The following is a 57,083-nucleotide window of genomic DNA, read 5'->3' on the forward strand; positions in this document are numbered from 1 at the left end:
CACCGGTCGTGCCGGTGACGCGGGCGGTGTCGCGAGGGCCTCAGCCCCGGCGCTGCCGGTCCGTGGTGTCCACCAGGGAGAAGCTGATCGACGCGGTCGCCGCCCGGGCCGCCGACAGCGCGCCGCGCAGCTCGTCCACCAGCTTCGCGTCCGGCTCGTCCGCGCCGTCCCTGGCGTTGCGCGCGGAGAACGCCCGGCCCACCGTCGTCGCGGCTTCCAGGCAGTTGACCCAGGCGTCGAACAGCGGGTCGTCCCACTGGCCCGCGGCGTCGATCCACGGCAGCTCCGCCTGCTGGCGCACGGTGTCGAGCAGCCGCTGCACGCCCAGGTGGACCGGTGGCGGGAGGTCGGGATCCAGGTCGGACGCGGTCATCGTCAGCCGTCCTCCCGCGGCAGCAGCTCGAACAGCCTGCTGTGCCAGAGGTCGTAGAACACCTTCCGCACCTCGTCGGGCACCTCGCCCCCGACGAGCTCCGCCAGCGTCTTGCGACCGTCCACCGCCCCCAGCAGGGCGAAGACCTCCGCCGACACCGTCGAACGCGGACCGTTGGTGTAGTCGAGGTAGATCTCGTGCTCGGCGTCCGGGCCGACCACGTGGTTCCACGACTTGCGCAGCCGGGTGACCGGCCGGAACCGCACGACCAGGTCGTCCACCACGGCCTCGGGGCGGCGGCGCACCAGGAAGTCCTCCACCACCAGGTAGTCCAGGTCGGTGGTCAGGTAGCTGGTCACCACGTCGTCCACCGACTGCACGATCGGCTCGGCGTTGTTGTTGAACGAGGTGTTGAGCAGCACCGGCGTTCCGGTGATCTCGCCGAACCGCTGGATCAGCCGGTGGAACCGCGGGCTGTGCTCCGGGTCGACCACCTGCACCCGCGCGCTCCCGTCGACGTGGGTCACCGCGCCCAGCTCCTCGCGGCGGTCCTCGTGGACGTAGACCACGAACGACATGAAGTCGTGGTCCGCCTTGGTGTCGGTGAGGTCGAAGTAGGTGTCGGCGGCCTCCGCGGTGACGGCGGGCGCGAAGGGGCGGAAGCCCTCCCGCTTCTTCACCATCGCGTTGATCCGGGTGCGGTTGTCCGCCGGGCGGGCGTCGGCGAGGATGCTGCGGTTGCCCAGCGCGCGGGGCCCGAACTCGGACCGGCCGTGCGCCCAGCCCAGCACGTTGCCCTCGGCCATCAGGTTCGCCGCGACCTCCACGATGTCCTCGTGGTGCTCGACCTCCACCTGGTCTCGCCAGGCGTGCAGGCGCTTGCCGATCACGTCGCGGTCACCGAGGTCCGGGCCGAGGCTCGCGGTGCGCATGCGGGACAGCTTGGGGCGGTTCCAGCCGGCCTGCAGGGCCACGGCGAGCGCCGCGCCCTCCGACGCGCCGCCGTCGTGCGACGCCGGGTGCACGAAGACCTCGTCGAACAGGCCGGAGCGCAGGAGCAGGCCGTTGAGGCTGCTGTTGTGCGCGACACCGCCGCCGAAGCAGAACGTGCGCAGCCCGGTCACCTCCGCCCAGTGCCGCAGCACGTGGAGGACGACGTCCTCCAGCATCTGCTGCACGCCGGCCGCGAAGTCCTTGTGCTGCTGGGTGACCGGCTCGCCGGCCCGCCGCGGCGCGAAGCCCTCCGCGAGGAACCGCGACGCCACCGTGTTGAGCCACGGGGTGCCCGGCGTCAGCTCGTAGTGCCCGCCGTCGTGCAGCGTGTAGAGGCTGTCGAAGACCTCGCGGTACTTTTTGGCGTCCCCGTAGGGCGCGAGGCCCATCACCTTGTACTCGTCGCCGAAGCCGTACCGCACCATGCTGATCGCCTCTTGGTAGAACAGGCCCAGCGAGGCGTGCACGGGGTGCGTGGTCAACGGGTGCATGCCGTCGGCGTCGGCGCGGAAGATCGTGCCCGACTCCTCCTCGCCGCGGCCGTCGAGCACCGCCACGAGCGCTTCGTCCATCCCGGACCGCAGGAAGGACGACCACGCGTGCGCGTAGTGGTGCCCGGTGAACAGGACGCGCTCGTCGGGCACCTCCACCCCGAGGCCCTCGGCGAGCTTGTCCTGGATCAGCCGGCGCGCGGACCGCACCGGGATCTGCGGGATGGCCGCGTACCAGGTGTTGAGCGCGTTGTCGCTGAACGTCTCGTCGAAGTAGTAGCCCACGACGTCGACCTCGTCGAGCCCGACGCCCGCGATCTCCAGGCAGGCCCGCACCGCGTTCACGGGGAACTTGGTGGTCTTCTTGATGCGGTTGAAGCGTTCTTCCTCCACCGCGGCCACGAGCTTGCCGTCCGCGACGAGGCACGCCGCGGCGTCGTGCGAGTACGACTCGGGCAGTCCGGGTACGAGGTCGGAGTCCTCTCCGCCGAAATGACCGCTCAATCCCAATGCCAGCATCGCGTCACCGATCCAATCCGGAACTCGCACCGTCGCAGTAGAGACCGTCGCGGGCGGTGAAAAGAACCGCCCGTCCGATCGACCTCAGAGGCCACCCGTCAGGCGCAGGTCGCTGCCGTCGAACAGGTCCGGCCGGGTCCAGCCGTCCAGGTCGTACTCGGCCATGCAGCGATCCGCGAACGCCCTCAGCGGGTCGGCGCGGCCGGTCGCCTGGTACATCATCAGCGTCTGGACCCGGATCGACTCGTTGTCGCCGGAGTAGTTGCGCTCGTAGAGCTCGTGCCGCCCGCCGAACTCGGTGCCGACGGCGTCCCACAGCAGCTTCATCAGCTTCACCCGGTCGACCGCCTCGACGCCGTCCGAGCCGCGCAGGTACCGGTCCAGGTACGGCCGCACGTCGGGGTTGCGCCAGTCGCTCGCGTGGGAGTTGAGGTAGATGAGGCCGCTGCCGAGGGTCTGCTGCAGGATCTCCTTGACCCTGGGGTAGCCCATGCCCATGAAGATCCGGTACGCGAAGCCGTAGTTGACGTTGGGCTGCACCATGCCGTTGAGCCAGGTGTCCGGCGACTTCGCCATCGCGTCGGACATGCCCCAGAACAGGTCGCGCCAGCTCAGGATCTCGCCGATCTGCGCCTGCACGCCGCGGAAGCCGGAGGTGCCGGTCAGCTCGACGGCCTTCATCGCGCAGCCGGCGATGAAGTCGAGCTTGACGGCGAGACGCGTGCAGCCGTGGAAGGTGAACCGCTCGGCGAAGCCGGAGACGTTCATGAAGCCGTTGGCGGCTTCCGCGTCGTAGACGAAGACGTTCTCCCACGGCACCAGGACCTTGTCCATCACCATGATCGCGTCGTTCTCGTCCAACCGGCTCGACAGCGGGTAGTCGAACGGGCTGCCCAGCGCCCCGGCGGCCATCTCGTAGGACGTGCGGCTGATCAGCTTGAGCCCCGGCGCGTCCATCGGGACGGTGAACACGAGGCCGAACCTCTTGTCCTTGACCGGAAGCCCGTAGTGGGCGACGAAGTTGGCGTTGGTCAGCGCCGAGCCGGTCGCCACGACCTTCGCGCCGGACACGACCAGCCCGGAGTCGGTCTCCTTCTCCACGTGCACGCACACGTCGGCGACCTCGTCGGCCGGCTTGCTCCGGTCGATCGGCGGGTGCACGAGGGCGTGGTTGAAGTACAGCACCCGTTCCTGGGCGTCGCGGTACCACCGCAGGGCGTTGTCCTTGAACGGGCCGTAGTAGTCGGCGTTGGCCACCAACGTGCCGAAGTAGGCCGCCTGGTAGTCGGGGGTCCGACCCATCCAGCCGTAGACCAGCCGCTGCCAGCCGGCGATGGCGTCGCGCGACCGGACCAGGTCGTCCACGGAGTACGGGGTCTTGAAGAACGGGTGGGTGAAGCCGCCGTTGCCCGTGTCCGTCGGGACGCTCAGGACGCCTTCGGCTCCCGGCGCGTGCATGGCGTCGTAGAGCTGGGCGATCGAGCGGGCGCTGTTGCGGAACGCGGGGTGGGTGGTGACGTCGGTGACCCGTTCCCCGTACGCGTAGACCTCCCGGCCGTCGCGCAACGAGTCCAGGTATTCCTGACCGGTCATCGGCCTGATGTCGTTGGGCGCCGCGACGGTCTCGGCTGCCCCTTCGGTCATCGTCATCGCTGGCCTCCAGCAGAGGTGGGGCTCCGAGCCGGCGGGCACGACGCGGGTGCCCTCTCGGTTGGAATCATCCTGTCGCTGGTCGGAGGCGTGGGGCTACTTCCAAACTGCCTTTCCCGCCGGGCACCGAAGTGCCCGGCGGGAAGGGCGTCAGCCGAGCTCGCGCAACCGCGGCACGACGTCCTCGGCGAACTGCGTGAGGAAGCGCTCCTGGTCGTGGCCCGGGCCGTGGAACACCAGGTGGTTGAGGCCCGCGTCCACATAGGGCTTGATGCCGGCCAGCGCCTCGTCCGGGTTCGAGGCGACGATCCACCGCTGCGCCACCTGTTCGATGGGCAGCTCGTCGGCGAGCCGTTCCATCTCCTCGGCGCTGTGCACGGTGTGCTTCTGCTCGGCGGTGAGGGACAACGGCGCCCAGAAGCGGACGTTCTCCAGCGCCGCCGCCGGGTCGCGGTCGTAGGACAGCTTGATCTCGATCATCCGGTCGATCTGCGCCGGATCACGGCCGGCCGCCTCCGCCCCGTCGGCCAGCGAGGGCAGGAGCTTCTCCGAGTACAGCTCCATCCCCTTGCCCGACGTGCAGATGAAGCCGTCCGCCACCCGGCCGGTGAACTTCGCCATCTGCGGACCGCCCGCCGCCACGTAGATCGGGACGGGTCGCTCGGGCCGGTCGTAGATGCTCGCGTCGACGAGGGTGTAGTACTCGCCCTTGTAGTTCACCTGGTCCTCGGTCCACAGCTCGCGGATCAGCGCGATGGACTCGCGCAACCGGCCCAGCCGCTCCTTGAACTCCGGCCACTCCCGCCCGGACACGGCGATCTCGTTGAGGGCCTCGCCCGTGCCGACGCCGAGGATCACCCGGTCCGGGTAGAGCAGGCCCAGGGTGGCGAACGCCTGCGCGATCACCGCCGGGTTGTACCGGAAGGTCGGGGTGAGCACGCTCGTGCCCATCCGCACCCGGGACGTGCGCTCACCCACCGCCGCCAGCCACGCGAGGGCGAACGGCGCGTGCCCGCCCTTGTGCCGCCACGGCAGGAAGTGGTCGGACACCATCACGCTGTCCAGGCCCACCTCCTCCGCGCGCACCGCGAGCTCGATGAGCTCCCGCGGTGCGAACTGCTCGGCGGACGCCTTGTAGCCGATCTGCAATGCCATGACGCTCCTTGCCGCTCGCCCCTACGCCCCCGGCAGCCGGACCGACTGGCCGTGGCGGAAGACGTCGAGCGGGTCGTAGTTCTCCTTGATCTGCTGAAGCCTCGGGTAGTTCTCCTTGTGGTACAGGTCGTGCCACGGCACGCCGGACCGGTTGAACTCCGGGGCGTTCAGGTCGATGTCGGCGTAGTTGACGTAGCAGCCGTCGGTGACGTCGTTCGGCACCGGCGCACCACCCGTGGCGGCGTACACCTCGCCGTAGATGTCCCGCGCCCAGCCGACGTACCGGTCGTCCTCGGCCGGGTCGGTCCAGTACGCGGAGTAGAGCATCTTGAACGCCGCGCCGCGGTGGACCGCGGCGGTGTCGGCGGGGCCGACCGCGGAGATCTCACCGCCGTACGGGGTGAGCTGCACCGTGACGTTCGGGTTGTTGATGTCGTCCCGGGTCAGGTGCGCGTGCAGGGCGTCGAGCTGGCTGTCCGGGAAGTTGCCGACCATGAACGTCGACTTGTACTCGGCCCGGAACGTCGGGTCGGTCACCTGGACGTTGGTCATGCCGAAGAACCGGGTGGCCTGCAGCCAGGGCAGCCTGCGCTGGAAGAAGAACTGCGGCAGCGCGCCGAGGTCGCCCACGGAGGCGGTGAGGGCCTCCGGCTCGACGTTGATGCCCTCGTTCATGTACCGGAAGAACTCGGTCAGCCGCGCCTCGGCGTCCGGCCGGTCGGCGTCGATCTGCGCGATCAGGCCGATCTGCCCGGCGGAGCGGTGGTTGAGGCCCATGAACGCGGCGATGTCGCGGTTCGGGTTGTCCGGGGCGAAGTTCTCCAGGTGCCACTGGGCGTAGTTGCGCGCCAGCCGGCCGAACTCGGCCCGGTCGATGCTCGCCCACGACCAGCCCACGGCGGCGAGGATGACCTCGCGCGGCGGCTGAGGCAGCAGTGCGCGCGGGTCGTCGCCCTCCGCGCCCGGCGTGCGGAACAGGTAGCGCGTGACGACGCCGAAGCTGCCGCCGCCACCGCCGGTGTGCGCCCACCACAGGTCGCGGTTCGGGTCGTGCTCCTCGCGGGTGGCGACCACGATGCGCACCTTGCCGGAGGCGTCCACCACGACGACCTCGACGCCGTAGAGGTGGTCCACGACGAGGCCGAACTGGCGGCCCAGCGTGCCCCAGCCGCCGCCGCTGACGTACCCGCCGATGCCGACGGTCGGGCAGAACCCGGCCGGGACCGTGACGCCCCACTTCTTGTACATCGTCTCGTACATGCGCAGGATCGTGGCCCCGGCCTCGACGGCGACGGCCCGGTGCCTGCGGTCGTAGTAGACCTCGTCCAGCTCGGTCAGGTCGATCACGACCTGCGTCTCGGAGTTGTAGACGAAGTCCTCGAAGCAGTGCCCCCCGGACCGCACGGTGATCCGCTTGCCGTCCCGGACCGCGTCGCGCACGGTCCGCCGGACGTCCTCCGCGGAGGTCACGACCACCACCCGCTCGGGCGCGGCCACCCACCGCTGGTTCACCCCGCGGACGAGGTCCTCGTACTGACGGTCCACGACACCGATCGCGATGTCGTCGGCGGGCGGCGCCACGGCGACCGCCCCTTGTGCCACGTCCTCGATCATGGCAATCCCCATCCCTGGTCGCCCCGGCGATGGCGGCCACCGCCAGGTCCCCCGACCCCATTTGTTCCGACTGCCGTATGTGACCACAGCGGGACGGCAAAAGAATCGGCTTCGGTCAACTCCCCCCATGCCTTCGGTCGACTTGGCACGTTCGGGCAACGCGGCCGCGCACCGCCGGGCTCATCGGCGCTGCTGAGCGCGCTGAACGGGCACGCGAGGACCCCGTCATCGGGTCATCACACCACAGGTGATCGGACCGGGCCCGCCGGTGGCGCGCGTGACTACGGCCGGTCCGGCCGCGGCGGGCGGGCGGTTCGGCGGGCGGGTTCAGCGGCGTTCGAAGACGACCTTCCGGCGCTCGGGGTCGGCCTCCACCAGGCGCACCGCGATCCGCTCGCCTTCCGGCAGGTCCTCGCCCGTGCAGCGGCCCATCACGGGCGGTTGGGCGACGAAGACGTCCGCGCCTCCCCCGTCCGCCCTCAGCACCACCGCCTCGAAGTCCTGGCCCACCCGGTCGGCCAGCACCCACGCCTCGACCTGGTCCAGGCACGCCCGGTCGACCTTGCTCGCCAGCGCGTCCGAGCCGCCCATCAGGCCGGGCAGCAGGGGCAGCGCCTTGGTGAGCCACTCGGGCACGGCCTCACCCGCCGTGACGGCCAGGCACACCTCGGTGGCGAAGCGGTCCACCAGCCGGCGCAGCGGCGCGGTCACGTGCGCGTACGGCGCGGCCAGGCCGGCGTGCGTGGAGACGGCGGGCACCTCGCCGTTGAACGCCGTGTAGCCCGCGCCGCGCAGCAGCCGGGTCGCGTCCACGAACAGCGCCAACGCCTCGGGCCGGCTCGGGTCCAGGCCCGCGAGCAGCCGCGACGGGGTCACACCGTCCGGCCACGGCACGCCCAGCGCGTGCGCGGACCGCCGCAGCGCGTCCACCGCGCCGTCGTCCGCGTCGGGCAGCGTGCGGAGCACACCCACCTTCGCCTCGATCATGATCCGCGCCGCCGACATGCCGGTGAGCAGCGAGATCTCCGCGTTCCAGGAGTCGACGTCGGCGCGCGGCCGGACCGCGAGCTTCCAGTCGCCGTCACCGTTGGGCACGATCTCCTGCTCGGGCAGTTGCAGCTCCACCGCCCCGCGCTCGGCCGCGCGTTCCCGCCGCAACCGGCCGAAGTCGGGCAGCGCCTCGATCGACGGGTGCGGCGTGCCCGCGTCGAACTGCGCCTGCACGCCCTCGTAGTCGAACTGCGCGGTCGAGCGCACCACCGCCCGGCGCACCCGCACCTCGACCGGCTCGCCGTCCGGGCCGCACTCGAAGGTCCACAGCACCGACGGCCGCGTCTGGCCGGGCAGCAGGCTCGCCGCGCCCTCCGACAGCACGGGCGGGTGCAGCGGCACGTTGCCGTCGGGCAGGTACAGCGTCTGGCCGCGCTTGCGCACCTCGGCGTCCAGCGCGCCGCCGGGCACCACGAACGCGCCCAGGTCGGCGATCGCGTAGTGCACCCGGAAGCCGGACCCGACCCGCTGCACCAGCAGCGCCTGGTCCAGGTCCTTCGCGCCGGGCGGGTCGATGGTCACGAACGGCAGGTCGGTCGCGTCCTCGCGGCCGGCCGGGCCGACGTCGCGCGACACCGCGGCCTGCGCCTCGGCCAGCGCGTCGGCCGGGAACTCCTCGGGCAGGCCGAACTCGGTCCGGATGCCGCCGAAGTCCAGGTCCGCTCGGCCGGTGCGGATCACCACCATGGGGTGCACCCTAAGCCGGCCTCAGCGCTTGCCCCAGTCCTTATCGGCCTTGTCCTCGGCTTTCGTCCGCTCCCGCGCCAGCTCCAGCGCGCGCTGCGCCGTGGCCTCGTCGGGGTAGGGGCCCATGCGGTCACCGCCCCGGCAGCCAACACCGTGCTCGACCGTCTGGTGGGTCAGGCAGTAGTACCAAGCGTTCGGGTCAGAAGCCATGCCACCAGGCTTCCACGCGCCGGAGCGCATGTCATGTTCACCACTGGGGCGGTCGGGGCGCCTGCACGGGCACCGGGCCCGATTGCGGGAACGTCGGCTGCGGCACGACCGGCGGCGGCTGGGGGAAGCCGCGCGGCGGCGTGTTCTGGTTGGCGTTGGCGAACTCGCCCGGGATGGGGTCGAGCACCGACACGAGCACCGTCTTGTGCTCCGGGTCGGCGATCAGCGCGCCGCTGCGGTCCCGGTAGACCAGCTCGCCGTCCGAGTCGATCTCCACGATCGCGCCGACCTCGGCCAGCTGGTCCTCGTCCAGGTCGACCAGCCGTTCCACCCGGGACGGCACCACCCGGTAGACCGGCCAGTTCAGGTGCCCGTACGTGCGGTGGAAGTCGGCGAGCAGGTGCGCCATCTGCTGCTGCCACGGCAGCGGCATGGCCTCGACCAGCGACCGGGGCAGCACCGCGTAGGACTGGTCGGTGCCCGGCGGCCGGGTGTTGAGGTAGTCCCGCGTCGGCGTGCTCGACGCGGGCGGCCCGGCGTGGCGCTGGATGGGTTCGTGGTTGAACACCGTCGTGCCTCCCTACACGCCCGGCCGGACGGCCAGTGGCATCAACTCGTGGTAGTCCCAGTTCACCTTGCTGATCTTGACCACGTCACCGGTCTGCGGCGCGTGGATGTACTCGTCGTTGCCCAGGTACATCGCCACGTGGTGGACGGTGACCGGGTTCGCGGGGTTGGTCGCCCAGAAGATCAGGTCGCCCGCCTTGGCCTCCCGCACGGGCAGGTAGGCACCGCCTGCCATGTACTGGTCGTTCGCCACCCGCGGGATCTTCACGCCCGCCGCCGCGAACGCCTTGACCAGGATGCCGGAGCAGTCCCAGGCGTCCGGGCCGTTGCCGCCCCACAGGTACGGCTCGCCGAGCTGCTGCTTCGTGAACTCGATGGCGGTGCCGGCCGCGTTCGACGCGAGCAGGAAGTCGCCGACGTTCTCACCGCACCCGGCCGGGTCGCTGACGTCGCCTTCCTTGCTGATCAGGAAGGCGGCCATGGCCTCCCAGTTGTGGTACCGGTCGGGGAACGCCGACCGCTCCACGTCCTGGGCCGAGTCGCCGGGCCGCTGCTCCTCCCAGTCCGGCAGCTTGAGCAGCACGTCGTAGAACTTGTTGATCGCGTAGTGGGGGTCGGTGACCTGCTGGGGCGTGCCCCAGCCCATCGACGGGCGCATCTGGAAGATGCCGAGCGAGTCGCGGTCGCCGTAGTCCAGGCTGCGCAGCCCCGACTCGGTCATGCCCGCCTGGATCGCGATCTGCCAGGCCAGCGGCGGCAGCTTGCGGTCGCGGCCGATGGAGATGATGTTGGCGACGGTGGTGCGCTGCTCGTCGGTGAGCCGTTCCGCCTCCCGGCGGCCCTTCTCCTCGCCGCCGCCGCCCCACGGGCCGATCGAGGCGTTGCAGCTCGCCATGCGGATGCCGGCGGCTTCCTCCGAGGGGGTGTTCTCGCTGAGCACGGTGGACACGCCGTTGGTCACGGTCACGGCGACCACGGCCACCACCGCGACGACCACGAGCCCGATCTTGAGCATGGTCACCCCACCTTGGTCCACTCGGTCACGACCCAGCCCTCGGGGAGCTTCGCCACCGTGACGATCAGCTTGCCGTCCTCCAACTTGGCCTCGAACTCCGCCGATTCGGTGAACGACTTGATGGCCTTGACCGGTTCGTCGATCACCGCGGGCACGTTCACCGGGTCGACCGACTCCAGCGCGGGGAACTTCTCGTTCGAGGTGTGCGGCTTGAGCCCGGCCAGCCACTGCTCCTTGGTCGTCTTGCCCGGCTGGTACGCGCTGAACGCGTCGACCCACATGTCGGCGACCAGTTGCGCGTTGGGGTTCACCGGGGCCGAGGTGGGCGCGGCGGTGGGGCTCGGCGCCTTGGTCGGCAGCGCGGTGGAGGTGGCGGTCGGCAGCACGCCGACCTGGTTGCCGCCGCTGCCACCGGTCACGACGGTGGACGTGGTGCCCGCCGTGCCGCCGCCCTGGCGCGGCTTGATCGCGTTCGGGATGACCACGCTGATCGTCGTGACCAGGACCGTCACGCCGACGATCGAGGCCACGAGGTGGCGCGGCGAGCGCAGGGGCCAGCCCCACAGGCGTCGGTACACGGCCGCCCGGCCGCGATTGGTTCGGATCGGCATCAGCTGTCCCTGACCTCGAGCCCGCGTGACGGCCGGTAGATCACGTGGACCTGCCGTCCCGCCACCACTTCCGTCTCGGCGCGGCGCGGCCCAGGCACGGCGGTCGGCGCGTCGAGGACCCGGCCGTTGACGCGCGAGGGCACCAGCACGGCGTCGTCCACGCGGTCGTAGTTCCGGTCGGCGATGGGCGCCGCGTCGACCACCCTGGAGCGCCCGGACGGCAGCGCCGCCGGACCGGCGTACCCGCCACCGGGCAACGCCGGCGCGCCGTTCCCGCCGCTGCCGAGCTCGCCGACGCTGTTCCCGGCCCGGTCCAACCGCTGCGCCGTGGCGGCCACGGGGTTGGCCGCCTCGGGCCGCACCCGCCGCCGGTCGCGCTGCGGCACCTCGGGCCCGTCCGGGTCCGCGTCGCGCACGGTGTCCCAGAACTCCTCCTGCGGGGAGGGGCCTTCCTTCTTCTTGCGCAGCCGCGACAGCACGCCGCCGCGCATCGGCAGCGCGTTGCTGGCCGAGCCGACCGACATCTCCACCATCTGCCACATCCGGCGCAGCGGTTTGCCGACCATGAAGCAGACCAGGGTCAGCATCAGGCCCAGCAGCGCCTTGGTCAGCAGCGTCAGCCCGGTGGCGTTGAAGATCGCCTGGAGCAGCAGCGCGTGCGTGCCCGCCAGCACCGCCAGCACCAGCACGTTGAACACGGTCACGGCGGCCGCGCGGGCGACCTTGCGCAGCAGGTCGTGGTGGATCAGCGCGACGAGGCCGATGAGCGGGCCCGCCAGCGTGAGCACCCGCAGCAGCAGCTGGGCCAGCAGCACGGCGGCCTTCGCGAAGAGCTGGAACAGCGAGAACGCGACGGCCTGCAGCAACGACAGGAACCCGGCGCCCGTGCGGCCGCCGTCCTCGCCGCTGAAGTAGCCCTTGGTCGGGCCGAGCTGCGCGTAGATGTTCTTGTACTCGGCCTTCTTGGCGTCGAGCGCGGCCTGGTCGCCGTCCTTGTGGTCGGCGAGCTCCTGCACGGTCCAGGACTGCGCGGCCAGCAGCCGGGAGCCGAAGTCCCTGGCCTGCGGCGCGTCGGGCGTGCCGAACTCGCCGCGCAGCCAGCTCTGGTAGACCACGGTCTGGTGCAGGTCCGACGGGAGCTTGTCCAGGGTGTCCTGGTTCGCGTCCACGTCGATGAAGCCGGCTTGGATCTCCGAGGTCTTGGTGACCAGGGTGCTGTCGAGCAGGTTGTAGAACTGCGGCAGCGCCAGGGTCGAGGTCGCCAGCCACATCGCGGCCAGCGCCCACAGCCCGCGCTTGCTGATCGAGGCCAGGTCGCCCTGCCAGATCTGGCGGAACATCAACACCGCCAGGATCAGCGCGACCAGGCCGAACCAGCGCAGGTAGACGTTGTCGTAGACCTTCTGGACGCCCGTCTTCACCGCCTCGTCCAGCGGTTGCAGCAGGCCCTGGCCGACGACCGTGTAGTGCAGGGCGTTCGTCGCGCCGACGATGTTCTTGCCGATGTTGAACAGCTCGTTGCCCATCCAGGTGTCCAGCACCGGGCTGGCGTTGGGCACCAGGCACTTCTCCTGGTAGGTGTGCCAGACCATGCCGGCGTACCCGTGGTTCAGGTACGGCGTCTCCGGCAGGCCGTTGCCGATCGGCGGGTCGATCGCGCCGACCATGCCCGAGCCGGGCCGCTCGGGGTTGGGCGCCTCGCCGCAGGGCGCGGCGCTGGCGGGCGTGGCGCCGATGACCACCTGGAGGCCGACGATCGCGACCACCACGGCCATCGCACGCCACCGGGCGCGCGCCGGTCGGCCGTGCGCCTCGGCGTGCTCTTGAGCGTGTCTGAAACGCCGTCGCGCGTAGAGCGCGACGGCGACCAGCGCCACCAGCAGAAGAGTGCTCATGCGACGCCTTCCCGGCCCGGTCGGCGGTTTCCTCCCTCGCCGTGCGCCGAGTCGACCAGCTCGTCGGTCAGGCCGACTTCCAGGTCGGCGGCCAGCTCGTCGTCGTACTCGTCGGTGTACTGCTCCGCATACGCGAACGGGTCCTGCGGCGGGGAGGAGACCTCCACCTCGGTCGACTCCGAGCCCTCGCGCATGGCGTCCGGGGTGGTGTCGAGGGAGTTGCGCAGGTGCTCCAGGTGCGGCCCGGAGAAGTCGATGCGGATCCGCTCCACGCCGCCCGCGCCGTCGCCGAAGATGAACTGCCGCGGCGCGCGGTCGCGTTCGAGGTTGGTGCGCACGCCGCCGGGACGACGGCCCAGTGACGCCACCACCTGCTCGTAGCCCGCCCCGATCGGCACCTTGAGCAGCCGCAACGCGTCGGACTGGGCCTGGTCGTCGTCCAACCGGCCGACGAACACCGAGTCGAGCAGCGTCACGAAGCCCTGGATCTTCAGGAAGTCCGCCGGGATCTGCGACGACAGCAGCACGCGGACGTTCCACTTGCGGGAGTCGCGCGCGAACCGGTTCATCAGCACGCGACCCGTCGGCACCTCCGACAGGAAGAACGCCTCGTCGATCCAGACGCCCTTGCGCAGGTCCTTCGGCCGCTCGTAGATCGAGCGCTGGGTCAGCCACGCGGCGAGGTTCAGCATCTCCACGCCGAGCGCTTCCGCGTCCGTCCAGTGCTCGCGGCCGACGCCGTCCTTCGGCAGGTTCAACCCCGCCATGGTCAGCACGGTCAGCCGGTCGTCACGCGCCTCGTTGTACGGGTCCAGGTCCTGCTCGGGGATGAGCAGCGACATGCGCTCCCGCATCTCGTCGAGGAAGTCGGCGACCACGACCGCGTGCTCGTGGTGCTCGCTCGCGTCACGCCGCAGCGCCTCGAACACCATGCCGGGGTGCGCGTCGGGCCGGCCGCCGACCGTGCGGACCGCGCGCAGCAGCACGATCCGGGTCTGCGGCAGCCGCGACACCTCGTACGGCAGCAGGCCGGACAGCACGTCCAGCACCAGCCGACGGCGGGTGGCCGCGGCCAGCGCGCGTTCACGCCGCCACGCCCGTTCCGGGTCCTCCTCGTCCAGGAAGTGGTCGAGCTGCGGCTCGGCCACCACCCGGTACGGGTTGAGGATGCCCGCCTGCGCGTTGAGCAGGTTGATCGGCCGGGCGTACGGCTTGAGCTCGGGCAGCTCGCACAGCGCCGCCAGCGGCCCGGACGGGTCCAGCAGCGTCCAGTGCGCCCCGGCGCGCAACGTCTTGTAGACGATGCCGCCGCCGAGGAACGACTTGCCCGCGCCCAGCCCGGCGACCATCGCGGTCAGGCCGGACGAGTCCCGCAGCTCCTGCGCCATCCACGGGTCCCACGCCACCGGGCGGCGGGTCGCGGTCACCGTCTCGCCCAGGAGGATGCCGCGGCGGTCGCCCACCTCGGCCGTGGCGGTGGGGACGGCGGAGGCCGCCCACAGCACCGAGCCGCGGCGCAGGTAGGCCGACGAGGACAGCGGCTCGCCCGGGATGAACTCCCGCGCGATCGCGTACTGAGCCTCGGGGTGCTCGATGGCCACCTTCGGCTTGTAGAGGTCGAGCAGGCCCTGCGCCAGCCGCAGCGCCTCGCGCTCGGTCGGCCCGGACACCGCGAGCCGCCACCAGCTGCGCACCCGCGTGCCCAGCGCGGTGAAGCCCGACGTCATCTCGTCGTCGATCTCCAGCACCCGGGACGCCTGGCGGGCCAGCGACTGCGGCGGGTCCAGCTCGTGCTCGTCGGTGTAGTGGCGCACCTGCGAGCGCACCTTGCTCATCTGCCGCTGCAACTCGCCGGAGACCTCTTCGGGCCGCCGCACGTAGATCCGCGCCGACCACTCGACGGCCGCGGGCAGCCGGTCCGAGCGCTGCACCCACGGGTCGTCCTGCTCGGGGATCTGCAGACCGTGCATCAGGCCGACGGTGAGCACGGCGACGTGCCGCTTGATGCCCGCGTTCGACCCCGTGCGACCGCGCACGGTGACCGTCGGCGAGTACGGCTCCTGGTGGAAGTCCGCCGCGTCGGTGAACGACGCCAGGTCCTCCGGCTCCCACGGCGCGCCGGGCACGGCGGGCAGGTTGCGCGGCGCGGGCAGGCCCAGCGAGCACGACCGGTGCATCAGCCAGGCCATCTCCTCGGCCGTGGCCGGCCTGCCCTCCAGGCCGGCGGAGCCGATCACCTGGTCGAGGTGGTCGATCTCGGACTCGATCGCGACCAGCTCGGCGTCCACCGCGTCCGGGAAGACCTTGCGCAGCACGGGCGCGGCGCGCTCGACCGCGCGGTCCATCATATTGCGGGTCTGCACCTGGACGCCGAGGTAGACCTCCTTCTCGGCCATCGACCGGCCCATCAGCTGCTGCTGCTCGCCGACCATGTAGTCGTCGAAGCTCAGCGTGCCGGGCGTGTCCGGCAGCCGCCGCACGGCGTTGTGCACGTGCGCCTCGGCCCACATCCGGATCGGGTACGGCCGGTTCGTCACGCGCAGGTGCATCCAGCGGCCCTGCAGCTCGGCGTACTGGCCCGCGATCGCCGCGATCAGGTCCTGGCGCTGCGAGTCCGACCGGAACGACCAGCGCTGCGGCGCGAGCCGGTACCAGGCGTAGACCTCCTGGCCGGTGCGCAGCAGGTGGCCGTCGATGCTGCGGGCCGCGATGGACGGGGTGTAGCTCGGCACGGCCTGCTCGCCCGGCAGGCGGCGACCGCGCTTGCTGTAGACCTTGCGGTCGTCGCGCGCCGCAGCCGCGTGCTGGGCCACGTGCGCAGCGGATCGTCGGTCACGGTCACGCCGGCGTCCGAACACCGCGCACCTCCTTCTGACGGCGGTCTTGCTGCGTGCGGTGCTGGGATCGGGTGACGGCGCTCGCGCGTTTCGCACCCTTCTTGGGACGTTTGCGCGGGCGGTGCGCGTTGACCCGGATCCGCGCGGCGCTGGCCGCGCCGCCCCGGCCCGCCGTGGTCTCCCGCGGCGCGGTCAGCTCGCGCACCCACATCGCCACCACTGACGACAGCGGGCGCTCGTGGCTGATCCGCGCGCAGATGAACCTGGTCAGGGCGACCGTGATCACGAAGCCCCAGCCGGTGTTGATGACGTCGAAACCGAAGCCGACCTGCCGCTGGACAGCCGTCACCAGCAGGAAGACCACGATGCCGACACCCCACGCGACGTACCGCGCACGCCACGGGAAGGTTGCTTTGGGCGGGCCGAGCCAGACGGCGTCGACCCGGTAGACCTCGTCGTCAGTGCGTACCCGCAAGGGTCACCCGCCGGTGAACAGGCCGGCGATCCACTGGCCGATGTTGGCGCCCGCGTTCGTGGTGACGGCCAGGCCGATGATCGCCAACGCGATGATGACGCCGCCAAGGCGGCGCATGACCCCGGCGTTGTCACCCTTGCCGCCGCCGAGCCAGAGCAGCAGGACCGCGACGGTCAGCAAGAGGAGGGGGACCAGGTTGTCGAGGATCCACTGGCGCACCCCGCCTGTGCCCAAAGCGGGCGGCTGCTGGGCGAGTGTTACCAGGGTCATGGCGGTCATCTCGTACTCCTGAGTACGCAGGACTTCGCCGGGCGGGCCGAGGGGTGCCCGTCCGGTTGGTGCGCTATCGAGTAGAACACGTCTTCGTCACCAGGTGTATCTGGCGATCAGCGGTGCGTAGATCAATAACCGTTCCCCTGGTAGTCGATTACGTCTAATCTGACCACGGACATCATGGATCGGGGGGAGCCGGTGGAGAACCGACGTCCCGGGATTCTCCCGATTGCTGAGATAGTTCACCCGCCTGCGAAGCCCCTGGTCACGCACAGTGTGCAAGACCATCAGCCCACTTCCCGCCGGCCACGACGAATCCCCCGTCCGGCGCAGCGGCGGGCACCCGAACGGTCCGCAGGCCGGAGTGACGACGCCGAGGAGGCTCGCCGATGACCCAGCCGCCCGAGGCCGCGCCCGAACCAGCCGGCGGAGTGAACGAAATCACCGTCTCCGTGGCCGTCTCGGACGATGATCAGGTTACCGGTGGGGACCGGCAAACCGGGCGGCGGGTGCAGCGGACGGTCAACTTCGACCAGGACGTGCTGGAGCGGGCGCGGGCGGCGGCGACCTACCTGGCGGCGTACGAGGCCGAGGCCGGCGTGCGCAGCCTGGCCGACATCGTGAACCCGGCCGTCGAGGCGTACGTGGCCGAGCTGGAGCGCCGCTACAACGGCGGCGCGGCGTTCCGCCCGGTGTTCCGCATGCCGCCCGGCCGCCCGGCCCGCCGCGCCTGACCCGGCCGACGGGAACGCCGACGCGGGACGGGGCCCCTTCCCACCCCCAGGTGAGGAAGGGACCCCGTCCGCCCATCCGTCAGCTCATGCCGGAGATGCGCCAGTAGCCGGACGTCGGCAGGGTGTCCGGGCCGACCGGCCCCCTGTTCCAGAAGTAGTCGTTGAAGTTGGCCACCGCGCCGCCGCCGATCGCGCCCATGGTCGCCCACCGCACCGACGCGGGCTGGGTGTCGATCGACGCCTGCGCCCACGCGTCGCGGACCTTCATCGGCCGGTTCCACCACAGGAACGGCGTCCGCACCAGGTAGTTCGCGAACTTCCCGCCGTGCACGGCGCTGTGGTAGGAGACGGTGTCGAAGCTGTTGATCTGGTGCAGCCCCCGGAACGCCTGGCCCCAGCGCGCCGCCCAGCTCTGCCCGCCGGCCGAGCTCTGCAGGATCGAGCAGGTGAACAGGCTCATCCACTCGACGTCCTTGTTGCCCCAGCGCGCCTCGTCCTTGGACAGGAACGTGTCGGTGTTGCTGCTGCACCCGGCGAAGGAGAAGCCGTTGGGCGAGCCGTGGCCCTGCCAGTAGGTCAGGTCGACGTCGTCGGCGTAGAGGTGGTCCTGGCCGCCGGGGAACACCGGGTCCTTGAAGTCCCGCTCCCACGCGTTGTGGTTGACCCAGCTGAACTGCACCGGCACGCCGGCGGCGGTGAACCGGTTGTTGAACGCGGTGAGGTTGTTCGCCGTCCACGGCAGGCCGGAGCACGGGCCGGTGCCCTCGCTGCCGACGTCGACCCGCCACGTCCACTGCGGGGTGAACGCGCCCTCCTCGCGCGGCGGGTCCACCGGGCCGGGCTCCGGCAGCCGCGCGTCCACGGCCGCGCCGACGATCACCGACTGCACGGCCGCGCCGTCGGAGTTCACGCCGTCGCACCGCAACCCGGGCTCCAGCTTCTCGACCTTCTCGGCCAGCGGCGGCGCCTCGTACACGTAGGACACGCCGGTCGGCCGCACGCTCTGGCCGAACACCTTGGCGCACCGCTCGCGCCCCTCGTCCAGGGTCAGCACCGGCACGCTGCCGACCTTCACCACCTCGCGGGTGGCGTGGGTGAGGCCCGCGACGGCCCCCTGGCCGTCGAACGCGATCCGCAGCTTCGCGCCCGGACCCTCCAGCGGCACGCCGTCGAGGGTGAAGGCGAACGACACCGCGGTGTCCAGCGGCGCGGTGACGACGGCCTTCTGGTTGGCGTCGACGACCTCGAACGTCGTCTGGCCGGCGGTCGGGGTGCCGTTGGCGGGCAGCAGCCCCGCCCCGCGCAGGGATTCGAGGGCGCGCTTGGTGGCGTCCTCGACGGGGATGGCGCGCAGGCGTCTCAGGGACTCGACGTCGAGCGCCGTCCGGGTGGTCTCGCCGCCTTCCTCGTCCGGCTTGCCCGCGCCCAGGTCGAGACCGGGCACGCGCAGGTAGGTCGACTCGTCGGCGAACGCCACCGAGCCGTCCCCGGCGAGCTGGACGTCCTTGAGGCCGAACGCGCGCTGCAGGGCGGCGGCCTGGTCCTGGGTGAGCCCGGTGGACCGGACGGCGTACACCGGCAGTTCGGCGGCGGCCGCGGTGGCGGTGCTCCCCGTGATCGCCGCCGCGCCCATCAGCCCGGTGAGCGCGAGCCAGGTGCCGGCTCGCCTCGCGTTGGTGGACATGTGCTTTCCCTCCTCGTGGTACCGCGGGGCAGGGCCCGTGGTCTGCGGGGAGGAAGCGCGCCGGCCGGCGTTGATACCGACAACCACTCGAACGGCGTCATTTGTGTAACGCCCGTGGCACGCAAGGGATGTATAGGCGGGCGCATAGGATTTGCGGTCCGGTGAGGACCAATCGGTGCGCCCGAACGGGCGGAAAGGGGCGGATGAGCCGGCATGTAAGCCGGATTCTGTTCCCGGGCGCCTCGCGGCGGTCCCGTTCGGCGGCCATCCATCTCGGCCTGCCGTTGCCGACAGGCTCGTGCGGCCTACCCGCAGGCATCGGGCGGGCAGCCCTCGAACGCCTGCGCAGGTGCCCTGGGGCACCCTCTTGGCCTTGCTCCGGGTGGGGTTTACCTAGCCGCTCCCGTCACCGGGAGCGCTGGTGGTCTCTTACACCACCGTTTCACCCTTACCCCGACTCGCGCCGGGGCGGTCTGTTCTCTGTGGCACTGTCCCGAGGGTCGCCCCTGGTTGCCGTTGACAACCACCCTGCCCTGTGGAGTCCGGACTTTCCTCGGCGACGGATCCGGGGACCCGTCGACGCGGCCGCCCTGCCGACTCATCCGCGCCACCAGGATACCGGCGGCTTCCCAGGCTGTGGAACCAGGGCGGGAAACCTTGTCGGGTTGTGGGCGTGCTGCTCTACTCGCAACCATGGCAGGAATCGGGGCACTCACCCGCCGCCGGCACGTCGACTTCGGCCGCACCGCCGCCGCGATCTGTTGTCGCTGACCTTTTACCTCGCACTCCGAGCCTTTTTCCGAAAGGTGTCAGCGATCCATGTCCTCCATTCTGATGATTTCCGGCGGTCCGTCGCCGACATCCCGGACCGGCGTCGTCGTCACGCACGTCGAAGGGCTCCTGCGCGCGGCCGGGTACGCGGTGCGCACCCTGCACGTGCGCCAACTGCCGACGTTGCCGCTGCTCACCGAGGACCTGAGGGACCCGGAGATCGGTGACGCGGTCGCCGCGGTGCTGCACGCGGACGGCATCGTGGTGGCCAGCCCGGTCTACCGAGCGGCTTACAGCGGACTCGTGAAAGCGCTGGTCGACCTGTTGCCGAAGAAAGCGTTGCGGGGGCGGGTGATCCTGCCCCTGGCGACCGGCGGCAGCCAGGGATTCCTGGTCGCGATGGACTACGCGCTGAACCCGCTGCTCGCCGGCAAAGGCGCCGATTCGGTGCTGCGCGGCGAATTCGTGCTCGACCCGGACATCGCCGACGGGACCATCGCGCCGAAAGCCGCCGAAGCGATTCGCGACGCGGTGGACCGGTTCACCTCGGCCGTCGAGGACGCCCGGTCCCGGCGCGACGGACGCGCCCGGCTGCGCCCCGCCGGCTAGCCGAGGTGCGACGTGTCGTTGACCAGCCGCACGGAGGCGTGGCCGTCGGGGTAGAACTCGACCACCGACAGCGACGCGAGGTCCAGGTGCAGCCGGAACAGCAGCGACGGGCCGACGTCCAGCGCCATCCGCAGCAGCGACTTGATCGGCGTGACGTGGCTGACCACGACGACGTTCGCGCCGCCGAAGCGGGACACGACGGCGTTGCGCGCCCGCCGGACCCGGTGGTGCACCTGGTCGAAGCTCTCGCCGCCGGGCGCGGGCACGGACGGGTCGCCGAGCCAGCGCCGGTGCACGTCGGGGTCGCGTTCGGCGGCCTCGGTGAAGGTCAGCCCCTCCCACGCGCCGAAGTCGGTCTCGATCAGGTCGTCGTCCCACGACAGCTCGGCGCCGGTGGCCGTCGCCACGGCCAGCGCCGTCTCCCGCGCCCGCCCCAACGGCGACGACACGATCGCGGTCAGGCCCTCGACCTTGGCCAGCCGGCGCGCGGCGGCCTCGGCCTGCCCACGCCCGACCTCGGTCAGCGGCGGGTTGCCGCGCCCGGAGTAGCGGCGGGCCACCGACAGCTCGGTCTGCCCGTGCCGCAGCAGGTACAGCCGGGTCGGCTCGCCGACCGCGCCGGTCCACGACACCGGTGACTGGGTCGCCGCCGCGTCCGGCCGCCGCGGCTCGGGCTGCTGGGGCTCGGGCTGCTGGGGCTCGGGCTGCTGGGGCTCGGGCTGCTGGGGCTCGGGCTGCTGGGGCTCGGGCTGCTGGGGCTCGGGTTCCTCCGGCCGCGCCTTCCGGGCCACTCCCGACTGCTCGTCCATCGCCCGGTTCGCCAGCCGGTCGGCGCGCTGGTTGCGCTCGCGCGGGATCCACTCGTAGCTCACCCGGTCGAACGCCCGCGCCACCTCGCGGGCCTGCGCGACCAGCGGCTGCATCGACGGGTGCTTGACCTTCCAGCGGCCGGACATCTGCTCGACCACGAGCTTGGAGTCCATCCGCACGGCCACCTCGGACGCGCCGAGCTCGGCCGCCGCCCGCAGGCCCGCGATGAGCCCCTGGTACTCGGCCACGTTGTTGGTGACGACGCCGAGGCCCGCCGACCGCTCGGCCAGCACCGCGCCCGACTCGTCGAGCACGACGGCCCCGTACCCGGCGGGCCCGGGGTTGCCGCGCGAGCCGCCGTCGGCCTCGACGACGACCCTCACAGACCCGATTCCCCGGTGCGCACCATGATCGCGCCGCACTCGTCGCACTGGATGACCTCGTCCGCCGCCGACTCCTTGACCTTGGCGAACGCGTTGCGGTCCAGTTCGATGCGGCACGCGCCGCAGCGCCGCGACTGCAGCAGCGCCGCGCCGATGCCCTTGTGCGCGCGCACCCGGTCGTAGAGCGCCAGCAGCGGCTCGGGGAACTGGCCGGTCATCAGCCCGCGGTCGGCGGTGCGCTTGGCCTCGGTCGACTCCAGGTCGGCCAGCGCGCTGTCGCGACGACGTGCCGCGTCGGACAGGGCCTCCTGCGCCTTGTCCAGCGAGACGCGGGCGTGCTGGATGTCGGCCTCGACGGCCTCGCGGCGTTCCATCAGCTCCAGCAGGTCGTCCTCCAGCGCGCCGCGACGGCGGCCGAGGGTGGCCAGCTCGTGCTCCAGGTCGGTGAGCTGCTTGGCGCCGACGGAGCCGCCTTGGAGCAGCTTGCGGTCGCGCTCCTCGCGGGCCCGGACCTGGTCGATCTCGGTCTCCTGCCGCTTGACCTCGCGGTTGAGGTCGCCCAGGGTCGTCTCGATCGTGGTCAGCGCGTCCTGCTTGGCGCGGAACTGCTTCTCCGCCTCGGCGATCTCCGCGATCTCGGGCAGCGTGCGGCGCCGATGGGTGACGCGCGACAGTTCGGCGTCGACCTGCGCGAGGTCGAGCAGCCTGCGCTGCACGGCGGGATCGGCTTTCACTGAGATCCTCCTGTTCGGCTCGTCACGCCCACGGTCCACGGGTCGGTCCGGCGGGTCGAGACGAGGACCTCGACCGTACCGCCGAACGCGGCGCGCACGATGTGCGCCGCCTGTCCGCACCACGGCTGCTCACTGGCCCAGTGCGCCACGTCGACCAGCGCGGGCCCGCCCGCGGCCAGGTGCTCGCCCGCCGGGTGGTGGCGCAGGTCCGCGGTGACGTAGGCGTCCACGCCCGCGCGCGCCGCCGCGGCCAGGTAGCTGTCGCCCGCGCCGCCGCACACCGCGACCCGCCGGATCGGCCGGTCCGGGTCGCCGGCCGCGCGCACGCCCCACGCCGTCGCGGGCAGGGCTTCGGCGACGCGCCGGGCGAAGTCGCGCAGCGGTTCGGGCCGGTCGAGCTCGCCGATCCGGCCGATGCCGGTGGCGGGGTCGGCGTCTGCCGGCTCCAGCGGGCCGGTGACGCGCAGCCCGAGGGCCTCGGCGAGGGCGTCGGAGACGCCGGGGTTGGCCACGTCGGCGTTCGTGTGCGCGGTGTAGAGGGCGACGCCGGCGCGGATGAGCCGGTGGACCAGCCCGCCCTTCGGGTCGTCGGCCGGCACGCCGGTGACGCCGCGCAGCATCAGCGGGTGGTGCGCCACGATCAGCTGCGCGCCCGCGGCCAGCGCCTCGTCCACAGTGGACTCGACCGGGTCGACGCAGAACAGCGCCCTCGACACGGGTTCGGCGCGGTCGCCGCAGACGAGGCCGACGGCGTCCCACGACTCGGCGGTCGCGGGCGGGTAGGCGGCCTCCAGGACGTCCAGCACGTCCCCGAGCGTGGTCACAGCTCCTCCAGCACGACTCGCAGCGCGTCCGCCAGCAGGGCGAACTCCTCGGGCGCGCGGACCGCCACCCGGAGGTGGTCGGCGGTCAGGCCGGGGAACGTGTCGCCGCGCCGCACCGCGATCCCCTTGTCCCGCAACCCCTCCCGCACCCGCGGCCCGTGCGGCACGCGCAGCAGCACGAACGGCGCGTCCGGCGGCACGACCACCAGGTCGCCGAGCAGCGCGACGGCGTGCGCGGTGTGCTCCCGGGCCTCCCGCGCCAGCGCCTCGGCCTCCGCCACGGCCGACGGCTCGCAGCACGCCGTGACGGCCTCCAGCACCAGGCTGCCCACCGGCCACTGCGGTCGGGGCAGCGCGAGCCGGGCCAGCAGGTCCGGCGCGCCGAGCAGGTAGCCCGCGCGCAGGCCCGCCAGGCCCCAGGTCTTCGTCAGGCTGCGCAGCACCAGCAGCCCGGGCACGTCGGCGCGACCGGCCAGCGACTCGGGCTCGCCGGGCACGGCGTCGGCGAACGCCTCGTCCACCACCAGCACCCGGCCGGGCCTGCTCAGCGACGCCACGACCTCCGCCGGGTGCAGCACGGACGTCGGGTTGGTCGGGTTGCCCAGCACCACCAGGTCGGCCTCGTCGGGCACGAGGTCGGCGCGCAGCCCGTAGCCGTCCTCGGGCCACAGCTGCACCCGCTGCACGGGCACGCCCGCGTCGCGCAACGCCACCTCGGGCTCGGTGAACGACGGGTGGACCACGGCGGCCAGGCCGGGGTGCAGGTTCGGCAGCAGCGCGAAGCCCTCGGCGGCGCCGTTGAGGATCAGCACCTCGTCCGGCGTGCGCCCGTGCCGCGCGGCGACGGCGGCGCGGGCGCGTTCGTCGGCGGCGGCGGCCGGGTAGGCGCCGAGGCCGTCGAGCGCGGCGACCAGCCGGTCGCGCAGCCACGCGGGCGGCGCGGGCGTCCGCACGTTCACCGCGAAGTCCGCGAGCCCGGGTGCGGCGTCGACGTCCCCGTGGTGGCGCAGCAGCGCCCGGCCGGAATCCTGGCTGGTCATCGCCGCGAGTCTAGGCGATCAGCGCCGTCACCCGATCTGGGAGGCGGCCCAGTCCAGGTAGGCGCCCGGCAGCTCGCGCAGGATGCCGAGGGCCTCGGACTCGGGCAGGTCCGGCAGCGCGCGCACCGCCTGCCCGGCCAGCGACGTGCAGTGCGCGAGGGTGTCGGCCACCAGGCTCGTCTGCCGCAGCTGCGCCAGCAGCCCGGTCAGCTCCGCGTCGGTCAGCTCACGGCCGCGGCGCGCGAGCAGGGCGCGCTGGTCCTCGGTCAACGCGCGCAGCAGCGGGAACGTGTAGACGCCCTGGCGGAGGTCGTTGCCGACCGGCTTGCCGAGCCGCTGCGAGGTGGACGCCAGGTCCAGCAGGTCGTCGAGGACCTGGAACATCAGCCCGAACAGCGCGCCGAAGCGGGCCATCGCGTCGGTGGTCGCCTCGTCGGCGTCGGCGCAGTGCGCGGCCAGCACGCAGCCGACCTCGAACAACGCGCCCGTCTTCAGCTCGATGGACCGCAGGGCGTTCTCCGGGCTGCGGTGCGCGTCGTAGAGGTCGACGACCTCCAGCACCTGGCCCTCGACCAGGTCCGTCACGGCCTGGGCGAGCCTGCTCGCGGCGAACGGCGAGATCCGGTCGAGCGCGGCCTGGCTGGCGCGGGCCAGCATGAAGTCGCCGACCAGCACGGCGGGGCCCGTGCCCCAGTCCGCGTTGACCGTGCGCACGCCGCGCCGTTCCTCGGCGTTGTCCATCAGGTCGTCGTGCACCAGCGAGCCGGCGTGCAGCAGCTCGACGCAGGCGGCGGCGGTGACCGCCTTGTCGGTGATGCGACCGGACACGGCCAGCGACCCGGCCAGGACCAGCACCGAGCGCAACCGCTTGCCGCCGGCCGCGGTGATGCGGCCGGAGAAGGTGTTGACGATCGGCAGGGACGACGACGTCGCCAAGGCCCGGATCTCGTCCTCGACCCTCGGCAGCGCCCGGGCGAGCGCCGGCATGGTCGGCATGGTCGACTGCGCTTCGTTCGACTGCACTGTGGACACACGGTGATCGTCGCTCGCGGCGCCTGAGAGCCCGCTGAGACCGCCGCCCGACCGCCGCCGAACGCCGCGCTCAGAGCACCGAGATGGCGACCGCGAAGCAGAGCACGGCGAGGCTGAGCACCAGGTGGACGAGCGAGGGCACCTCGGGCCGGCCGCCGGGGCACCGCACCGGCTCGCTCACCACCGGGAGCCTGCCTCTCGCGGCGTCGGCCGCGGCCACCGGCCGGACGACGCGGTCCTCGAGTGCGACGCCCGTTCCGAATAGGACGGACGAACCCGCCGCAGCACGCATGTGCGAGTCATCGACTTTCCTTCCCGACACATTCCCCACGCCTTTGGCGTCGGAATCGCGGGTCGACCCGTTACTCGTTATCACGCTTTCGCAGACTCTCTTCCACCGCTGACAGCAGCCGGGCCCGGTCCTGCCGGGCCAGCCGCCTCCGTTCCCGCTCACGCACCCATGCTCGCACGTCGTCGGCACCCAGGCCGACCGCTTCCCGGTAGAAATCCTCCTCGAACCACCACCACACCCGAATGCCGTACCGGGCAATGCGCACGGGCTGTTCCCGACGCAACACGTCGAGTGACGAAAAATCGGCGACCAGCACCGGAGGACATCCCGTGCCGACGAAGAAATGCCTTTTCCGGAACCCGAATCGGCGGTGGGTGAAGAATCCGGCGTTCGGGTCGGGCGCCGGTCCGCCGGGCGAGGTCACGGGCCGTGGTCGGGCGAACGCGGGCGTCTCCGGCCACGACCGGCGGCGCACCGCCACCACCGCCCCGGCGGTCGCCAGGACCACGAGCACCACGACGACACCGACCACGACCCCGGACATGCCCAAGACCCCCAAAGCGAGCGGTCGCGGAGCGCTCCACCTGGCAGACTCCCCTGCCGTGACGCTGACCGTCTCGTTCATCTGCACCGGCAACATCTGCCGTTCCCCCGTGGCCGCGATCATATTCCGCGAGCACCTGCGCCGGGCCGGCCTGGGTGATCTTGTGGAGGTGACCAGCGCGGGCACCGGCGGGTGGCACGTCGGCGACCCGGCCGACCCCCGGGCGGCGAAGTCGTTGGCCGACAACGGCTACCCGACCGAGCACAGCGCCGCCCAGGTCGACGACAACCACCTCGACGCGGACCTGCTGGTGGCGTTGGACAGCGGGCACGCGCGGGCGCTGCGGCGGCTGGTCGGCGACCCGGAGCGGGTCCGGCTGCTGCGCTCGTTCGACCCCGACGCGGACGGCGTGGACGTGCCCGACCCGTACTACGGCGACAAGGCGGGCTTCGACCGCGTGGTGGAGATGGTGGAGGCCGCGGTCCCGGGCCTGCTGACGTGGGTGCGCGAACGCCTGTGACACCGGCGGAGGCGGCGGCGGAGCTGACCGGGGTGCCGGCCACCGGGGTCCGGCGGCTCGGCGGGACCGTGTGGGAGGTCGACCTCGCCGACGGCGACCTGGTGGTCGTGAAGCGGCACGACGAGCCGGACGCCCTGCTGGCGGAGGCCGCTTCACTGGAGTGGCTGGCCGAGCCCGAGGGCCCGCCGGTGCCGCGGGTGCGCGGCCACGGCGGGCAGTGGCTGGTGATGGACCAGGTGGCACGCGGCCTGCCGTCGCCCGCGGCCGCCGAGGAGTTCGGCCGCCGTCTCGCCGCGCTGCACGCGACCGGAGCCCCGGCGTTCGGGGCGCCGCCGCCCGGCGGGCCGACCGAGGCGTCGATCGGCCTCGCGCCGATGCGCAACGTCCCGTCCGACGACTGGGCCGAGTGGTTCGCCGAGCACCGGATCGCCCGCTACGCCCGGCTCGCGGTGGACGCGGGCGCGTTGACCGCCGCCGAGGCCCGGACCATCGAGGGCGTGCGGGTCGAGGCTCCGGACGAACCGCCCGCCCGCCTGCACGGCGACCTGTGGAACGGCAACGTGCACTGGGCCGCCGACGGCCGCGCCTGGCTGATCGACCCGGCCGCCCACGGCGGCCACCGGGAGAGCGACCTGGCCATGCTCGCCCTGTTCGGCTGCCCCCACCTGGACCGCGTGCTCGCCGCCTACGACGAGGCCGCGCCGCTGGCCGACGGGTGGCGCGAACGGGTGCCGCTGCACCAGCTGTTCCCGGTGCTCGTGCACGCCGTGCTGTTCGGCCGCGGCTACGCCCAACAGGCCTTGTCGGCCGCGCGATCGCTGCCAGGATGACCGGATGGGGATCAAGGCGTTCGACCGCGACGACTGGCGCTGGCTCAACGAACCGCGCACGTGGAGCGACCGGGACGGGCTCACCGTCACCAGCGACCCGGAGACCGACTTCTGGCGAACCACCCACTACGGCTACGACCGCGACAGCGGCCACGTCCTCGGCGCGCCGCTGACCGGCGACTTCACCGTCACCGCCTCGTTCACCGCGGACTACGCCGCCCAGTACGACCAGGCCGGCGTCGCGCTGTGGCTCGACGACCGCAACTGGATCAAGGCGGGCGTGGAGCTCGTGGACGACGAGTTCCAGGTGAGCACGGTCGTGACCAGGGACTTCTCCGACTGGTCGGTGGTGCCGGCCGGGCGCGTCGACCGGGTGACGATCGCGGCGGTGCGCGAGGGCGACGCGGTGACCGTCCGCTACGGCGTCGGCGACGCCGAGCCGACGACCCTGCTGCGGCTCGCGTACTTCCCGCCCGAGGTCGAGGTGCTGGTCGGGGTGATGGTCGCGGCGCCGACGGGCCCTGGCTTCACCGTCCGCTTCGACCGGGTGCAGGTCACAACGGCCTAGGGCTTACCGTGGTCACGTGCGGTTGAGGTTCCTGTTGCAGCCCGGATGGCTGGCGTTGACGCTGGCGGTCTGGGTGTTCGCGGGCGCGTGCTTCACGCTGCTGGCGCCGTGGCAGTTCGACCGCGACACCGAGCGCGACGCCCAGAACAACGCGGTCACGTCGTCCCTGCGCACCGACCCGGTGCCGGTCGCCACGCTGCTCGACCGGCCCGCCGCCGAGGTGGAGTGGCGGCGCGTGACGCTGACCGGCCGCTACCTGCCCGAGGGGCAGGCGGTGGCCCGGCTGCGGACCGTGCAGGGTGAGGCGGCGTTCGAGGTGCTGACGCCGTTCCGGCTGGCCGACGGGCCGACGGTGCTGGTCGACCGGGGTTACGTGCGGCCGGTCAACGGCATCAAGGTGCCCGACCTCAAGCCCGTGCCGACCGGTGACGTGACGCTGGTGGCGCTGGTCCGCCGGGACGAGTCGGACACCCGGGAGGCGTTCCAGGAGGACGCGCACCGGCAGGTGTACTCGGTGAACTCCGCCGTGGTCGGCCGGGCCGCGGGGCTCGAACTGCGGCCGGGCTACTTCCAGCTCACCGAGGGCCAGCCCGGTGTCGAGGAGTCCCTGCCGCTGCCGAAGCTCGACGCGGGACCGTTCTTCTCCTACGCGTTGCAGTGGATCGCGTTCGGCGCGATGGCGCTGGGCGGCTGGCTGTACTTCACCGTCCGCGAGATCCGGCCCGGCGGCGCGCTGGGCGAGGAGCCGGGCAAGGCGAAGGTCAGGCGCAAGTCCGTCGCCGAACAGCTCGCCGAAGACGAGGCCGCGCCAGCGCGATGAGCGCGGTCACGGCCGCCGCCGACGCGCCGACCACCCGCGACAGCTCCACCGCCCGGGTCACGTGACCCGCGTCGGGGTTGCGGCCGTGCCCGAGCACCGGCCGGTCCTCCGCGCCGTGCGCGTACACCGTGCGCCCGCCGAGCCGGACCTCCAACGCGCCCGCGAACGCCGCCTCGACCTGCCCCGCGTTGGGGCTCGGGTGCGCCGCCGCATCCCGCCGCCAGGTCCGCCACGCCTCGCCCGCGGACCCGCCGACGACCGGCGCGCCGGCCGCCGTGAGCAGCGCGGCCAGCCGGGAGGGCAGCAGGTTCGCCACGTCGTCCAGCCGTGCGGCGGCCCAGCCGAACCGGCGGTAGCGCTCGTTGCGGTGGCCGACCATGGCGTCGAGCGTGTTCGCCGCGCGGTAGCCGAGCAGGCCGGGCACGCCCGCGACCGCGCCCCAGAACAGCGGGGCCACCACGGCGTCGGACGTGTTCTCCGCCACGGACTCGACGGTCGCCTTCGCCAGGCCCATCGTGTCGAGCTTGCGCGGCTCGCGCCCGCACAGGTTGGGCAAACGATTGCGCGCCGCTTCGAGGTCGCCGCCGTCCAGCTCGCGGCCCATCGCGGTGCCCTCGTCGGCCAACGACGACCCGCCGAGCACGATCCAGGTGGCGGCGGCCGTGCTCAGGGCCTCGAAGACCTGGCTGCGCCTGCCGAGCCGCTCGACCGCGAGGCCGGCGAGGACCGTGCCGCCGACGAGCACCGCCGTGTGCGCCACCCCGCCCGCCCGGTGGTCGCGGTACAGCTTGCGCTCCAGCGCCGCCGCCGCCCGACCGAATCCCGCTACCGGGTGATACCTCTCGGGGTCGCCGAACACCGCGTCAGCGGCCACGCCCAGCACCAACCCCACCGCGCGCCCCAGACTCACACGGGCACGGTAGCCCGCACGTGTCGGACCGCCGCATTAGGGTGGCGCACCGTGGAACCAGCCGGCCGCCTCAAGCTCTACGCGTACCTGGACGCCCGTGATCACCAGCGCACGTACCTGGCGATCATGCGGTTGTTCACGTCCACGCTGCTGGCCGACCTGTCGGCGGGCGAGGTCGCGGGCGCGTTGGCGGGCGCCGAGCGGGAGGGCCGGGTCGAGGCGGGCGAGTCGCGCATCGAGAACGTGATCAACCGGCTCCGGCAGCTGGTCGAGTGGGGCAACCTGGTGCAGGGCAGGCGCGAGGTGGTGGCCTCCAGCATCGCCGAGTTCCAGCACGGCAGCGTCCGCTACCAGGTCAGCAAGCTCGCGGTCCGGGTGCAGCGCGACGTGGACGAGCTGCTGCGCGTGCCCGAGGGCGCGCGGGAGGTGTCGCGGGAGCTGCTGCCGGCCGTGGAACGCGGCCTGGACCGGCTCGGGCAGTCGCTGTCGGAGGCGTTGATCAGCGGCGCGCCCCGCTCGCGCGAGGTGCTCGCCGAGCAGGTCACCACGCTGTTCCTCCAGCACGCCGAGCTGGCCGCGACCGTGCGCGACTTCTACGCCTACCTGGGTCAGGTCGTGACGCGGCACCACCTCGCGCCGGAGGAGATCTCCGGGTTCCGCAACCTGCTGGTCGAGTACATCCAGATGGTCGTGGAGGACGTGCTGCGGCACACGCCGGCCATCGCGGACGCCCTGGCCCGGGTCACCTCCGCGCGGTCCGAGCTGCTGCGCCTGCTGGGCCGCGCCGACCTCGGCGACCAGGTCGAACGGGCCCGCGGGCGGTCCGCGGAGGACTGGCAGGACCTGACCGACTGGTTCGTGGACCGGCCGGGGCGGCCGAGCCAGGTGACGGCGTTGCGGGAGGCCACGGCGCGCGCGATCGGGTCGCTGCTGGCGAGCGTGAAGCGGGCGACGTCCGGCGGCGGGCTGCTGCCGAGCCGGCGGGCCGAGCTGCTGAAGCTGGCCGGGTGGTTCGACTCGGGCACGCGTGAGCAGGCGCACGAGCTGTACGCGGCGGCGTTCGGGCTGTACGCGGCGCGGCACGTGTCGCCGGCGCCCGAGCACGACCGGGACAACGAGCGCACGCCGTGGCGCGACGGGCCGGTGGTCGACGTGCAGGTGAGCGTGCGCAGCCGCGGCGATCGAGGCGCGCGCGGGCGGACGTCGCGGATCCTGGACGACCCGATGACCGAGCAGTCGCTGCTGGCCGAGGCGCGGGAGGCCGACGAGCGGCGGGCGGCGTCCGTGGCCGAGCTGGCGGCGGCGGCTCCCCGGCTGTCGTCCACGACGTTGTCCGGTGAGGCGCTCGAGGTGCTGTGCGAGCTGCTGACCCTGGCGATGGCGCAGCGCGACACCGCGGCCGACTCGGGTTCGGCGACGGACCCGGTGCGCGGGCTGCGCGTGACCGTCTCGCACGCCGCCGGGCGTTCCACGCGGATCCGTTCGGCGGCGGGCACGTTGACGCTGCACGACTCGACGTTGGTGCTCGACTGATGTTCGACGACCTCTCCGAGATCGACGCGGCGAACGTGGTGCGCTGCGCCCGCACCCTGCTGCGGCGACCGCTGCTGCGCGCCGACGGGCCGGACGGCGAGCTGTTGACGCTGGTCTACCGGCACCGGGCGGCGTTGCAGGACCTGTTCGCCCGGCAGCTGGGCTACCGGCTCGTGGTGGAACGGCGGTTCGCGCGGCTCTACAAGGCGGGTCCGGGCGCCGACGACTCGCGCGGCGTGCTCGGCATGTCGCCGCGCGGGTACGCGTACGTGGCGCTGACCATGGCGGTGCTGACCGGGATCGGGCGGCAGGCGCTGCTGTCGCGGCTGGTGGCGGACATCCGTGCGGCGGCGGTGGAGGCCGGGCTGACCGTGGTGGACGACGTGGCGGACCGGCGGGCGCTGACGGCGGCGTTGCGGCACCTGGTGTCGCTCGGCGTGCTGCACGAGACCGAGGGCACGGTGGACGTGCAGGCCGAGGCGTTGATCACCATCGACACCGACCTGCTCGGGCAGCTGCTGACCGGCCCGGTCGCGGAGGCGTCGTCGCCGTCCCGGCTGGTGGAGCTGGCGGCCCGGCCCGGTCCGCGCGGCGTCGAGCACGCGGTGCGGCGCAAGCTGGTGGAGAACCCCGTGGTGCTGTACGCGGACCTGCCGCCGGAGCAGGCGGAGTGGTTGCGGCGCAACCAGCGCAAGGAGTCCGCGGTGCTGGAGACGTGCTTCGGCCTGCGCACCGAGTGCCGGGTCGAGGGCGTGCTCGCGGCCGATCCCGAGGACTACCTGACCGACCTGTACTTCCCCGGCACGTCCACGGTGGCGCGGATCGCGTTGCTGGCGCTGCCGGAGCTGCTGGAGGGCGAACCGCGCTCCGACGGGCGGCACGCCGTGGACCGGGGCGAGCTGCGGTCGGTGTGCTCGCGGCTGGTGGAGGACTACCCGACCGCGTGGTCCAAGCAGTTCACCGAAGACCTGGACCGCCTGGTCGACGAGGTGCTGGAGCTGTTGCGCCGCATGGGGTTGGCGGTCGCCTCGGAGGACGGGTGGCTGCTCAACGCCGCCGCGCACCGGTGGCTGCCCTCGCCCGACGGCGACCCCGAACGTGAAGTGGAGCCGGTGGTCGTGCCGGACGTGCCCAGCTGGTCGTTGTTCGATGAGGAGACCGCGTGAACAGGTGGCGGCTGCACAGGGGCGGCATCGTCAACATCTGGCAGTACACCGAGCAGACGTTCGACTTCTCGGGTGGGCGCGCGATCTTCCAGGGCACCAACGGGTCCGGCAAGTCGCGCACGCTGGAGCTGCTGCTGCCGCTGTGCCTGGACGGCGACCTGCGGCAGGTCGGCTCCAAGGGCTTCGACACGGTGTCGCTGCGGCGGCTCATGCTGGACGACTACGACGGCGGGCCGAACCGGATCGGGTACGCGTGGGTCGAGCTGACGCGCGGTGCCGGGGAGTACCTGACCTGCGGGTTGGGCGTGAAGGCGTCCAAGACCTCGCAGGCGATCACCGACTCGTGGCGGTTCATCACCTCGTCGCGGGTGGGACACGGGCTGACGTTGGTCGGCGCGGACCGCACGCCGCTGGGACCGGCGCAGTTGCGCGACCTGATCGGCGCGGACTGCGTGCTGGAGGAGGCGGCTTTCCGGGCGCGCGTGGCCGAGACCGTGTACGGCGTGCCCGCGCCCCGGTACGGCGACCTGCTGCACCTGCAGCGGACGCTGCGCAACCCGGACGTCGGGTTGAAGGTGCTGGAAGGGCAGCTGGAGCAGATCCTGTCCGACGCGCTGCCGCCGCTGGACCAGGCGATGGTCGAGCAGCTGGCGACGTCGTTCGACGACCTGGAGTCGATCCGGGAGAACATCACGCGGCTGTCGTCGGCGGACGCGGCGCTGGGCACGTTCTTGAAGACCTACTCGGACTACGCGTTCGGCGGGCTGCGCGCGGCGGCGGAGCGGTTGGGCGGCGCCGAGGACGGGGTGCGGAAGCTGGAGCGCGCGTCGGCCCGGCTGGCGGCGTCGTTGGAGGAGGCGCTGGCGGCGCGTGCGGCGGCGGAGCACTCGGTGGCGTCGTTGGAGGCCGGTGAGCAGCAGGCCGAGGAGACCATCGGCGCGCTGAAGGAGCTGCCGGCGTTCCGCGACCTCCAGGACTTGCAGACGCGCGAGAAGCTGGTGGCGGAGAAGCGTTCGTCGGCGGTGGCGGCGCTGGACATGGCGAACAAGCAGCGGGTGCAGGAGGACGGCGCGGTCGACGGCGTGCTGCGGCTGCTGCGGCGGTTGGCCGAGGACCTGGGTTCGGCTCAGGAGCTGGTCGAGCCGCTGCGCCACCACCTGCGCGTGGCCGGTCTCCCCGCGGACACCGTGCCGGACGTGCCGCGGGTGTCGAGTTCGGACGCGGTCGTGCGCACGGAGTCGGTGCGAGCCAAGCCGGACCCGGAAGCCGAGCCGCTGCCGATCGAACGCCGCGTGCCGCCTTCGGCGTCCGTCGACGAGGGGACGTTGGCGGAGGTGGCGGCGCGGACGTCGGAGATCGCTTCGGCGGCGCGGCAGCGCGGTGCGCTGGCGTTGGCGCTGGCGGCGCGGGCGGCCGAGCTGGATGCGGCGCAGCGGAAGGTGGAGGCGCTGCGGCAGACGGCGCGGGACGCGCAGCACGCGGCGACCGAGGCGGCGGCGTTGCGCAACCAGGAGGCGCAGGAACTGGCCGAGGTCGCCCAGGGGTGGTTGGCCGACGTCGAGTCGTGGCGCACCTCCGGCCCCCTGGCCACCTGCCACCCGGACTCACCCCTCCCACTGCCGACCTCCGTCGACCCGGCCACCGCCCGCACCCTGACCACCACCGCCCGCGAGTGGGTGGGTCCCCTGGTCACCGCCGCCAGGGACGACGCGCACCGGTCCGCCGGACGCCGGGCCGACCTGGTCACGTCGATCAACGGCCGGGACGCCGAACTGTCGCGCCTGCGTTCCGGAACGGCCCAAACCCCGACCCGAGGCCGCTTCACCGCGTCCGACCGGGACCAGACCACCGGCGCCCCCTTCTACCGCCTGGTCGACTTCCACCCCACCATCGACGACCGCTCCCGAGCGGGCCTGGAAGCAGCCCTGGAAGCGTCCGGCCTCCTGGACGCCTGGGTAACACAAACGGGTGAACCTGCCCCGAACATGTACGGAAACACTGTTACCACCACTCGGTTGAAAACCAGCGGACCCGCCGAAACCACCCCCGACCGCCCCGACCCAGCCGCCCCCACCACCCCAGCCGACCTCCCCGACCCAGCCGACCTCCCCGACCCGGCCCACCCCACCGCCTCGGCCCACCTCACCAACCCGACCCACCCCGCAGCCACCGCCCACCTCGCACCCCAGCCCGCAGCCGAACCCGACGCGACCGCCGCCCCGACCGACCCCGCACCCACCGCACCTGCCGCAGACCCCACCGCCACCCCGGCCGCACCCGCACCCGCACCGGACGTGCTGGCCGTCCCCGGCACCCCGGTCGACGGCCCGTCCCTGGCCACGGTGCTGATCCCGGCCGTCGAGCCGGCCTCACCGGTCCCGGCCGCGGTGGTGGCGGAGCTGCTCGCCTCGGTGTCCCTGCGGACCCTGGCCCCGGCCGGCGCCGCGTTCGCGGTGTCCCCGGACGGCCGCTGGCAGGCGGGCGTGCTGACCGGCGCGTGGCACAAGGACGCGGCGGAGTTCATCGGCGCGGGCGCCCGCGAAGCCGCCCGCCAGCGCCGGATCGCGGAACTCGAGGACGAGCTGGCCACCCTGCGCGCCGATCTCGGCGTGGCGGAAGCCGACCTGGCCGCCGCGCACGGCCTGGTCGAGCAGTGGGAGGCCCACCTCGACCGCTTCCCGGCCGACCGCGAGCTGGTCGCCCGCCACGGCCGCCTCCAGGCCGCCCAGGAATCCGCCGACCGCGCCGCCCGCCGCGCGGAGGAGCTGCGCGACGAACTCGCCACCGCCCAGGCGCGTGGCGAAGCCGCCGCCGCCGAAGTCGTGCGCCAGGCCGGCGACGCGGGCCTGCCCGCCACCACCGACGGCCTGCACCAAGCCCAGCAGGCGGCGGCCGAGGCGCAGCGCACGGCCGACCGGTTGGGCGACGTCCTGCGCCGCCAGTGCCGCGGCACGGTGGCCGACCTGACCGACGCGGCGCACCGGTACCACGCGGCCGTCGACGATCGGGCCGCGGCGGAGGCGGACGCGGAGGCGCGGTGCGTCGACTACGCGTCGCAGGCGTCCACGTTGGCCGAGCTGACCGACGCGATCGGCGGCGAAGCAAGGGAAATCGCGCACCAACTGTCCACTTTGGAGCGTTCACGGCGCGAGATGCGCGACGAGCTCAAGAGCGTGCGCGAACAAGTCACGTCGGCACGCGAGCAGGCCGCGAAGCTGAACGCCCAACTGGAGACGTCGGCCGAACAGCTCGCCACCGCCCGCGACGCCCTGACCCGCGCGACCGAGCACTTCAAGGCCACCGTGCAGGCGCCCGGCATCCTCGTCGCCGCACTGCCCGACACCCCGGACGACGTCACGTCGGTCCGCACGGCCCTGGCGGCGTCCGACCGGCGCGGCGCGGGCGAGGCCACGGTGATCACCAAGCTCCAGGCGCTCCAGACGTCGCTGGCCGGCAGCCACGACATCGCCGCCGAGCAGCACGTCGGCCTGCTCACCGTCACCGTCACCGGCGAGGAGGGCGCCCGCCCGGTCGCCGTCGCCGCCCGGCAGGTGACCGCGAAACTGGCCGAACAGCGCGGTTTCCTCGACGAGCAGTACCAGAACATCTTCGCCGACTACCTGATCCGCGACCTGGCCGAGTGGCTGCGCGGGCAGATCGCCGTCGCCGAGGACCTGTGCAAGCGGATGAACGAGGTGCTCGGCAAGGCCCGCTCCAGCCAGGGCGTGCACGTGAAGCTGGCGTGGAAGCCGTCGTCGGCGCTGGAGGAGGAGACGCGCGACGCGTTGGCGCTGGTCCGCCTCCCCTACGCGGAACGCGATCCCGAGCAGGACGCCACGCTGCGCCGCGTGTTCACCGAACGCATCGAGGCCGAACGCGACGCGCACACCGGCAACTACGCCGAGATCCTGTCCCGCGCCCTGGACTACCGGACGTGGCACCAGTTCACCGTCACGGTCGCCGACACCGGCCCGGACGGCAACCCGCGGGAACGCAGGCTGCGGCAGCTGTCGTCCGGCGAGACGCGGCTCATCTCGTACGTGACGCTGTTCGCCGCGGCGGCGTCGTTCTACGACGCGGTGAGCGGCGAGTTCTCGCCGTTGCGGCTGGTGCTGCTGGACGAGGCGTTCGAGCGGCTCGACGACCCGACGATCGCACGCATGCTCGGCCTGCTCGTCGACCTCGACATGGACTGGGTGATCACCTGGCCCAGCGGCTGGGGCGTGTCCGACAAGATCCCGCGCATGCACATCTACGACGTGCTGCGCCCCAAGAACGGGCGCGGCGTGGCGTGCACGCAGACCACGTGGGACGGCGCGGCGCTCGACCGGGTCGACCCCTAGGACGTCAGGCGGGGACCCGACGGGCGTCGCGGTAGGCCTGGGCCGCGGCCATCAGGGCGTCGAGCGCGTCACGGGTGCGCAGGAGCTCGTCGATGTGCGCGGAGAGCCGGTCGCGTTCGTCGGCCATGCGCTCCATCGCGGCGTCGGAGTTCTCGTCGCTGGGCGAGTCGACGCACGGCAGCAGCTCGATGATCGTGCGGCTGGACAGCCCGGCCGCGTACAGGCGCTGGACGAAGGCGACCCGCTCGACGTCGGCCTCCGTGTACTGCCGCTGCCCGCCCGCGCTGCGCGTGCTGCTGAGCAGTCCCTGCTCCTCGTAGTACCGCAGCGAACGGACACTGACCCCGGCCCGCGCCGCGAGATCACCGATCCGCATCCGACCCTCCCGACTGTGACACCGGCCGCACGACTTGCCTCTCACGTTGATGTCAGGTTTTAGCGTACCGGTCGGGCCCGTCGCGGCCCTCGACCAGTACGAAGGAGTTCCGGCATGACCACGCTGTTCGACCGCTACCGCCTCGGCGGTCTGGACCTGCCCAACCGGGTCGTGATGGCGCCGATGACCCGGGTCCGGGCCGCGGCCGGCGGTCTCGCGACCCCGTCCATGGCGACCTACTACGCCCAGCGCGCCACAGCCGGGTTGATCGTCTCCGAGGGCGTGCAGCCCAGCCTGATCGGGCAGTCCAACCCGGGCACGCCGGGCCTGCACACCGACGAGCAGGTGGCCGCCTGGCGGCCCGTCACCGACGCCGTGCACGTCAACGGCGGACGCATCTTCGCCCAGCTCATGCACGGCGGCCGGGTCTCGCACCCCGATACCACCGGTTTCCAGCCGGTCGGACCGTCCGCCGTCGCCGCCGTGGGCGACGTGTTCACCCCGAACGGGCCACAACCCGCGCCGGTGCCCCGCGCCCTGGAGACCGCCGAGGTGCCCGAGCACGCCCGTTCGTACGCCGAGGCCGCGCGGCGCGCCGTCGACGCCGGGTTCGACGGCGTCGAGCTGCACGGCGCGAACGGCTACCTGATCTCGCAGTTCCTGTCGTCCAACGCCAACCTGCGCACCGACCGCTACGGCGGCCCGATCACCCACCGCATCCGGTTCGCCGTCGAGGCGGTCGAGGCCACGGTGGACGCCGTCGGCGCGGAGCGCACCGCGATCAGGCTCTCGCCCGGGGCCACGTTCTGGGGCGTCGAGGAGACCGAGGTGCCGGAGCTGTACGCGGCCCTGCTCGCCGAGCTCGCCCGCTTCGACCTCGCCTACGTGCACCTGGAGGCGACCGCCGACGAGGAGGTGCTGATCGGGCTGCGCCGCGCGTGGCCGGGCACCCTGATCATGAACCCGGTGGTCCCGATGGGCCCGAAGCAGGCCGACCGGGCCGCCGCCGACCACTGGCTCGGCCTGGGCGCGGAGCTGATCAGCTTCGGCCGCGCCTTCATCGCCAACCCCGACCTGGTGGAACGGCTCCGCGCCAACCTGCCGATCGCGCCCGTCGACGTCGACACGTACTACCAGGGCGGCGACGCGGGTTACCTCACGTACCCGGCGTACCAGCACGCCGCCTGACCGGTGCGAGCGCCGTCGTCAGACCACGTGACTGGGGGTGCGGCGGCGCACACCACCCGCGGCCAGGAACTGGGCCACCGGCAGCGTCGCCGCGCCGAGCGCGACCGACTCCGGGCCCAGTTCGCACAGGGTGATCGACGCCTGCTCGAACGGTCGGTGCAGGGCGTGGCGGGAGGCCTGGGCGCGGACGTCGTCCAGGATCCGCTCGCCGAGCAGGAGCCCGGCCCAGCCGCCGACGATCACCTGGGACGGGTTGAACAGGTTGATCAGGTTGGCGATGCCGAGGCCCGCGTACCGGGCGGTCTCGGCGAGGACGTCGCGCGCCGCCCGCGAACCGTCCGCGACCAGCGCCGCCAACGCCGCCTCCTGCTCGGCGGGCACGTCCGCCTTCACCGCGCGGTACCGCTGCACCACGGCCGACGCGCCGATGTACGCCTCCAGGCACCCGTGCGCGCCGCACCGGCACGGGCGGCCGTCCAGCGCGACCGTGGTGTGGCCCCACTCCCCCGCGCCGCCCGACGAACCGCGGTACAGCACGCCGCCGGTGATGACGCTCGCGCCGACGCCCGACCCGATCAACGCGACCACCGCGTCACCCGTGCCGCGGCCCGCGCCGAACCAGACCTCCGCCTGCCCCAACGTGTTCGCGCCGTTGTCCAGGAACAACGGCAGGTCGGTCCCGGTCCGCAGCAGCTGTTCCAGCGCGACGCCCCGCCAGCCGACGGTCTGCGCGTACACCAGCCCGTGCTCGACCTGCCCCGGCACGCCGATGCCGACGCCGAGCACGTCGCCGACCCCGCTGACGGCGAGGCACCGGTCGAGCCCTTCGAGGACCCGCCGCGCCACGTCGTCGACCGAGTGGACGTCCGGCTCCATCGGGAACGTCGCCTCCGCCAGCCGTTGCAGCGTCAGGTCGAACACCTCGACCAGCACGTGCGTCTCGCCGACGTCGACACCCACCACCGCCGCGTGCGCCGGGTCGACGCGCAGCAGCACGCGAGGTCGCCCGCCGTCCGAGTCGACCTGCCCGGCCTCCACCACGACGCCGTCGGTCATGAGCTCGGCGACGACGTTGCTGACCGACGCCTGGCTGAGCCCGGTGGCGCCCGCGAGTTCCTGCCGGCTGCGCGGTTGGTCGAAGTACAGCGCGCGCAACACCCGCGCCCGGTTGCCGGCACGCAGGTCGCGCACGGTCAGCTTGCGGTGCACGGCGACCCCCATCGGGCGAGTTGGACCACGGCCGCCACACGGGCGCGCAGACGTCCCGACGTTAGTCGGTCGCGAACCGCTTGGCGTCCCATTTGCCGTGCGCTTCCAGCAGTTTCCGCCCGATACGCTGAAGATCGGCGAGGTCTCGGTCACTCAGCGGCGCGGCGAATTCCTCGGCGACCGCGTCCCGGTACGCGGGGGCGCTCGTGGCCGCCAGCACCTGCCGCCCGGCGTCGGTCAGCACGGCGTGGACGACCCGGCGGTTGTCCGGCGGCTGCTCGCGCACGACCCAGCCGCGCCGCACCAGCCGTTCGACCAGTCGCGTGACGCCGCTCGGGCTGACCGCGAGCAGGTCGGACAGCTCGGACATGAGCAGCCGGCCGTTCATGTGGATCCGGTACAGCGCCTCGTGCTCCAGCAGCGAGCACCCGGCGACGGCCTCGATCCGCCGTTCCACGGCGACCCGCACGGCGTCCACGCCCTGCTGGACGTACAGCCACGCCAGCAGGGCGTCGCTCGGCTCGCGTCGGCTCACGGTCGCACTCTAGCAAACTCGCTTGACCGGCGAACACTTTCAGAGTCAACCTTTGCTCATGGAACTCACACTCGTCACCGGTGCGACCGGGGCCCAGGGCGGAGCCGTGACCCGCGCTCTCCTGGCCCGCGGCCACCGCGTCCGCGCCCTCACCCGCGCACCGCACAGCGTTGCGGCGCAAGGACTTCGCCGACTCGGCGCCGAACTCGCGCACGGTGACTTCGACGATCCTGCGTCTCTTCGCGCGGCCCTGCGCGGCGTCCGCGCGGTCTTCGTCGTGACGACGCCGTTCGGCAGCGACCCGGGCGGCGAGACCCGTCACGGCATCGCGGTGGTCGACGCGGCGCGGGACGTGGAGCACATCGTGTTCACCTCGGCGTCCAACGCCGACCGCCGCACCGGCATCCCGCACTTCGACAGCAAGCAGCGCATCGAGGAGCACCTGGTCACCGCCGGACCGCGGTGGACGACCCTCGGGCCGGCGGCGTTCATCGACGACAAGTTCGGCGAGTGGACGTTGCGCGGCCTGCGCGAGGGCACGTTCTACCTGCCCATGCCCTCCGACCGCCCGCTGCACCTGGTCGCCGTCCGGGACATCGCCGCCGTCGCCGTGCTGGCCCTGGAGCAACCCGACCGGTTCGCGGGCAGGCGCCTGGACCTGGCCGGCGAGGCCCTCACCCCGGCGGACATGGCGGAGGCCCTGACCAGGGCCACCGGCCACCCGATCCACCACCACTGCCCGCCGTTGGAGGTGGTGGCCCGGTACTCCGCGGACCTCGCGGCGATGTTCGGCTACTTCACCGAGGTGGGCACCGACATCGACCTGCGCCGACTGCACGCCGAACTGCCGGAGATCACCTGGACCCGGTACGCGGACTTCGTGCGCCTACTGCCCTGGCCCGCCCTGCTCCAGCCCGCCTGACCCACCGACCTGCACCGAACCGCCCGACCCGCGCCGGCCACCCTGCGCGGGCCCAACCTCCACCGGCCCGCCCTGCGCCCGCCCGCCAGCCGCCCTCTGCCGCTCGCCCGACTACGCCAGCCCAACAGGTGCCAGCCGGACCCGCGCCCGCCTGACCCGCGCTTGCCTGCCTGGCCTGCGCCTATCTGCCTGACCTGCGCTTGCCGGGCTGACCGGCGGGCGGCGTGGCGGTGGGGTGGGACCGGGTCAGCCGGCCGCCACCCAGGACTGGATCATCCGGTAGGCGATGGAGGCGCCCGGCGCGAGCAGCAGGTCGGGCACGCTGCCCGGCTCGGCGAGCGCCTGCCGCACGTCGGCCCGGCTCACCCACCGGGCCTGTGCGATCTCACCGTCCGCGAGCCGCAGCGGCTCGGTCGGGTCGGCCACCGCCTCGAACCCCACCATCAACGACCGCGGGAACGGCCACGGCTGGCTGCCGAGGTAGCGGATGCCGACGACCTCGACGCCGACCTCCTCCTCGATCTCCCGCGCCACGCACGCCTCCAGCGACTCGCCCGCCTCGACGAACCCGGCCAGCACCGAGTACCGACCCTCGGGCCAACCCTCGCCACGGGCGAGCAGCACCTGGTCCGCGCCGTCGTGCACCAGGCAGATCACGGCCGCGTCCGTGCGCGGGTACTCCTCGCGCCCGCACTGCTCGCAGACCCGAGCCCACCCGGCCTTGATCGACTCGGTCGTCCCGCCGCACACCGCGCAGAACTTCGCCGACCGGTGCCAGTGGAACAACGCCACCGCCGACGTGAACAGGCCCGCGCCGGTGTCGTCCAACAACGCGCCGCACGCCCGCAGGTCGAGCCACTGCGGCTCGTCCGTCAGCTCCGGCCGGACCCACGCCCGGCCGGAGGGCGCGCGGACGTCCGTCTCGTCCTCGGTCAGCGGAACCGCCCAGTACGCCACGCCGTCCTGCTCGCCGAGCAGCACCGCCGTGTCCGGCGGACCGTCGCCGAACTCGGTGGCGGGGCGGTCGACCAGGCGCGAGGCCTGGTCGGCCACCAACGTGCGGCCGTGCGCGTCCACGGTGAGGACGCGCGCCTTCGCCCACAGCAGCGCGAGCTGCTCCGCGTCGCCGCGCAACGGCTCGCGCCGATCCACCGTGAACCGCGACAGGGCGGGCAGTTCCACCAACTCGAAGCTCACGGCAGGGTCACGCCGCCCAACGCCCGCAGCTGCGGGGTCAACGTGTCCGCGTCACCCACCAGCACGCCGGTGAACGACGTCGGCGCGAAGAACTCCAACGCCACCTCGGTGACCTGCTCCACGGTGACCGCCGCCAGCCGGCCGGGGTGCCCGGTGAACCACTCGACGTCCAGCCCGAGCCCGGCGAGGTTCACCAGGAACGACGCCAGCCCGCCCTGCGACGACGTCGCGGTCAGCAGCGACCCGATCGCGTACCGGCGCGCGGTGTCCACCTCGGACTCCGTCGGCGGCACCAGACCGAGCCGGCCCAGTTCGTACCGGGTCTCGAGCAGCGCCGCCGCGGTCACCTCGCTCGCGGTGTCGGCGTCCACCAGCAGCGTCGCGCCGCCCGGCGTGAACTCCGGGTGCGACCGCGCGCTGTAGGTGTAGCCCTTGTCCTCGCGGATGTTCTCCACCAGCCGGGACGAGAAGAACCCGCCGAACACCAGGTTCGCCAGCTGCAACGCCGGGTACCGGTCGTCGGTGCGCTCCAGCCCGCGCCCGGCGAGCCGGATCTGGGACTGCACGGCGCCGGGACGGTGCACGAACAGCACGTCACCACCCCGCACGGGCGGCAGCGGCGACAACGACACCGCGGTGCCCTCGCCGGTCCACCCGCCCAGCGCGCCCTCGACCGCGCGCACCGCCGCGTCGGGCGCCACGTCGCCCACCACGACGATCACCGAACCGCGCGGCAGCACGGCCGACGAGTGCAGCGCCAGCACGTCGTCCCGCGTCACCGCCTCGACCTCGTCCGCCTCGGGCATCTCCTTGGCGAACGGGTGGTCGCCGTACAGGTGGCGCTGCAACGCCTCCCGCGCGATCACGTTCGGCTGCGACCGCGCCAACCGGATCCGCTCCACCAACCGCGCGCGTTCCCGCTCGACCTCGTCGGCCGGGTAGGTCGCGCCGGTCAGCACGTCCCGCAGCACGTCCAGCACGGTCTCGAAACCGGACACCAGCGCGTTGCCCGAGAACGCCAGCCGCTCCGGGTCGACCACCGCGTCCAGCTCGCCGCCGACCAGGGCCAGCTCGGTGTCCACGTCCACCCGGCTGCGGGTGGCGGTGCCGGTCAGGATCGTGTTCGCCAGCACCTCGGCCCGGGCCGCGTGCGTCGAGCCGACGCTGCTCGCCGCCGGGTCGCCGAACGGGATCCGCAGCCGCACCTCCACCAGCGGCACCGAGTCCCGGCGCACGGCCAGCACCCGCAGGCCGTTGGCCAGCGTGGTGTCGACCGTGTCCAGGTCCGCCGCCGCCCGCTGCTCGCCCAGCTCCGGGAACGGGCGAGGCCCTAGCTCCGTACGACCGATCTCGTCGGCGCTGCGGTGCTTGGTCGGGGCGCTCACTCGGTACCTCCGTCGGCGGGGTTGAGGATCAGGACGGCGCGCGAGTCGGGCCGCAACGCCTTGGCCGCCGCGGCGACCTCGTCGGTGGTGATGCCAGCCAGCTTCTCCGGCAGCTCGTACAGCAGCTCCGCCCGCCCGAACAGCAGCTCGGCCGACCCGAGCCCCAGGGTCCGGCTGGTGAGCCGGTCGTGCTCGCGGTGCATGGTCGACACCCAGCGGGCGGTGACCTTCGCCAGCTCCTGCTCCGTCGGCCCTTCCTCGGCCAACCGCAGCAGCTCCTCGTCCACCGCCGCGAGCACCTGCTCGGAGGTGACCTCCGCCGGGTGGATCGCGGTGATGCTGAACGTGTCGGGGTCGCGCGCCTCCAGCGGCCCGAACAGACCGCACCCGGCGCCGACGTCGACCACGATCGCGTCGCGGTGCACCAGCCGCTGCTGCAGCCGCGACCCGTCGCCGTCGGTGAGCACACCGGCCAGGACCAGGTACGCGAGGTAGCCGTCGACCTCGTTCACCGGGTCCGGGATGCGGTAGCCCACGGCGATGGCGGGCATCGGCGCGTGCTTGTCGGTGTGCTCGGCCCGCAGCTCGCCCTTCGGCGCGGCCTCGGCGAACGACGGCCGGGCCGGCACCGGACGGGCGGGCACGTCACCGAAGTGCTTCTCGACGAGCGCCTTCGCCCCCTCGGGGTCGAAGTCGCCCGCCACCGTCAGCACGGCGTTGCCCGGCGCGTAGTAGGTGTCGAAGAACGCGGCGCAATCGTCCACGGTGGCGTTCTCGAGATCGGTGAAGTCGCCGTAGCCGTTGTGCGCGTTGGGGAAGGTCTGGAACAGGACCGGCGGCAGGAGGATCCAGGGGAACCCGCCGTACGGTCGGTTGAGCACGTTGAGCCTGATCTCCTCCTTCACGACGTCGATCTGGTTGCGCAGGTTCTCCTCGGTGATCTTCGGCGCCCGCATGCGGTCCGCCTCGAGGAACAGAGCCCGCTCCAGCGCCGCCGACGGCAGCACTTCGTAGTAGTCGGTGTAGTCGGGGTGGGTCGACCCGTTGAACGTGCCGCCCGAGGACTGCACGTGCCGGAAGTGGGCCAGCTTCTCCAGGCTCTCGCTGCCCTGGAACATGAGGTGCTCGAAGAGGTGGGCGAACCCCGTCCGCCCCTCGGGCTCGGAGCGGAAACCCACGTCGTAGTGCACGCTCACCCCGACGACCGGGGCGCTGCGGTCGGGTGCGAGCACCACCCGCAGACCGTTGGGAAGCGTGAACCTGTGCAGTTCGGGTAGCGCCATGAACGCAGCCTACGGGTTCACACCACCGCCGGGCTCGATGGTCGCCCACCCACCGAAGCATCCCGCTACGCCCAGCGCGAACCGACCGGGTTCCGACCGGCTCACCAGCGACTCGACCGACGATCCGGAGCCGGGCACGCGCCCGCGCCGGTCCGGACCACCACCTGTCTCAGCAGGCCGCCCACCCGGTGGAGCCGGCGCGTGTGGACACCGGGTCGGCCGCGGCCTCTACCCCCGTGGACCTTCGCCCGCCGCCCGCGGGTCTGGTTCGGGAATGACTCCAGTGTCGAACCTGTGTTCGAGATGTGCAAGATCACTTTCGGGTGAACGTCAGCCCCGCAGCGACCGCAGGTGACCCGCCTGCGCCAGCACGCCGTCCACCGCGCCCAGGAACGCCGGGAACCGCTGCGCGAACCGCCGCAGGTCACCGCCCTGCTCCGCCTCGCCGAACCAGTACAGCCCCGGCCGCGTGCCGGCGAACGTGGCCAGCCACCGCTCGGTCTCCCCCAGCACCACCGCGTACGGCAACGACCGCGAGAACACCATCTCCCGATCGGACTCCGGGATGTCCTGAGGCGTCGCCGTGTGCAGGTACCCGCGCAACCCGCGCACGTGCTCCAACAACACGCTGCCGCGCTTGGTCCGCGCGGGCATGGTGCGCGCGCCCACCGCCAACGCCACCCCCGCGACCACGACCACCAGCCCGAACAACGCCGCCCCGCCGACCAGCGCCAACACCACCGTCAGCACCGCGCCCAGCACCGCGACCCCGACACCGGCCCACCACCACAGGTTGCGCTCCGCGTCCGGTCTGCGCGCGAACCAGTTCTTCGCCACCACGTCCGCGTACAGCGCGTCCCGCACGCGAGACAGGTCGATCCGCCTGCCCCGCAGCTCCGACAGCGACACCGCGTCCACCCCGTCGGGCAACAACGCCTCGTACACCGCGCGTTCGTACGCCGACAGCGCCGGGTCGGCCGGGTTGCGCCGCACGAACCGCCAGTCGTGCCCGTCGACCTCTTCGATCCAGACGTAGTTGCGCACCGCGAGGTCCACGATCGTCGCGGTCACGTCGACCACGTCCACGTGCTCGTCCACCACGGTCCCCACCTGGCCGGGCAGCACGCCGTCCGGCGAGGCAAACGCCACCCGCCCGGAACCGTCGCTGACCAGCACGTTCACCGGCCCGACCTCACCGGCCAGCGCCCGCGCGTCACGGCCGCGGAGGTACCACAACAACAACCCGCCGCCCAGCAGCAGCACGACGAGCCCACCGAGCCCGGCGCCGGTGAGGGGGGTCAACGCGAACGCCGCCGCCAGCCCGGACGACTCCTCCACGCGCGCGTTGGCGGGAGCCGCGCCCTCCTCCAACCCGACCGTCACGTCGACCCGCTCGCCGGCGGCCAGGCCGATCTCGGTCACCCGCACGCCGCGCCCGTCGCCCAGGTCCGCGCTGGTGCACGGCTTGGACGTGCCCGGCTCGCCGGCCAGGCAGTTCACCGACCGCGGCGCGTCCGGCGTGATCACGGAGGCCTTCACCGAGTCGAGCGGGGTGTCCCAGCCGCTCGCGGGCTGCCAGCGCAGCTCCAGCGTGTCGCCGATCTTGGCGACGGCGCCGACCACGGAGTACTTGACGGTGGACGTGCCCGCTTGGAGTGCGATCGTGAGCTCGTCGTCGGATGCCGTGGCCGTGCCGTTGCCGTCCACCGCCGCGTCGCCGACCTGGAACACCCGTTCGCGATCCGCGGAGACCGGCACGCGCAGCGGGACGACCCGCGTCGCGGTCCTGCCCTCGGGAACGGTGACCACCTCGGTCACGGTCAGCCTGCCGTCGCGCTCCAGTTTGAGCCGCACGTCCGCGCCGACCGTCCCGGGCAGTCCGGCCGTGTCGCTCGGCTGCGCCGTCGCCGTGCCCACGCCCGCGCACAGCGCGACCGCGCAGATGGCCGCCGCTCCCCAGTTTTTCAACACGGCCGCGGAGAATAGCGGAGTTCCCCTAAGCTCTTGTGCTGATTCGGGCATCCGCGATATGGGGGACCACCAGCGATGACGCAACCACCGCCGCCGGGTGGCTGGCCGCCGCCACGACCGGTTGGGCCGCCGCCGATGCCCGCCCCCCTCCACCCACAACAGCCCCAGCAGTGGCCCGCCCAGCAGCCGCCGCCACCGCCGTCCTGGCCCGGGCAGGCGCCCGCCATGCCGCCGCCGATGGCCCCGCGGCAGATGCCGCCCATGGCCCCGCCGCAGCCGCCGCCGGTCAACTGGGGCCCGCCGCCCGGACCGCCCCAGGGCTGGGGCCCGGCCCCGATGCCGTACCCGCCGCTGCCGCGGCAGAAGAGCAAGGGCCCCCTGGTGGCCGCGCTGGTCGTCGGCTTCCTCGTGCTGGGCGTGGCCACGATCGGCCTCGTGGCCGCGAACAGCGGCTCCAAGAAGACGAGCGACTCGGCCAACGCCGGGTACGACAGCTACACGTACACGCCCGAACCCACCACCACCACGACGACCACGACGACGTCCACGACCTCGAGCAGCAAGCGGACCACGTCGACCAGCACGCCGAAGGCCGGCCCGAAAGCCGTCATCGCGCTGGGTGACAACCCGATCCACGCGGCGGGCCTCGGCGCGTTCAACATCGGCGGCTGCCCCCTGCCGGCGATGGACTACTCACCCGCCGGCCAGGACCGGTTCCTCAGGGCCTCGCTGCCGTGCATCGAGGCGATGTGGAAGCCGTCGTTCGAGCGGGCGAACCTGCCTTACCAGCCGGTAGAGCTGGTCATGGTGACGTCCCAGATCACCAACACGTGCGGCTCCATGGGCCCCGACCGCACGGCCATGTACTGCGACGGCACCATCTACTGGACGCCGAACCACTACGCGAACGAACAGGGTGCGGCGAACCCCAACCACCCGGGCAAGTACCTGGGCCAGCTCGCGCACGAGTACGGCCACCACGTCCAGTGGCTGTCCGGCATCCTGCGGGCGTCCGGCCAGGCCCAGTACGAGAAGGGCGGCTGGGACACCCCCGAGGGCCTCGACCTGAACCGGCGCAAGGAGCTGCAGGCCACGTGCTTCGGCGGGATGACGCTCGCGCCGCTGTCGCACGGCGCGGTGCCCGCCGACGTCATCTCGGTGGCGCTGACGGACGCGGGCAACCGGGGCGACTACCCGATCTACCCCAACCGGGACCACGGCGCGCCCGAGCGGAACGCCGCGTGGGTCAACCACGGGTTCAAAAACAACGAGACGAGCGCGTGCAACACTTGGGTGGCGAGCGCGGCGGACGTCAGCTGACCCGACTGGAGGACCGTGCACACGCCCGAGGAGCCCCCCAAGAACAACCCGATCGTCCTCATCGGCGTGTTCTCGTTGATCGTGTTGTGCGTGTTGGGCCTCGGCGGCATCACGCAGCTCGAGACGTCCCGACGGATCAACGGCCGTGCGGTGGCCGCGCCGGGCGTGACGGTCGTGCAGTCCACGGAGACGGAGGCCCCGCGGCCGCGTGCCGTGCACCGGCTGGCCGACCACCCGTTGCTCACCGCGCCCGTTCGGCTGCCCGCGGTGACGTGCGCGTTGCCGGGGTTCGGGGTGTCGGACGCGGAGCTGTCGGCGTACTACAAGGCCGGTGTGGTGTGCCTGGACCAGGCGTGGCGGCCGGTGCTGGAGCAGGCGAACCTGCCGTTCGACACGCCCGCGCTGGACACGTCGCCCGACCTGACCGAGGGGCCGTGCGGCTCGGCGCCCGCGGAGAGCGAGGCGGTCGCGTACTACTGCGGTCGCAACAGGACCATCTACATGCCCACGCGGCGGCTGCGTGACAACGGCGGCGGCGAGCGCGCGGGGTCGCACCTGGCGACGTTGGCGCACGAGTACGGGCACCACGTGCAGGCGTTGACGGGGATGCTGCGCGCGGCGGACACCAAGATCGTCGACGCGGGCGAGGAGACGCCGGCGGGGCTGGAGATGTCGCGGCGGATCGAGCTGCAGGCCAACTGCTTCGCCGGGATGTTCCTGGTGGCGGCGTCCGGGTCGATCGGGTCCGGGTTGGCGCAGGAGGCGGCGGACGACTTCCAGTACGCCGTGGAGGAGCCGCCGGAGAAGAACGCCCACGGCAGCCCTGACAACCAGTCCGAATGGGCGTCGCAGGGCTACACGACGGGCGTGACGTCGTCGTGCAACACCTATGCGGCCCCGGCGGCGGCCGTCGGCTGAGAACGCCTGGTCAGCAGGTAGGCGTAGAGGCCGCCGGCCAGGCCGCTCAGGCACATCAGCAACGTGGTCAGCCTGACGTCGAACGGCATGCCGACGGGCGTGCTGGCGGCCGCCTGGACGGTGAACTCGCCGCTGGTGTCGGCGGGGACGACGACTTCGACGACCTCGTCCTGCTGATAGCCGCAGCCGTCGAGCTTGGCGGTGTGCGTCCGGTCACCGATCGTCAGTTCGACCCGGTCGTAGGCCTCCGCGTCGCCGCAGGAGGCCGGTGCGACGACGGTGGCGGCGGTCCGCTGGACCTCGGCGGACGTGCGCGGCCACCACAACGCGACCGCTGCCGCGACGGCCACCAGGCCCACGACCAGCAGCACCAGCGCCCACCTGACCGGGCTTCGCGGAACCGCCACAGCGTGGATGGTCGCAGACGGGGAGGCCGGTTGTCGTGGGGGCCGGTGGCTCCGCCGCCCGTTCAAACATCACCTGATCGTGATCTTGCACACCCTCGAACTGTTGTTCGACACTAGAGCCATGCCTCACTCGACGAAACTTCCGGAACCCGTTCGACCACGAGCACTTCGCCGGATGCCGCACCGCGCACCGCGACGGGATCTGCGTCCCTGGACCCGGGTGCCGCGCCGGAGAGGTCCAGGGTCCTGGTGGAGCTCTCGAACTCGGCCACCATCGGGCACCCGCCGACCGACACGGTCACCGTGCCGGGTGCGTGCGCCGACCTGAGCAACTCCTGACGCCTCGGCCAGCCGTGCCCGGCACCGCCCGCGCCCGCCCACGGGACCGCGTCACCGCCCAGCACCCGGCGTTCGGTCTCGCGCTCCACGGGTGGCACGACCGCCGGGGCCGCGCTCAACCCCGTCAGCAGACGAGCCACCCGCCCGGGTCACCACCCCAGCCACGACGAGGCCGACCCAGCCGCCCCTGAGCCGCCCCCGTCCTGTCCCCTGTTGTCCCTGGCCCTATTGCTCTTGTCCCGTATCGCCTGTGTCCGTGTCCACATCGGATCAGCCATTCGCATCCCGAGCCGCACTGGTCGCCGCACCGGCGACGACCCGAGGTGGCACCGGGATCCGCAGACGGCCGGTCTCTCCCATCCGCGCCCACGGAGAGGCCGGCCCCGACCTCCGGCACATCGCCCTCCGCTGTCGACCGCTGACCGCCCGGCAACGAGCGACCGCAGGTAACCGGCCGGGTGCCGACGAGTGACCGTCATTTTGTCCAGGCTCGTCACGGCCTTGCGGCCGTGGTGGGCGACGCGACGCAGAATATGGAGGTGTCGACTGCTGCCAGGGTGCTGGTGATCGAGGACGCGGAGGCGATCGGCGCCGCGGTGAGTTCCGCCTTGCGGGACGCGGGTTACCAGGTGCAGGTCCGGCCGGACGGTCGTGACCTGGAGGGCGACCTGGTCCGGTTCCGGCCGGACCTGGTGGTGCTCGACGTGATGCTGCCCGGTCGGGACGGCTTCATGCTCCTGGAGGTCATCCGGCGGACGTGCGGGGCCGGGGTGGTGATGTTGACCGCCCGGGACGGGGTGTCCGACCGGCTGCGCGGGCTCGACCGGGGTGCGGACGACTACGTGGTGAAGCCGTTCGTGCTGGCCGAGCTGGTCGCCCGGGTGAGCGCGGTGCTGCGGCGGCTGGGGCGGACGCCGTCGACCGTGCAGATCGGCGACCTGGTCGTGGACGCCGAGTCGGCGGTGGTGCTGCGCGGCGACGCGTCGATCGAGCTGACCGCCACCGAACTGCGCCTGTTGCGGTACCTGGCCGCGCAGCGCGGGCGGGTGGTGGGCAAGACGCAGATCCTCACCGCGGTGTGGGGTTACGAGGACTACGACCCCAACCTGGTCGAGGTGCACGTCAGCGCGCTGCGCCGGAAGTTGGAGGAGCACGGGCCGCGGTTGCTGCACACCGTGCGAGGGCTGGGCTACGTGCTCAGGGCGGACGAGGCGTGAGCTTGCGGACCGTCTCCCTGCGCCGACGGGTCACCTTGTCCGCGATCGGCTTGCTCGGCGTGGTGCTGATCGGGGTCGTGTTGTTGGTGGACGCGCTGTTCGCGGCGCAGTCCAAGCGGGACGTCGACACCGCGCTGCTGGAGAAGGCGCGGGTGGCGCAGCAGCTGGTCAAGCAGCGGGTGCGCGGGGCGGAACTGGTGGACCGGTTGGAAGGCCGGGGCGTGGAGGTCCGGCTGGTCATGCCGGACGGGACGGTGTTCGGGAACGCGCCGGACGAGGAGGTGGCGAACGAAGTCAGTCGGCAGTTGATCGACGGGTCGAAGATCACGGTGTACGCCGAGTCGTCGGTGATCACGGCGGCGCAGACCAGGCTGCGGCGGTTGTTGCTGCTGGCCGGGGTCGGCGCGCTGGCCGTGACGGCCGGGGCGATGGTGCTGGTGGTCCGGCGGGCGTTGGCGCCGCTGGACGCGATGACCACGCTGGCCCGGTCGATCGCGCGCGGCAACCGCGGGTACCGGCTCAACCCGTCGCGGGCGGACAACGAACTCGGTCGGACGGCGGCCGCGTTCGACGACATGCTGGACTCGTTGGAGGGATCGGAGGAGCGCACGAAACGGTTCGTGGCCGACGCGGCGCACGAGCTGAGGACACCCATCGCGGGCGTGCAGGCGGTCGCGGAGGCGTTGATGCAGACCGCCGGCGCCGAGGAGCGGGAGCGGTTGAACCTGCTGCTCGTGCGCGAGTCGCGGCGGGCCGGGCGGCTGGTCGACGACCTGCTGGCGTTGGCGCGCATCGAGGCCGGGCTCGAACTGCACCGGGAGCGGGTCGACCTGCTCGCGTTGGCCGAGGCCGAGGTGGGGCGGACGCAGTTGCTCGTGCCGGACTTCGACATCGCCGCGGAGGGCGAGTCGGAGTTCGTCTCGGGCGACCCGCAACGGTTGGCGCAGGTGTTGGCGAACCTGGCCGACAACGCCCGCCAGGCCACCGGCCCGTCGGGCAGGGTGCGGCTGCGCGTGTCCAGGGTGGGCAGCTTCGCGCGGTTGGTCGTGTCCGACAACGGTCCGGGCGTGCCGCCGGAGGAGAGGGAACGCATCTTCGACCGGCTGGTACGGCTGGACGAGGCGAGGGACCAGCGCTCCGGCGGATCGGGCCTCGGGCTGCCGATCGCCCGCGGTGTCGTGCGCGCGCACGGCGGCGAGCTGTCGTGCACCACCCCCGGCGACGACTCGCACGAGGCCGAAACCCACAGCCCATCACCGTCGGCGGGCAACTCAGCCCTGAGCCCCGGCGGCCCGCCAAGCCGACCGACCACGCCAGTGGTGCCAGGTGTGCCAGGTGTGCCCGCTGCGCCGACTCCATCGACGCCGACGACGCCGCCGCCGACGACACAGCCGCCCTCCGCAGCCGCGGACACAACAGACAACACGGACGCACGCGCCGCCGGCCCCAGCGACCCGGCGCGATCGCGCACGGCCACCCACGCCATGACCACCGATGTCCCGGCCGCCGATCCCCCGGCCGCCGATCCCCCGGCCGCCGATCCCCCGGCCGCCGATGCCCTGGCCGCAGGTTCCTTGGGCGCAGGTTCCTTGGAACACGGGGCGGGCCCCAAGGTGGACCGGGCCGGTGCCGACGGGTCGCGCGGAGGCCACCCAGCCGCGAGCGCCGAACACCACGGCGGGATCTCCGACGCGCCCGACGACCGCAACCCGGCCGCCGACGCGCGAGGTGGGGTCGGTGGTGGAGACGCAGCGCGACCGACTCCGGTCGGCGACGCGCTCCGAGCCGACAGCCCGCAGGCCGCAGACGTGTGGGATGCGGGCGCCGCACGGCCCGCTCCGGTCGCGGAGGTAGCCGGGGCGAGCAGCCTCACCACCGGCCCGCAGGACAGCGCGCGGCGCGGGGCGGTCGGTTCGGTTGGAGCCGCGTTTGTGGTGCGGATTCCGTTGGCTGAGTAAGAGCGCCGGGCGAGGGGTGGGGGTGGGGGTGGCGGAGGCTAGGCGTCCCTCGGTGGGGTGACCTTCTTGACGTAGAGGAGGCGGTCGCCGGCTTCTACGGCGTCGGCTTCCGGGGCGTCCACCCGGTACAGGGTGCCGTCGCGCACCACGCCCAGCACTATGTCCGGCAGGTGGCGGGGCGAGCCGCCGATCTCCGAGGGCTCCACGTCGCGTTCGGCGATGGCCAGGCCCGCGTCGGGGGTCAGCAGGTCCTCCACCATGTCGACCACGGACGGGGTGGCGGTGGCCATGCCCAGCAGCCGGCCCGCCGTCTCGCTGGAGACCACCACCGAGTCCGCGCCGGACTGGCGGAGCAGGTGTTCGTTCTCGCGCTCCCGCACCGAGGCGACGATCTGGGCCTTCGGGGCCAGCTCGCGGGCGGTGAGGGTGACCAGGACGGCGGTGTCGTCGCGGTTCGCGGCGACCACCACGGCACGTGCTCGCGGCACCCCTGCCACGCGCAGGACGTCGTTGCTGGTGCCGGAGCCGTGGACGGTGACGAGGCCGATCGAGGACGCGGCGTCCAGGGCCTCCTGGGTGGTGTCGACCACGACGATCGAGCCCGGCTCGGCGCCATCGCCCATCAGGGCGCTGACGGCGGACCGGCCCTTCGTGCCGTACCCGATGACGACCACGTGGTCCCGCACCTTGGTCCTCCACTTCTGGATGCGCAGCGCCTGCCGCGAACGCTCGGTGAGCACTTCGAGGGTCGTACCGACCAGGACGATCAGGAAGAGCACCCGCAAGGGGGTGATCACCAGGACGTTGACCAGCCGCGCCGACGAACTGGCGGGGGCGATGTCACCGTATCCGGTGGTGGAGAGCGACACCGTCGCGTAGTACACCGCGTCCAGGAAGGACAGTCCGTCGTTGTTGACGTCACGGTAGCCGTCGCGGTCGAGGTAGACGATCAGCACGGCCGCGAAGAGAGCGGTGAGGGCGCCGATCACCCGCTTCAGGATCGCGCGGACCGGGCTCTGCACCGTGTCCGGCATCCTGATCACGCCGACGAGCGAGTGGCCTGGCCGGTCGGCCAGCGGTTCGCCCGGGTTGGTGCGGCGGATCATGACAACCTCTCCGGCAGTAGTCGCCACAACCGGGCGGCGGCCTCGGCGCCGCGGAGCAGCAGCGGCACGACGACGCGCTCGTTGGGCGCGTGGATCCGATCATCCGGCAACGTCGCGCCGAGGTACACCACCGGCACGCCGAGCCACCCGTGCAGCAGCGCCGCCGGACCGGAGCCACCCGTCCGGCTGAACCGCACGGGCTGTTCGAACGCGGCCTGCACGGCGTCGCGCACCGCTCCCACGGCCGGGTGGGACACGTCCACCGCGTAGGGCGGCGCGCCGTCACCGGACGGGATCACCTCGGCGTGCAGCCCGGCCGGGGTGTGCCGGGTGACGAACTCGCGCAACGCGTCGGCGACCCGTTCCGGCCGCTGCTCGGGCACGAGCCGGAACGACAGCTTCACCGACGCCCGCGCGGGCACGATCGTCTTCAGCCCCGGCCCGGTGTAGCCGCCGTGGATGCCGTTGACCTCCGCGGTGGGACGCACCCAGACCCGTTCGAGCGTCGACCAACCGGGTTCACCGGCCAGCCCTTGGGCGCCGCCGGCGTTCGCCAGCCACACCGTCTCGTCGAACGGCAGCGCCGCGTAGTCGGCACGTTCGGCCGCCGTGGGCTCGGTCACGTCGGCGTAGAAGCCGGGCAACCGCACGCGCCCGTCCTCGTCGTGCAACGCCGCGACGAGCCGCGCGATCGCGGTGGCGGGGTTCGGCACGCTGCCGCCGGCCCGCCCGGAGTGCACGTCGGACGTCCCGCCGGTGAACACGACCTCCGCCCCGTAGACCCCGCGCTGACCAGTGCACACGGTCGGCGCGTCACGCGCGTACAGCGGCGTGTCGGTGAACACCACGAGGTCGCACGCGAGGTCGTCGCGGTGGTCGTCGAGCAGCCGGGTCAGGTGCGGCGAGCCGGACTCCTCCTCGCCCTCCACGAACAGCTTCACGGTCACCGCGGGCTGCGTCGCGCCCGTCGCCGCCAGGTGCGCCCGCATCCCGAGCAGGTGCATCGCGACCTGGCCCTTGTCGTCGCTGGCGCCCCGACCGAACAGCTCCTCGCCGATCACCGTCGCCTCGAACGGTGGGTGGTGCCACTGCTCGACCGGGTCGACCGGTTGCACGTCGTGATGGCCGTAGACCAGCACGGTCGGCGCGTCGGGGTCCGCCGCGGGCCGGCAGGCGTACACGGCGGGCAGTGCCGGGCCCTCGTCCCAGACCCGCACGTCGGACCACCCGTCGCGGCGCAACGCGTCGGCCAGCCAGTGCGCGGAGGCGGCCACGTCGCCGTGGTGCGCCGGGTCGGCGCCGATCGACGGGATGGCCAGCCACTCGCGCAGGTCGGCCAGGAAGTCGTCGGCGAACGCGGCCACGGCCGCCCGTTCGGGATTTTCGGGATCACCGCTCACGGTGCGGGAGGATAACCCCGGAAGAACCCTGGGAGCGCCGTTCGCCGGACGACGTGACAGGGTGGTCGCATGGAACCCACTCGTTCCCGTTCCCGGTCGGCGCTCGCGCTGGCCGGGTTGCTCGGCGCCGCGGGTGTCACGCACTTCGCCAAGCCGAAGCCGTACGACGCGATCGTGCCGCGCGCGTTGCCGGGCAAGCCGCGGACCTGGACGTACCTGTCCGGGGCCGTCGAGGTGGCGTTGGCGGCGGCGGTCGCCGTGCCGCGCACGCGGGGCGTGGGCGCGAAGCTGGCGGCCGGGTTCTTCGCGGCGGTCTTCCCGGCCAACGTCAAGATGGCCTACGACTACCGCACGAAGTCACCCAGGGTGAGGGCCGTCGCGTACGGGCGGTTGCCGTTGCAGGTGCCGCTCATCCTGTGGGCCTTGCGCGTAGGGCGCTCAACTCCCTGATCACTCTCGGCAGCGGGTTCGACACCCAGCGCTGCCGGGGGACTGTCATTGAAACCGCAACCAGTCCTAGGATGCCCGAGTGCAACCGCTCCTCCACCATGCCGCGACGGCGTTGGGTTGGCGCGGCATCGTCGTGCCCGACGTCGCCGTGCTGGGCCATCAGGTGTCAGCCGTCGTGCGGGTTCGTGCCGACGTGCACGAGTGGCGCAGCGCGAACGGCTGGCCGCCGCAGGCCGACCCCTCGTGGTTCCGCTCGTGGTTCGAGCCGGCGGCGCACGACCGGCTCCCCGTGCCCGCCGTCGAGCTGGTCGGTGTGCTGGTGGGTGAGTCCACGGTGGACCGCGCGCTGCAGTCGTGCGGCACGTTGATGACCCTCGCGCCCTGCTCGGTGGTGCTCCCGGCGCCGTTGGGCAAGCAGTCGTGGCCGCTGATCGAGCTGGACTACTACGGCATCGGCGTGGTCGCGGTCGACTCGGCGGGCGCGGCCGAGCTGCTGGTGCCGCCGGAGGACCGGTCGACGGAGTTCGGGCCGTCGCTGTTCGGGCGGTGGCTGCTGGAAGTGCTCTACGACCGGGTGTTGAAGGAAGTGCCCGCGCACGCGCGGGTGAACTCCTAGGCCGGGATCGAGCGGATCAGCGCGCGCAGGCCGTCCGCGTCCAGCAGGTCGGCCGGGCGCAGCGTGTGGTCCTGGCGGACGTAGTGGAACGCCGCGCGCACCTTCTCCACCGGCGTCCCGGTCAACGCCGCCCACGCCAGCCGGTAGGCCGCGAGCTGCACCGACAGCGCGGGCAGGCGGTCGGGCTCCGGCACCGCGCCGGTCTTCCAGTCGACCACCGTCCAGCCGCCGTCGTCGTCGGCGAACACCGCGTCCATCCGGCCGCGCACGGACAGGCCGTCGATCTCCGCCTCGAACGGCACCTCGACGTCGTGCGGCACGCGGTCGGCCCACGTGCTGGCCAGGAACGCCTCCTGGAGGCGGGTGAGGTCGCTGTCCGGCGCCGCGCCCTCGTCGGCCGCGCCGGGCAGGTCGTCGAGGTCGAACAGCCGGCTCGCGCCGAACCGCTGCTCCAGCCAGGTGTGGAACGCCGTGCCGCGGCGGGCCAGCGGGTTGGGCGGGAACGGCAGGGGACGGCGCAGCCGGCGGGCGAGCAGGTCCGGGTCGGCCGCGAGTTCGACCAGCTGGCTGACCGAGAGGTGCTCGGGCAGGACGACGCGTTCCCGGCGGTCGGCCGCGGCGGCGCGTTCGGCGAGGAGCACGTCGACGTCCCGGGCCCAGCCGTCCGGGTCGTCTTCGGGGTGGTCGGGGAGGACGTCGCGGGCTTCGCCAGGGGCTTCGTCGG

The 57,083-nt window shown here is 72.7% G+C and carries 51 protein-coding genes and 1 other RNA gene (1 of these 52 running past the window's edge); 17 read left to right on the forward strand and 35 right to left on the reverse strand.

Going from position 1 to position 57,083, the window contains the following annotated elements; translation table 11 throughout:
* Nucleotides 1-40: 40 nt before the first annotated feature.
* The 14 genes from ABTZ99_RS09860 to ABTZ99_RS09925 all read right to left on the reverse strand — a co-directional run bounded on the left by ABTZ99_RS09860 (nt 41) and on the right by ABTZ99_RS09925 (nt 16,421).
* Nucleotides 41-373, reverse strand: coding sequence for a hypothetical protein (locus ABTZ99_RS09860; protein ID WP_498774568.1), 333 nt, complete (start codon nt 371-373; stop codon nt 41-43).
* Nucleotides 374-375: 2 nt separating this feature from the next.
* Nucleotides 376-2,376 carry a carbamoyltransferase family protein gene (locus ABTZ99_RS09865; RefSeq protein WP_499610065.1) on the reverse strand — a complete coding sequence of 667 codons (2,001 nt, stop codon included), beginning with the start codon at nt 2,374-2,376 and terminating at the stop codon, nt 376-378.
* 84 nt (nt 2,377-2,460) lie between these two features.
* Nucleotides 2,461-4,026, reverse strand: a complete 1,566-nt coding sequence (locus ABTZ99_RS09870; protein ID WP_498774564.1) for a 4-hydroxyphenylacetate 3-hydroxylase family protein — start codon at nt 4,024-4,026, stop codon at nt 2,461-2,463.
* A 150-nt stretch (nt 4,027-4,176) separates the two neighbouring features.
* The gene (fgd, locus tag ABTZ99_RS09875; protein WP_498774562.1) at nt 4,177-5,181 is read right to left on the reverse strand and encodes a glucose-6-phosphate dehydrogenase (coenzyme-F420); all 1,005 of its coding nucleotides are present in this window, start codon (nt 5,179-5,181) and stop codon (nt 4,177-4,179) included.
* A gap of 21 nt (nt 5,182-5,202) precedes the next feature.
* Entirely contained in the window at nt 5,203-6,795 is a 1,593-nt protein-coding gene (locus tag ABTZ99_RS09880) for an FAD-binding oxidoreductase (RefSeq protein WP_499610070.1), read from the reverse strand.
* A gap of 327 nt (nt 6,796-7,122) precedes the next feature.
* Nucleotides 7,123-8,532 (reverse strand): RNB domain-containing ribonuclease, encoded by a 1,410-nt coding sequence (locus ABTZ99_RS09885; protein WP_498774558.1) that lies wholly within the window; start codon nt 8,530-8,532, stop codon nt 7,123-7,125.
* 21 nt (nt 8,533-8,553) lie between these two features.
* Nucleotides 8,554-8,742 carry a hypothetical protein gene (locus tag ABTZ99_RS09890; protein WP_157621353.1) on the reverse strand — a complete coding sequence of 63 codons (189 nt, stop codon included), beginning with the start codon at nt 8,740-8,742 and terminating at the stop codon, nt 8,554-8,556.
* Between the two features lie 37 nt (nt 8,743-8,779).
* Nucleotides 8,780-9,310, reverse strand: coding sequence for a hypothetical protein (locus tag ABTZ99_RS09895; RefSeq protein ID WP_498774556.1), 531 nt, complete (start codon nt 9,308-9,310; stop codon nt 8,780-8,782).
* Between the two features lie 12 nt (nt 9,311-9,322).
* A complete protein-coding gene (locus tag ABTZ99_RS09900) occupies nt 9,323-10,324 on the reverse strand; it encodes a C40 family peptidase (RefSeq protein ID WP_498774554.1) in 1,002 nt (333 codons plus the stop codon).
* A 2-nt stretch (nt 10,325-10,326) separates the two neighbouring features.
* Nucleotides 10,327-10,935, reverse strand: a complete 609-nt coding sequence (locus tag ABTZ99_RS09905) for a hypothetical protein (RefSeq protein ID WP_499610074.1) — start codon at nt 10,933-10,935, stop codon at nt 10,327-10,329.
* The gene (locus ABTZ99_RS09910) at nt 10,935-12,830 is read right to left on the reverse strand and encodes a hypothetical protein (RefSeq protein WP_499610077.1); all 1,896 of its coding nucleotides are present in this window, start codon (nt 12,828-12,830) and stop codon (nt 10,935-10,937) included. The genes ABTZ99_RS09905 and ABTZ99_RS09910 overlap by 1 nt, the downstream gene beginning before the upstream one ends.
* Entirely contained in the window at nt 12,827-15,643 is a 2,817-nt protein-coding gene (locus tag ABTZ99_RS09915) for an ATP-binding protein (protein ID WP_498774548.1), read from the reverse strand. The genes ABTZ99_RS09910 and ABTZ99_RS09915 overlap by 4 nt, the downstream gene beginning before the upstream one ends.
* 25 nt (nt 15,644-15,668) lie before the next feature.
* Nucleotides 15,669-16,142, reverse strand: coding sequence for a hypothetical protein (locus tag ABTZ99_RS09920; RefSeq protein ID WP_499610080.1), 474 nt, complete (start codon nt 16,140-16,142; stop codon nt 15,669-15,671).
* A gap of 3 nt (nt 16,143-16,145) precedes the next feature.
* Nucleotides 16,146-16,421, reverse strand: a complete 276-nt coding sequence (locus tag ABTZ99_RS09925) for a hypothetical protein (RefSeq protein WP_053721548.1) — start codon at nt 16,419-16,421, stop codon at nt 16,146-16,148.
* A 503-nt stretch (nt 16,422-16,924) separates the two neighbouring features.
* On the opposite strand from ABTZ99_RS09925, the gene ABTZ99_RS09930 reads away from it, so the two are divergent.
* Nucleotides 16,925-17,149, forward strand: coding sequence for a ParB family protein (locus ABTZ99_RS09930; protein ID WP_498774543.1), 225 nt, complete (start codon nt 16,925-16,927; stop codon nt 17,147-17,149).
* A gap of 79 nt (nt 17,150-17,228) precedes the next feature.
* Here the strand turns inward: ABTZ99_RS09930 and ABTZ99_RS09935 are convergent, their stop codons facing one another.
* Nucleotides 17,229-18,833, reverse strand: a complete 1,605-nt coding sequence (locus tag ABTZ99_RS09935; protein ID WP_499610083.1) for a DUF6345 domain-containing protein — start codon at nt 18,831-18,833, stop codon at nt 17,229-17,231.
* 200 nt (nt 18,834-19,033) lie between these two features.
* An RNA gene (rnpB, locus tag ABTZ99_RS09940) (RNase P RNA component class A) lies at nt 19,034-19,434 on the reverse strand.
* A gap of 218 nt (nt 19,435-19,652) precedes the next feature.
* Between rnpB and ABTZ99_RS09945 the strand changes: the two genes are divergently transcribed.
* Nucleotides 19,653-20,213 (forward strand): NAD(P)H-dependent oxidoreductase, encoded by a 561-nt coding sequence (locus ABTZ99_RS09945; RefSeq protein ID WP_499610085.1) that lies wholly within the window; start codon nt 19,653-19,655, stop codon nt 20,211-20,213.
* Here ABTZ99_RS09945 and ABTZ99_RS09950 read toward each other — a convergent pair.
* The 6 genes from ABTZ99_RS09950 to ABTZ99_RS09975 form a co-directional block, all read right to left on the reverse strand.
* Entirely contained in the window at nt 20,210-21,406 is a 1,197-nt protein-coding gene (locus ABTZ99_RS09950; RefSeq protein WP_499610088.1) for a bifunctional RNase H/acid phosphatase, read from the reverse strand. The two genes, ABTZ99_RS09945 and ABTZ99_RS09950, sit on opposite strands and share 4 nt — an antisense overlap.
* Nucleotides 21,403-22,140 (reverse strand): zinc ribbon domain-containing protein, encoded by a 738-nt coding sequence (locus ABTZ99_RS09955; protein WP_499610090.1) that lies wholly within the window; start codon nt 22,138-22,140, stop codon nt 21,403-21,405. Before ABTZ99_RS09955 ends, ABTZ99_RS09950 begins: the two co-directional genes overlap by 4 nt.
* Nucleotides 22,137-22,964: a Nif3-like dinuclear metal center hexameric protein gene (locus tag ABTZ99_RS09960; RefSeq protein WP_498774533.1), complete on the reverse strand. Its 828-nt coding sequence runs from the start codon at nt 22,962-22,964 to the stop codon at nt 22,137-22,139. Before ABTZ99_RS09960 ends, ABTZ99_RS09955 begins: the two co-directional genes overlap by 4 nt.
* The gene (cobC, locus tag ABTZ99_RS09965) at nt 22,961-24,004 is read right to left on the reverse strand and encodes an Rv2231c family histidinol phosphate aminotransferase CobC (protein ID WP_498774531.1); all 1,044 of its coding nucleotides are present in this window, start codon (nt 24,002-24,004) and stop codon (nt 22,961-22,963) included. Before cobC ends, ABTZ99_RS09960 begins: the two co-directional genes overlap by 4 nt.
* 27 nt (nt 24,005-24,031) lie before the next feature.
* Nucleotides 24,032-25,036, reverse strand: coding sequence for a polyprenyl synthetase family protein (locus ABTZ99_RS09970; RefSeq protein ID WP_498774529.1), 1,005 nt, complete (start codon nt 25,034-25,036; stop codon nt 24,032-24,034).
* Between the two features lie 362 nt (nt 25,037-25,398).
* A complete protein-coding gene (locus ABTZ99_RS09975; protein WP_498774527.1) occupies nt 25,399-25,872 on the reverse strand; it encodes a hypothetical protein in 474 nt (157 codons plus the stop codon).
* Between the two features lie 64 nt (nt 25,873-25,936).
* Here ABTZ99_RS09975 and ABTZ99_RS09980 point away from each other — a divergent pair, with 64 nt between their 5' ends.
* From ABTZ99_RS09980 to ABTZ99_RS09995, 4 genes are read left to right on the forward strand one after another with little or no spacing between them, the layout of a single operon-like run.
* A complete protein-coding gene (locus ABTZ99_RS09980; protein ID WP_498774652.1) occupies nt 25,937-26,392 on the forward strand; it encodes a low molecular weight protein-tyrosine-phosphatase in 456 nt (151 codons plus the stop codon).
* Nucleotides 26,389-27,222 carry a fructosamine kinase family protein gene (locus ABTZ99_RS09985; protein WP_499610094.1) on the forward strand — a complete coding sequence of 278 codons (834 nt, stop codon included), beginning with the start codon at nt 26,389-26,391 and terminating at the stop codon, nt 27,220-27,222. The genes ABTZ99_RS09980 and ABTZ99_RS09985 overlap by 4 nt, the downstream gene beginning before the upstream one ends.
* Before the next feature lie 4 nt (nt 27,223-27,226).
* Nucleotides 27,227-27,790: a DUF1349 domain-containing protein gene (locus ABTZ99_RS09990; RefSeq protein ID WP_499610096.1), complete on the forward strand. Its 564-nt coding sequence runs from the start codon at nt 27,227-27,229 to the stop codon at nt 27,788-27,790.
* Nucleotides 27,791-27,806: 16 nt separating this feature from the next.
* Nucleotides 27,807-28,610, forward strand: coding sequence for an SURF1 family cytochrome oxidase biogenesis protein (locus ABTZ99_RS09995; protein WP_499610099.1), 804 nt, complete (start codon nt 27,807-27,809; stop codon nt 28,608-28,610).
* Here the strand turns inward: ABTZ99_RS09995 and ABTZ99_RS10000 are convergent.
* The gene (locus ABTZ99_RS10000) at nt 28,552-29,520 is read right to left on the reverse strand and encodes a cobalamin biosynthesis protein (RefSeq protein ID WP_498774519.1); all 969 of its coding nucleotides are present in this window, start codon (nt 29,518-29,520) and stop codon (nt 28,552-28,554) included. The genes ABTZ99_RS09995 and ABTZ99_RS10000 overlap by 59 nt on opposite strands.
* 51 nt (nt 29,521-29,571) lie before the next feature.
* Here ABTZ99_RS10000 and ABTZ99_RS10005 point away from each other — a divergent pair, with 51 nt between their 5' ends.
* Genes ABTZ99_RS10005 through ABTZ99_RS10015 form a run of 3 tightly spaced genes read left to right on the forward strand, consistent with a single transcriptional unit; the run spans nt 29,572 to nt 36,562 of the window.
* The gene (locus tag ABTZ99_RS10005; RefSeq protein ID WP_499610102.1) at nt 29,572-31,053 is read left to right on the forward strand and encodes a DUF2397 domain-containing protein; all 1,482 of its coding nucleotides are present in this window, start codon (nt 29,572-29,574) and stop codon (nt 31,051-31,053) included.
* Nucleotides 31,053-32,219, forward strand: a complete 1,167-nt coding sequence (locus ABTZ99_RS10010) for a TIGR02678 family protein (protein ID WP_499610104.1) — start codon at nt 31,053-31,055, stop codon at nt 32,217-32,219. The genes ABTZ99_RS10005 and ABTZ99_RS10010 overlap by 1 nt, the downstream gene beginning before the upstream one ends.
* Complete coding sequence (locus ABTZ99_RS10015; RefSeq protein ID WP_499610106.1) at nt 32,216-36,562, forward strand: SbcC/MukB-like Walker B domain-containing protein; 4,347 nt, start codon at nt 32,216-32,218, stop codon at nt 36,560-36,562. The genes ABTZ99_RS10010 and ABTZ99_RS10015 overlap by 4 nt, the downstream gene beginning before the upstream one ends.
* Nucleotides 36,563-36,566: 4 nt before the next feature.
* On the opposite strand, the gene ABTZ99_RS10020 is transcribed toward ABTZ99_RS10015, so the two are convergent.
* Nucleotides 36,567-36,938: a MerR family transcriptional regulator gene (locus ABTZ99_RS10020; protein ID WP_498774511.1), complete on the reverse strand. Its 372-nt coding sequence runs from the start codon at nt 36,936-36,938 to the stop codon at nt 36,567-36,569.
* A gap of 114 nt (nt 36,939-37,052) precedes the next feature.
* Between ABTZ99_RS10020 and ABTZ99_RS10025 the strand changes: the two genes are divergently transcribed.
* A complete protein-coding gene (locus tag ABTZ99_RS10025; protein ID WP_499610109.1) occupies nt 37,053-38,126 on the forward strand; it encodes an alkene reductase in 1,074 nt (357 codons plus the stop codon).
* A gap of 18 nt (nt 38,127-38,144) precedes the next feature.
* Here the strand turns inward: ABTZ99_RS10025 and ABTZ99_RS10030 are convergent, their stop codons facing one another.
* Both ABTZ99_RS10030 and ABTZ99_RS10035 read right to left on the reverse strand, forming a co-directional pair.
* Nucleotides 38,145-39,347 (reverse strand): ROK family transcriptional regulator, encoded by a 1,203-nt coding sequence (locus ABTZ99_RS10030; protein WP_498774507.1) that lies wholly within the window; start codon nt 39,345-39,347, stop codon nt 38,145-38,147.
* A 49-nt stretch (nt 39,348-39,396) separates the two neighbouring features.
* On the reverse strand, nt 39,397-39,870 hold the full coding sequence (locus ABTZ99_RS10035) for a MarR family winged helix-turn-helix transcriptional regulator (RefSeq protein WP_499610111.1): 474 nt from the start codon (nt 39,868-39,870) through the stop codon (nt 39,397-39,399).
* 58 nt (nt 39,871-39,928) lie between these two features.
* Between ABTZ99_RS10035 and ABTZ99_RS10040 the strand changes: the two genes are divergently transcribed.
* Nucleotides 39,929-40,792, forward strand: coding sequence for an NmrA/HSCARG family protein (locus tag ABTZ99_RS10040; protein ID WP_499610113.1), 864 nt, complete (start codon nt 39,929-39,931; stop codon nt 40,790-40,792).
* 246 nt (nt 40,793-41,038) lie between these two features.
* Here the strand turns inward: ABTZ99_RS10040 and nudC are convergent, their stop codons facing one another.
* The 4 genes from nudC to ABTZ99_RS10060 form a co-directional block, all read right to left on the reverse strand.
* Nucleotides 41,039-41,989 (reverse strand): NAD(+) diphosphatase, encoded by a 951-nt coding sequence (nudC, locus tag ABTZ99_RS10045; protein ID WP_499610115.1) that lies wholly within the window; start codon nt 41,987-41,989, stop codon nt 41,039-41,041.
* Entirely contained in the window at nt 41,986-43,374 is a 1,389-nt protein-coding gene (locus ABTZ99_RS10050; RefSeq protein ID WP_498774499.1) for a M16 family metallopeptidase, read from the reverse strand. Before ABTZ99_RS10050 ends, nudC begins: the two co-directional genes overlap by 4 nt.
* Nucleotides 43,371-44,657, reverse strand: coding sequence for a M16 family metallopeptidase (locus ABTZ99_RS10055; protein ID WP_498774497.1), 1,287 nt, complete (start codon nt 44,655-44,657; stop codon nt 43,371-43,373). The genes ABTZ99_RS10050 and ABTZ99_RS10055 overlap by 4 nt, the downstream gene beginning before the upstream one ends.
* 330 nt (nt 44,658-44,987) lie before the next feature.
* Nucleotides 44,988-46,628 carry a DUF2207 domain-containing protein gene (locus ABTZ99_RS10060; protein ID WP_499610119.1) on the reverse strand — a complete coding sequence of 547 codons (1,641 nt, stop codon included), beginning with the start codon at nt 46,626-46,628 and terminating at the stop codon, nt 44,988-44,990.
* 135 nt (nt 46,629-46,763) lie between these two features.
* On the opposite strand from ABTZ99_RS10060, the gene ABTZ99_RS10065 reads away from it, so the two are divergent.
* Both ABTZ99_RS10065 and ABTZ99_RS10070 read left to right on the forward strand, forming a co-directional pair.
* Nucleotides 46,764-47,948 carry a neutral zinc metallopeptidase gene (locus ABTZ99_RS10065; protein WP_499610122.1) on the forward strand — a complete coding sequence of 395 codons (1,185 nt, stop codon included), beginning with the start codon at nt 46,764-46,766 and terminating at the stop codon, nt 47,946-47,948.
* Between the two features lie 15 nt (nt 47,949-47,963).
* A complete protein-coding gene (locus tag ABTZ99_RS10070; RefSeq protein WP_498774491.1) occupies nt 47,964-48,866 on the forward strand; it encodes a neutral zinc metallopeptidase in 903 nt (300 codons plus the stop codon).
* Here the strand turns inward: ABTZ99_RS10070 and ABTZ99_RS10075 are convergent.
* Together ABTZ99_RS10075 and ABTZ99_RS10080 are read right to left on the reverse strand one after the other, a co-directional pair.
* Nucleotides 48,836-49,273, reverse strand: coding sequence for a hypothetical protein (locus ABTZ99_RS10075; protein ID WP_499610125.1), 438 nt, complete (start codon nt 49,271-49,273; stop codon nt 48,836-48,838). The genes ABTZ99_RS10070 and ABTZ99_RS10075 overlap by 31 nt on opposite strands.
* A 113-nt stretch (nt 49,274-49,386) precedes the next feature.
* Nucleotides 49,387-49,752: a hypothetical protein gene (locus tag ABTZ99_RS10080; protein WP_498774487.1), complete on the reverse strand. Its 366-nt coding sequence runs from the start codon at nt 49,750-49,752 to the stop codon at nt 49,387-49,389.
* A 393-nt stretch (nt 49,753-50,145) separates the two neighbouring features.
* On the opposite strand from ABTZ99_RS10080, the gene ABTZ99_RS10085 reads away from it, so the two are divergent.
* Both ABTZ99_RS10085 and ABTZ99_RS10090 read left to right on the forward strand, forming a co-directional pair.
* A complete protein-coding gene (locus ABTZ99_RS10085) occupies nt 50,146-50,829 on the forward strand; it encodes a response regulator transcription factor (protein WP_499610128.1) in 684 nt (227 codons plus the stop codon).
* Nucleotides 50,826-52,787 carry a sensor histidine kinase gene (locus ABTZ99_RS10090; protein ID WP_499610131.1) on the forward strand — a complete coding sequence of 654 codons (1,962 nt, stop codon included), beginning with the start codon at nt 50,826-50,828 and terminating at the stop codon, nt 52,785-52,787. The genes ABTZ99_RS10085 and ABTZ99_RS10090 overlap by 4 nt, the downstream gene beginning before the upstream one ends.
* 38 nt (nt 52,788-52,825) lie before the next feature.
* On the opposite strand, the gene ABTZ99_RS10095 is transcribed toward ABTZ99_RS10090, so the two are convergent.
* Nucleotides 52,826-53,893, reverse strand: coding sequence for a potassium channel family protein (locus tag ABTZ99_RS10095; RefSeq protein ID WP_498774481.1), 1,068 nt, complete (start codon nt 53,891-53,893; stop codon nt 52,826-52,828).
* Entirely contained in the window at nt 53,890-55,293 is a 1,404-nt protein-coding gene (locus tag ABTZ99_RS10100) for a M20/M25/M40 family metallo-hydrolase (RefSeq protein WP_499610134.1), read from the reverse strand. Before ABTZ99_RS10100 ends, ABTZ99_RS10095 begins: the two co-directional genes overlap by 4 nt.
* Before the next feature lie 69 nt (nt 55,294-55,362).
* On the opposite strand from ABTZ99_RS10100, the gene ABTZ99_RS10105 reads away from it, so the two are divergent.
* Together ABTZ99_RS10105 and ABTZ99_RS10110 are read left to right on the forward strand one after the other, a co-directional pair.
* Nucleotides 55,363-55,743, forward strand: coding sequence for a DoxX family protein (locus ABTZ99_RS10105; protein ID WP_498774477.1), 381 nt, complete (start codon nt 55,363-55,365; stop codon nt 55,741-55,743).
* 79 nt (nt 55,744-55,822) lie between these two features.
* Nucleotides 55,823-56,359 (forward strand): hypothetical protein, encoded by a 537-nt coding sequence (locus ABTZ99_RS10110; protein WP_498774475.1) that lies wholly within the window; start codon nt 55,823-55,825, stop codon nt 56,357-56,359.
* Here the strand turns inward: ABTZ99_RS10110 and ABTZ99_RS10115 are convergent.
* Nucleotides 56,356-57,083 carry the 3' end of an ATP-dependent helicase gene (locus ABTZ99_RS10115; RefSeq protein WP_499610139.1) on the reverse strand. Its footprint extends 2,830 nt past the window's final position, so 728 of the gene's 3,558 nt are visible here — the last part of the coding sequence; its start codon lies off the right edge, out of view — the gene reads right to left on this strand; it ends in the stop codon at nt 56,356-56,358. The genes ABTZ99_RS10110 and ABTZ99_RS10115 overlap by 4 nt on opposite strands.

This window comes from Actinosynnema sp. NPDC002837, assembly GCF_040295345.1.
GTDB lineage: Bacteria > Actinomycetota > Actinomycetes > Mycobacteriales > Pseudonocardiaceae > Actinosynnema.

Excerpts from the sequence above, each read along its gene's own strand:
- ABTZ99_RS09860 (WP_498774568.1), bottom strand. The coding sequence starts at position 373 with ATGACCGCGTCCGACCTGGATCCCGACCTCCCGCCACCGGTCCACCTG.
- ABTZ99_RS09865 (WP_499610065.1), bottom strand. The coding sequence starts at position 2,376 with ATGCTGGCATTGGGATTGAGCGGTCATTTCGGCGGAGAGGACTCCGAC.
- ABTZ99_RS09870 (WP_498774564.1), bottom strand. The coding sequence starts at position 4,026 with ATGACGATGACCGAAGGGGCAGCCGAGACCGTCGCGGCGCCCAACGAC.
- fgd (WP_498774562.1), bottom strand. The coding sequence starts at position 5,181 with ATGGCATTGCAGATCGGCTACAAGGCGTCCGCCGAGCAGTTCGCACCG.
- ABTZ99_RS09880 (WP_499610070.1), bottom strand. The coding sequence starts at position 6,795 with ATGATCGAGGACGTGGCACAAGGGGCGGTCGCCGTGGCGCCGCCCGCC.
- ABTZ99_RS09885 (WP_498774558.1), bottom strand. The coding sequence starts at position 8,532 with ATGGTGGTGATCCGCACCGGCCGAGCGGACCTGGACTTCGGCGGCATC.
- ABTZ99_RS09890 (WP_157621353.1), bottom strand. The coding sequence starts at position 8,742 with ATGGCTTCTGACCCGAACGCTTGGTACTACTGCCTGACCCACCAGACG.
- ABTZ99_RS09900 (WP_498774554.1), bottom strand. The coding sequence starts at position 10,324 with ATGCTCAAGATCGGGCTCGTGGTCGTCGCGGTGGTGGCCGTGGTCGCC.
- ABTZ99_RS09905 (WP_499610074.1), bottom strand. The coding sequence starts at position 10,935 with ATGCCGATCCGAACCAATCGCGGCCGGGCGGCCGTGTACCGACGCCTG.
- ABTZ99_RS09910 (WP_499610077.1), bottom strand. The coding sequence starts at position 12,830 with ATGAGCACTCTTCTGCTGGTGGCGCTGGTCGCCGTCGCGCTCTACGCG.
- ABTZ99_RS09925 (WP_053721548.1), bottom strand. The coding sequence starts at position 16,421 with ATGACCGCCATGACCCTGGTAACACTCGCCCAGCAGCCGCCCGCTTTG.
- ABTZ99_RS09935 (WP_499610083.1), bottom strand. The coding sequence starts at position 18,833 with ATGTCCACCAACGCGAGGCGAGCCGGCACCTGGCTCGCGCTCACCGGG.
- ABTZ99_RS09945 (WP_499610085.1), top strand. The coding sequence starts at position 19,653 with ATGTCCTCCATTCTGATGATTTCCGGCGGTCCGTCGCCGACATCCCGG.
- cobC (WP_498774531.1), bottom strand. The coding sequence starts at position 24,004 with ATGACCAGCCAGGATTCCGGCCGGGCGCTGCTGCGCCACCACGGGGAC.
- ABTZ99_RS09975 (WP_498774527.1), bottom strand. The coding sequence starts at position 25,872 with ATGTCCGGGGTCGTGGTCGGTGTCGTCGTGGTGCTCGTGGTCCTGGCG.
- ABTZ99_RS09990 (WP_499610096.1), top strand. The coding sequence starts at position 27,227 with ATGGGGATCAAGGCGTTCGACCGCGACGACTGGCGCTGGCTCAACGAA.
- ABTZ99_RS10010 (WP_499610104.1), top strand. The coding sequence starts at position 31,053 with ATGTTCGACGACCTCTCCGAGATCGACGCGGCGAACGTGGTGCGCTGC.
- ABTZ99_RS10020 (WP_498774511.1), bottom strand. The coding sequence starts at position 36,938 with ATGCGGATCGGTGATCTCGCGGCGCGGGCCGGGGTCAGTGTCCGTTCG.
- ABTZ99_RS10025 (WP_499610109.1), top strand. The coding sequence starts at position 37,053 with ATGACCACGCTGTTCGACCGCTACCGCCTCGGCGGTCTGGACCTGCCC.
- ABTZ99_RS10030 (WP_498774507.1), bottom strand. The coding sequence starts at position 39,347 with ATGGGGGTCGCCGTGCACCGCAAGCTGACCGTGCGCGACCTGCGTGCC.
- ABTZ99_RS10040 (WP_499610113.1), top strand. The coding sequence starts at position 39,929 with ATGGAACTCACACTCGTCACCGGTGCGACCGGGGCCCAGGGCGGAGCC.
- ABTZ99_RS10055 (WP_498774497.1), bottom strand. The coding sequence starts at position 44,657 with ATGGCGCTACCCGAACTGCACAGGTTCACGCTTCCCAACGGTCTGCGG.
- ABTZ99_RS10065 (WP_499610122.1), top strand. The coding sequence starts at position 46,764 with ATGCCCGCCCCCCTCCACCCACAACAGCCCCAGCAGTGGCCCGCCCAG.
- ABTZ99_RS10085 (WP_499610128.1), top strand. The coding sequence starts at position 50,146 with ATGGAGGTGTCGACTGCTGCCAGGGTGCTGGTGATCGAGGACGCGGAG.
- ABTZ99_RS10095 (WP_498774481.1), bottom strand. The coding sequence starts at position 53,893 with ATGATCCGCCGCACCAACCCGGGCGAACCGCTGGCCGACCGGCCAGGC.
- ABTZ99_RS10105 (WP_498774477.1), top strand. The coding sequence starts at position 55,363 with ATGGAACCCACTCGTTCCCGTTCCCGGTCGGCGCTCGCGCTGGCCGGG.